Raw genomic sequence first — 57671 nt, forward strand, 5'->3', positions numbered from 1 at the left:
ACATTGTGAAAATAGAGAACAGCAGCAAGATATTTTCTAATTGAAAATGATCTTACTGCTGTTTTTCTGACATTTATGTCCCAGCATCTTTTTGTCTTACTACTAAGCTAATATTAATTTAAAAAATATGCTTCCACTTCTTTCCAACCATTTACACGTGTAAAGCGTGTTTCGTTTACATTATGCGCTGCAGTGTATATAATGGGTTCGCCTTCAAAAATAGCTAATTGACGTGGGTTATCATCAATTAAATAATCAGCTTTCACGATATTTTTTCGTCCACAAAACACAAAGTGTTGAGGATCTAAAAATGGAAAGTGTTGTAATAACCATTCATATTTATCATGAAATGATGTTGGAACATCCATCGCAGCCGTAGCAATATATACATCGTACTGTGCCGCTAATTTTTCGACAACTTCTTGTGCAGCTGGTAATACTGGTAACTGTCTAAAAAAGCCAGGCGCATTTAAAATCTCCCTAACTAAGCCATCGTGTTCAGGTATCATGTGCTTTAATTTTTTCCCATTTAAGCCTTCCATCGTTATTCCCAAATTCGTTTGTTTATTCACCGCTTCAATAATAGCTCCCAAAGTATCGGCTAATACTTCATCCATATCTATCGCAATTTTTTGTCGGGTCATTCCTTTGATCGCTCCGTTTCTATTTGTTTGTGTAGTTATACAGTATGAGTATAGCAAAATTTTGTTATACTTTCAGACTGTAGCCAAATGCTTTTTCATTTCATTATCATGCGTTTGTCTTGCTCATTTACACTTGGTACAAATCTGTTTATTTGTAAATTAAAAAGTCATACTCTTACTTAAAAAGTAAATAGCATGACTTTGCTTATATATTTATTATGTCTTATCGTTTCGATTTTAATAATCAAATTGTTGTAAGACTTCAATCATTTTATCGTTTTGTTCTGGAAAACCAATAGTGATACGCACACCTGTTGGGAATGGTCTTGTAATGCATCCTACCTGTAGTAATTGTTGATATAATTCCTGAACTTTATCTGTCACTACAAAAATAAAATTCGTTTGACTAGGTAAGAAGTGCTTACTTTGTGGAATCGCATAAAATTTTTGGCGCTCTTGTGCATTTTTTTGTGTAATATCATGTAAATAATCTTGATCTTCCAATGCTGCGATTGCTGCATATTCTGAAATACGCGTCACATTAAATGGCGGACGAATAATATTCCATTTATCAATTGCTTCATTCGTTGCAATAACATAACCAACACGTAAACCAGCCAAACCATATGCTTTAGAAAACGTACGCAGTAAAAATGCATTATCAAATTCTTCTTGTAACTTCAAAGTATCTGGATAATCTTCAGCCGTCACAAATTCAAAATACGCCTCATCAATTAATACTGGGACGTGACTTGGAACACGTGATAAAAAGTCATGCAATTTTTCATGTGTAAAATACGTCCCTGTTGGATTATTAGGATTACACAACCATACTAATGCCGTTTGTTCATCAACTTCATTTAAAATACCTTCTAAATCAAAGCCGCCATTTTTAAGTGGTACTTGAACCACATCTGCAGATTCAACAATCGCATTATGATAATATTGTCCAAAGGTTGCTTCACTTGTAACAATCTTATCGCCAGGCGTTAATACCGCCCTAGAAATCATTAAAATGACTTCATCAAGACCAGCACCAAATAAGATGCGTGACTCATCTATATGTAGGTGAGCACTAATCGCTTTTCTTAATGAAGGTGAACCAGTTTCTGGATAATAATACAATTCATCTAAATGATCTGTTATGGCTTGTTTGACTTTCGGAGAGGGCCCATACAAGTTTTCATTAGATGCTAACTTATATAGTTCTCCCTCAATACCAAACTGCTGTTTCAATGCTCTAGGGGATAATCCAGGTTGGTATGCAGATAATTGATCTAGTTGCTTTTTCAAAGTTAACCACTCCTCCGATAATTGTCTGAAATTTTAAAAAACTTAATACTAATTATAACGTGTTTCCTAGTTACATATCAAGTTCATTATATGACAATCAGCATCGAAAATCAGGCTTCCTATTAATGTACACCACGCATTGCTCGAATCACTATAGGTGAAATTAAAAATAATAATACACCAATAATTAAGGTAAACAACCCTGAATACATGAAGAATTGTTGTTCTGAAATGCGTTTGAAAAATACGACTGTTTGGCTATTAATACTTTGTGCTGTGGCATTGCTTAGCATCCATAGCGCCATCATTTGTGCAGATAAATGTTTAGGTGCTAATTTAGATGTTACGGATAAACCTACTGGAGAAATACAAAGTTCTCCGACAGTAATAAATAAAAAGCTAAGTGCTAACCACAACGGGTGTGTTAATTCTGTAGAACTCATCAAAGGAATCATCATCACTAAATAGGATAGTCCGGCAAAGATTGCACCAAGTGCAAATTTGTGCACTGTGCTTGGATTATGTTTACCCAGCCTTGTCCATAAGTTAGCAAATACCGGAGCCAACACAACAATAAATATTGGATTAAGTGATTGGGCCCAAGCTGCTGGTATTTGAAAATCAATCAGTCCATTTGTCAGCTTGCTCATACTGAGTTGAGTGTTTTGATCTGCAAAATTAGCTAACACGGTTGATCCTTGTTCTTGAATCATCCAAAATGCGACTGATGTTATAAATAAAGGAATATAACTATAAATACGCTTACGTTCAACTTCATTTGTTTTTTTATTCGTAATCATATAAATAAAAATATATATAGGTAAAACGATACCAATAATAGTTACTATTAAGGTAAAACTTTCAAGACTAAGTAACCCGGTAAATTGTAAGACAATTAAGATAATTGCAAACATAATAATTGCACTACCCACCATTAAACTTAATCGTTTAATTTCTTCTTTTTTTAATGGATTGGGAACACTGAGTCCAGCTAACCCTAAAAATCTTTTATTGGTAACCACATAGACCACAAGACCAAGGAACATACCTACGGCTGCTGCCGCAAAACCAACATGGAAACCAAGACGTGTTTGTAAATATCCAGTTATAAATGGCGCAAGTAAGCTTCCAAGGTTGATACCCATATAAAATATTGTAAAGGCACCGTCCAAACGTACATCATCATGTGAATATAAATCGCCTACAGTGGTAGATATATTAGGCTTTAATAATCCGGTACCGGTAATTAATAATAATAATGCAATAAGCACTAATGTAAAGTTACCTGGTATTGCCAACAGGATATGCCCAAACATGATTAAAATACCACCATAAAACAGCGCGTGTCTTGTACCTATAATCCTGTCTGCAATCCAGCCACCTATAGATCCTGACATGTAGATTAACGCACCATATATTGAGACAATTTGTAAGCCTGTTGCTTGGCTTAACCCAAAACCGCCATCCGTTACAGCGTAATATAAATAATACGCTAAAATAGCTTTCATCCCATAATAACTAAAACGTTCCCAAAATTCAGTAAAAAACAGTGTGCTTAATCCTTTTGGATGCCCAAAGAAACCTTTTTGTGGCACACTACTAACGATTTCTTGACGTGTATAATTCTTGTTATTCATTTCCCCACCTCATTCGTAATACCCTCAATTTTATACTTCATATGAATTAATCACAAGTAAAATCAAAAGAAACACAATTAAATTTAGTTACAATATGTTACTAAAGTTTTATTATTACAATTTATCATTTGAATATATTTCTTCTTATATTCCTTTATCATACGCCTATATATCCATGCTTATCACACTAAAAAAGACGCAGAGAACAACTTGATTTAATCGTTGTTTTCCGCGTCTTCAGTTCAATATGGAGGCATTTTATCTTATGAAGTATACAGTGCTATTTTATAAGCCCTTCTTTTTTGAGAAACGCTTTAGCAACTTGATATGGATCTTCATTTTTCACAGTAACTTTATAATTCATTTCTTGCATTTCTTCATCTGAAATTTTACCTGCTAATCGATTCAATGGTGCTTTAATTTCCTTATGTTCATTTAAGAATTTTTCTTTAAACATTGGCGCACCTTGATATGGTGGAAAGACATGTTTATTATCTTTGAGCACAACCATGTCATATTGTTTCAGTTCTGCGTCAGTTGAGTAGGCATCAATTAAGTTGATATCTCCCTTTTCTATAGCAGAATAACGCAATTTGGGCTCCATCGTTTTTACATTATTAATATTTAAGTTGTAAGCCTTTTTGACTGCTTTAAAACCATCTGGACGATCGTTAAATTCTAATGTAAATCCTGGTTTCAATTGGTCAGTAACCTTGGCTAAATCATCAATTGTTTTAAGATGATGCTTTTGAGCAAAATCCCGTTTAACTGCTAAAGCATAAGTATTATTATACTTCATTGGCTTAAGCATCGTCATATCATATTTTGATTGTAAGCTATCTTTAGCTTGTTGATAAACTGCTGCCTCTTTTTTAGATTTTAAATCTTCTTTTGTCAATTCTCCTAACACTGTACCAGTAAATTCTAAATAGCCATCTATATCATCGGATTTTAAGGCGTTGAATAGAAATGCTGTCTTACCCATACCATCTTTCACTTCGACAGTATCATCCGTTTCTTCTTCTATTAAAATCTTATACATATTCGTAATAATAGATGGTTCTGATCCTAATTTCCCTGCAAGCGTAATCGTATCCCCTTTATGACTAAGCAATGGTGCAACAATCGCGATAATGATAACTAATAAGATGGCACCCGTTGCCAGCATTAATTTTTTATAAGATAATTTTGCCATTAATCTTAAAATAACATCAAAAATAATAGCCAGTAACGCAGCAGGAATGGCACCAATTAAGATAAGCGATGGATTGTTACGGTCAATACCCAAGAGAATCAGATCTCCTAAGCCACCTGCACCAATGAGCGCAGCAAGTGTAGCTGTACCAATAATTAGAACCATTGCTGTACGAATACCTGCCATAATCACCGGCATGGCAATCGGTAATTCAACTTTCGTTAAGCGACGAAATGGTTTCATCCCAATCCCTTTTGCTGCTTCAATTAACGATGGATCTACTTCTTTAATTCCGGTATATGTATTGCGTAATATTGGTAATAATGCATAGACCACTAAAGCAATAATGGCTGGCACACGGCCTATACCAAACAATGGAATCATTAAACCTAGTAATGCTAGAGATGGAATAGTTTGTAGGACAGCAGCGATATTCATCACGATTTCAGAAATACGTTTTGCTTTTGTTAATACAATGCCTAACGGTACAGCAATCAAAATAGCAATAAGTAACGCAATAAAAGAAATTTGGATATGCTCTATTAAAGTAGCCAATAATTCTTCTTTACGCGCGTTTAATGTAGTAATAAACTCATTCATGCTGTTTCACCTCTTTGCCCTTGTGCTAAATATTCAAAGACATCTTCTCTTGTAAGAAGTGACTGAACATGAGTGTCATGATTTTCTACTAACAATGCTTCATGTTTGCTTAACATATCAAATAAGTCATCAATATACTGGTCTGCGCTCACGACTGGGTAATCTGTTGACGCAGCCATTTCATTTAACGGTGTTGTGATATCTAATTCTTTCAACTTAATATGTTGTGATACAGATGTTTGTTGTAAATAATTCCCCATAAATTCTTGGACAAACTTACTTTGTGGGTGTGTTTTAAATCCTAATGGTGTATCGATTTGTTCAATATGACCTTGATTCATGACACAAATACGATCACCAAGTTTCATGGCTTCTTGAATATCATGTGTTACAAAGACAATTGTTTTGTTAATTTTAGTTTGGAGTGCAAGTAAATCGTCTTGCAACTTTTCTCGACTGATAGGGTCAAGTGCACTGAAAGGTTCATCCATTAAGATGACTGGAGGATCTGCTGCCAATGCACGCACTACACCCACTCTTTGTCGCTGTCCACCAGATAGTTCATCAGGCTTGCGATTTTTATATTTATCTGGTTCTAAACCAACCATTTCTAATAGTTCGTCTACGCACTGGTCAATCTCTTTCTCTTTCCATTTTTTCATTTGTGGAACTTGTGCAATGTTTTCTTTTATTGTCATATGGGGGAATAGCGCGATTTGCTGTAGTACATAGCCAATGTCCCATCTCATTTCATATACTGGAAAATCACTTACTGGTTTATCTTTAAAATAAATATAGCCTTCAGTTAATGGGATAAGTCGATTAATCATTTTTAACGTTGTCGTCTTCCCACAACCTGAAGGACCAATGAGCACAAAAAATTCGCCTTCATTGATTTTAAAACTAAGGTCATGAACCGCAATATTTTGGCCATAACGTTTCGTTACATTTTTAAATTCAATCACATTTACACCTCTATTACGCAAATTAATAATATTTTGTCTATTATTTATAAAAGATTGACATCAATACAACGCGTACATTTTTCTTTGTTATTCCCTTTTATCATAAAGTTAATGATAATACTAGAAAATTTTACTTTTATATATTAAAAAGATGAGTTTGAATGCCATTGCCATTCAAAAACTCATCTTACTTATTTTAAGTGTATGCTATTACGTTTATGATATGTTTGCTTTGTAAGATTGAATGCGTTCTAAAAAGTTAGGACAATAATGTTTTAATTTATAACTACCTACACCTTCTATAGCAATCATTTCTTGTTTCGACGCTGGTTTACGTTTAGCAAATTCTTCTAACGTATAATCCGAAAAGATACTTACTGGTGCAATGCCTAACTTATTACTTAATTGTTTACGTACATCAACAAGTTCATTGTATAGCGCGCGATCAACGCCTTCGACAGTATTGATATAAACCTTTTCTTTAGATTTTTGTCTGAATGGCGTTGTAAATATCGTTACGTCTTCCTTTAATAAACTTTGCACACTTTGGTCACAAATCAATATTTCGTTATGTTCATTTAAAAATCCTTTGAATCTTAACTCATCAATAAGATGACTTAATTCTGACGTTGTATATGCTTTCATAATGCCATAAGTAGATAGCTGATCATAGTGATTGTATTTAATATAATCGCTTTGCTCTCCTCTTAATACTTGAATAATGACACTATAATTTTCTTGCTGTCGCATTCGCGCCACACAACTTACTATCATTTTGGCTTCTTTGGTCATATCATATGTTTTATTTTCTTGAACACAATTGCTACATTGTTGACATTCTTCTAACTTTTCATTGGGTTCAAAATAATGCACAATTGTGGCTTCGAGACATTTTTTAGTCTTGGTATATTGCAACATTTTAGTTAATTTTTCACCCATTTTATCTTTGTAGTCATCATCAGCTTGAGACACAGAAATAAAATATTCATGTAAACCTTTATCGCGCTCACTGTATAATAAGATACATTCACTTTTTAACCCATCTCGACCAGCACGTCCTGCCTCTTGATAGTATGATTCTAAATCACCAGGCATATTATAATGAATCACATATCTCACATTAGACTTATCAATACCCATACCAAATGCATTTGTTGCTACAACAACTTTAATACGATCATAAACAAAATCATTTTGTGCTTGTTCTCGTTCTTTGTTTGACAATCCTGCATGATATATCGCTGCTTCAAGATCAATGCTTTGAATGGCCTCTTGCAGTTCTTCAACTTGTTTGCGCGTCGAACAATATATGATACCTGCTTCATCTCGATGCGCTTGCACATAATCAAGAACAAATTTTTGACGCTGATACGTAGGATTAACTTTGAAGATAAGATTACGACGTTTAGTACTTGTCTTAACCCGATTATCTGCAGAAATATAAAGTTTATCCATAATATCTCGTTGCACTTCAGTTGTTGCGGTAGCGGTAAGCGCAATAACAACAAAATCTTGAGGTAGTGTCATTACTTTTTGAATGACATTCTGATAACTCGGTCTAAAATCATGTCCCCATTTAGAAATACAATGCGCCTCATCAAATGCAATTAAATGAATTTCCAGCTTACGCAATATACTTAAAAAATATTGGTTTTCAAAACGCTCAGGTGCCACGTAAAGAAATTGAATTTTACCAGAAGCCAACTCCTGTTCAATCTGCTTTTGTTGCTTTTGACTTAGACTACTGTTCAAGTACGCTGCATGAATTCCCATTGCTTTAAGTTGATCTACTTGATCTTTCATCAATGAAATAAGCGGACTAATAACAACAGTTGTACCACCTAACTTCAGCCCGGGAATTTGATAACAAATCGATTTTCCCCCGCCTGTTGGTAATACACCTAATACATTATGATGAGCTAAAATTTTAGTTATAATTTCTTTTTGACCTGGTCGAAAAGATTGATAACCAAAATAATGCGATAATATTGCTTCCATTTCTGCATTCCCCTTATACCTCTTTTAATTCTTCTAACTCGCTCCATCTCGTTATATCTTCATCATATGTCTGTTCTAGTTGTTGTTGTTCAATAGTTAAATCTTTGATTTTAGCGTAATCCGCACTTGCCTCAATCATTTCTTGTTCAATTTCTGACAAGCGTATTTCGGTCTCTTCTATACGCGACATCAATGACTCGTATTCACGCTTTTCTTTATACGATAGTCCTGTTTTTTTACGTTCTTTTATCTGAGTTTTTGATGTGTTGGTTGCTTGCTTTTCTATTGCTAGCTGTTTATCTTTTTCTTTTTTATATGTTTCGTAGTCTTCAAAACTACCAACAATACGTTCCATCATGCCATCATGAATAAACCAATATTCCTGAGCAACCTTATTCAGAAAGTAACGGTCATGGCTAACCGTTATTACTGAACCGCCAAACGAAGCAATATAATCTTCAAGTATCGTCAATGTCTCAGTATCTAAATCATTTGTTGGCTCATCTAGTAATAACACGTTTGGCTGATGCACAAGCAAGCGCAATAAGTATAATCGCTTTTGCTCACCGCCAGATAACTTATAAATCTTTTTACCATGTGTTGAACTTGGAAATAGAAATCGCTCAAGTAGTTGAGTGATTGACACTGTCGTTCCATCTTTTTCTTTGGCGACTTCACTCTCTTCCCTTAAGTAATCAATCATGCGGATATCACGATTTAACGTTTCTTCAGTTTGTTTAAAATAAGCCACCTTAACAGTCTGTCCTATCTTTAACGTCCCCTCAAATTGTTGATCTTCGCCGCTAAGTATATTGAGCATCGTTGTTTTTCCTGCACCATTGGGTCCAACGATACCAATACGTTGCCCACTCTGTATAATTTGAGTTATATCTTGAAATAGCGTTCTGCCATTAATTATTTTTGTTAGACTATCAAGCTCATATACTTGCTTGCCTAAACGAGAATAAGCTAAATTTAACTCGCCTTTATCTTGTGTCTGTTGCTGCTTTACATCTGCCTCTAAATCGTTGAAGCGATGAATACGTGCTTGTTGCTTCGTAGAACGTGCTTTTGCTCCTGCACGCATCCAAGCTAACTCTTGTTTATAAAGCGCACGTTGTTTATCATTTTGCTTTTGTTCAATTACTTCTTTTTCGGCACGCATCGCTATATAGTCTTCATAATTTCCAGGGTATGTCGTTAATTTTCCACGGTCAAGTTCAACAATGCGTGTTGACACTTCATTTAAAAAATATCTATCATGCGTTACAAATAATACGGTATAAGGATATTGTTTAACATAATTAATCAACCAATTAATCGATTCGAAATCCAAATGGTTCGTTGGTTCATCTAACAATAATAAATCAGGTTGTTCAATCAACGTTTTAGCTAACACGACGCGTTTTTGTTGTCCACCTGATAAAGAACTGACTTGTTTTGTCGTGTCATGAATACCTAATTTAGATAAAATCGTTTTTATCTCCGCATTATAATCCCATGCTTCATGTCGATCCATAGCTTCTTGTGCAGCCATCATTGCTTGAAAATTTCGGTCGGTCTGTTCAACTGTATATTGTTGTACCGCTTGTTCATAGTGTTTAATGATTTGTAATGTGCTTGTCTCTGAACTGAGCACGGCTTCAAACACCGATAAATTACCATCTAAATCTTGTTTTTGAGAAGAATACCGAATACGATATTGATTAGGATGTGTGATATCACCAGTAAAATCATCATCTATACCACCCATCACTTTGAGTAGCGTGCTTTTACCTGTACCATTGATACCAACTAATCCAATTTTTTCATGATTTGAAATCGCTAAACTCAAGTCATCGAAAATAACTTTATCTGCATATGACTTATTAAGATGTTCTATTTTATATGCTTCCATGACGTGATTTCCTCTTTTACTATCGAAATTTCAAAATGATTTTGATAAGCTTAATTCAGTTCTATATATTATACACCTTTTTACAGGTAAATGATACAAGGAGTCACGTTTATGGAAGAATTATTTGGAAGCTTACCATCCTATTTCCAAGCACTAATCGCTGGAATAATTACCTGGCTTCTTACAGCATTAGGTGCAGCCGGTGTGTTTATTTTTAATAAAGTAAACGGGAAAGTTCTTGCTTCCATGCAAGGATTTGCAGCTGGTATCATGATTGCTGCCAGTTTCTGGTCATTATTACAACCTTCGATTGAGTTTAAAGAAGGTACTACATTACCTTGGTTACCTGCTGCAATTGGCTTTTTACTAGGTGGCTTATTTATTCGGTTGCTAGATGCTATTATTCCTCATATACATCAACGTATTGGTGATAAAAGTCATTATCGTGAAGGTGTAAAAACGTCATTAAATAAGAATACTTTGCTCGTTTTAGCAATCACATTGCACAACATCCCAGAAGGTCTATCAATTGGCGTTGCCTTCGGAGGTATTGCCTCTAGTAATGAACATGCGACCTTTCTAGGTGCACTGGGCTTAGCTATAGGCATTGGCATTCAAAACATTCCAGAAGGTGCTGCTTTATCAATGCCTATTCGTGCTGCTGGTGCTTCAAAATGGAAAGCCTTTAATTATGGACAAGCATCTGCACTGGTTGAACCCATATTTGCTATACTTGGTGCTGCACTTATAGTAGTTATGACACCCGTTCTTCCCTATGCATTAGCATTTGCTGCTGGGGCAATGATATTCGTTGTCGTGGAAGAACTCATTCCAGACTCACAGTCAGGTAATAACACAGATTTAGCAACATTGAATTTAATGATTGGCTTTACAATCATGATGATATTAGATGTTGCTTTGAGTTAATATTATATGAATTAGAATACAATAAAAAGGCAGTCTGACTTCATTCGTTCAGACTGTCTTTTGTTTGGTCGCTAATAATTATAGAGGTAATTGCGCTATTTTTATATTCAAAATTTAAAAATCGGGCTAGTGATTTAAATCACCAGTCCGATTTATTATAGAACCAATTATTTTTGATTGCCTTTTGGTCCCGTCTTATATTCATATTTAGCTGGATTGACCTTTTTGAAATCTGGATTGTTGTAAAATCTGAATAAATCACCATTCAGAATACTATCGCTCATTTCAAGGTCTTTTTCAACTTGTTGTTTATTCTTATCAAAGTCTTTTGGTTTCTTTTCTAATAGTTTGTTGTCTTTATTAGAATATATTTTACCATTAACATATTTATAATTTTGGGTAATGAAATCACCATTTCTAAATGGTATCACATCTTTATGCTCTTTTGATAACAAGTCGGTACCCATCATAATATAGTTCTTCGTATCAATACCAACTAAATGTAAAATCGTAGGCATAACGTCCATTTGGCCAGCGTATGTTTTGTCAACTGTACCTTCTTTGCCTGGTATTTTTAACCAGAATCCCGTACGGTTTAAGTCTGTAAACTTGGCTGGTGTAATTTGTTCACCTAATAATTTTTCCATTGCATTATTATGATTTTCAGAAATACCATAATGGTCACCATAAATCATAATAACAGAGTCGTCATATAAACCTTCTTTTTTCAAGTCATTAACATACTGTTCTAACGCTTGGTCTAAATAATGTGCCGTTTGAATATAGCCATCTACTGTAGAATCTCCCGTATTTGGTTTATCTATATCAGCATCTTTATCATCTAAAGTAAACGGATAGTGGTTCGTTAATGTGATTAGATGTGAATAGAATGGTTTTTTCATTTTCTTTTGATAACCTGCTGATTCTTTAAAGAACTCTTTATCTTTTAAACCTAAGTTCACGACATTATCTTCAGACATATCATAGTATGTTGCATCGTAAAATTTATCAATACCAAAGTGTCGATAGATTTGATCACGATTCCAGAATGTTTTGTAATCACCGTGCATCACGTTAGACGTATATCCTTGCTTTTGATCTAAAATCGCTGGCAATGATTGATACGTATTGTCTCCTTTTAATGAAAAGGCTGAACCTTGTGGTAAACCATATAAACTGTTATCCATCATAAATTCAGAATCAGATGTTTTACCTTGTCCTGTTTGATGGAAAAAGTTTGGATAATATCTGAAATCCTGTTTACCTGAAGATAGTTTATTTAAAAATGGTGTTACTTCTTTACCATTTACCTTTTTATTGATTAAAAACGTTTGGAAACTTTCTAAATGAATTTTAATTATATTTTTCTTTTTTGCTACCCCGAAATACTCAGGATTTGCTTTAGTTCTTTTTTGCTTCGTATAGTTTAAAACTTTAGTTAAATCATCTTCGGATGCTAAAGCTTTCTGTTGATTATTTTGAATTGTTTTAACGCCGTCATAAACCGTAAAATTATATGGTCCTAAATATTTCACCAAATATTTATGGTCAAATGTACGCGTTAATAATTCAGGTCTGTCTGTTTCAGCAAATGCTAAGTTTAAGAAAAATAAAGCGACTGAAGCAGCCATCACAACAGGTACAAACTTCTTACTAAATACGCGTTTATCTAGCCAATTGTTTTTGAAAATCAAGATAAATAAATAGATGAAAGTATCAATAAAGTATACAAAATCATACCATTTAAACGATGCGGTTACTGCGCCCCCCATAGATTCCACATTACTAGCTTGATTCAACGTACTAAATGTTAAAAAGTCAGTAAAGAATCGGAAGTAAACCACATTGGCATAAAGTAAAAAAGTTAATAAAAAACCAGCGATAAAAATAAACCAATATGCTTTTTTTCCTTTAAAGAATAGGAAGACACTTAAAATAAGTGCTACTAAACTATATGGATTCATTAATAATATTAAATTCTGAACTAATCCCTTAACACCCAAGGAAAAATCAACATAGTATGAAAAATACGTTTTCAGGGTTACTGTTAACACAGTTAAGATAAAAAACGTAAAAAGACTTATTTTCTTTTTGCGTATGCTCATGTGTGTTTCCTCCGTTTATAATTATTCCAACTTTAAAAGACCTGTACATATTACTTGCGATAGGCGCTTTATCTTTCGTTCGCCTTCACTATCCCATGCTAAAAAAGTTAGGAAAAAGATGAAACGATGTGCTATCACAGACGCATCGTGCTTGTTTCAACTTTCAATATTTCTTTAAAATTGCGTTGTGTTCCTCTGGTTTCAGTGCCCACGTTAATCAATGATGCGTTTAACCCCATTATATGTAAAACGTATCATAACGATTGTAAATGGACCGTTCAAATCTATAGTAGTATCGTTGTTGTTTACTGTAGTTATGAATAAGCGAAAAATCCCCTACTTAAAACATTAACTTTGTTAATATTTTATTAAGAAATTTCATTCATTGTAATTGAATTGTAACAAAAGTGCATAGTTCAATATATAAATATATAGTATATTTGACCATCTTTCAAGTAAAAAGAAAATAATACACTGCATAAACTACAAGACAATACCATATTATAACTTTTTTTCTTTTAGTTTTAATCAGCCTAAAGGCTGACCTCTGTTATTTTAACATTTCTAATTTCATGCGATACTCAATCGCATGAAAGATTTGATTAACCCAATGGCTATATTTGACAACATTCTTTTCTGCGGTTTCAACATCGATAAATTGAAATTTTAGTCTTGCGCCTTGTGGTTTTTGTGCTAATTTAGATAAATGATAACTTGCAATTGTGCCAATTTGAGGATAACTTCCTAGCGTATAATGATCATTAAGTAAAATAATAGGCGTACCGTCACGTTTAACTTGAATGGTTCCCCGCTTCACACTTTGATGTGCCGGCATGTCCTCGTAATAGGCTTTGATACTTTCTCCTTGTAAATACATTCCCATGCGATTAGCTTTACTAGTAACTTTATAATCTCCTAATGTAAAGCGCTGTACAGTAGCTTCATCAAAATCTTCTGTCCCTTTATTTTTAATTACATGAAAGACATCTGAAATATAGTTAAATGATAATGCGTATCCGTCTATTCCCCAATCGGTTTGATTGCTTTCGGCTAAATTTTCAAATAACTTGGTGTGTCGATGTGAGTAGTTATTTTTTAATTGTATCGTATCACCAGCTTGAAGTGTTCTTCCTTTAAAACCACCAATATGCGTATTAAAGTCGGTAGAACTAGAGCCCAACCATTCATCTAATTGAAAGCCTCCACCTACTGCAAGATACACACGAGAAGTACGGCTTGTTTCATTGAATGTTAATGTGTCGCCCGCTTGAATTAAATATAATTTATAAGGTGTGATGGTAAGGTGCTCTGTCTGTGCTTTAAAATTACTACCAGTTAATGCAATTAAAGTCGGTTCAGTAAACTGAAGTGTTGGCAATTTATGTGTCATTTCTAGTGTCGCTTCATTCTTATCATTAGCGACAAGTCGATTGGCAATTTCATGGGCAAGCTCATCTAAAGCACCGCCTGGAATAACGCCATCATGCTCGTATCCGCGACGTCCAAAATCTTGAAAACTACTAAATAGTCCTTCTTTTATAACTTTAATCGACATGGTTCATATGCTCCTAATTCTATCTCATCTTCAGCAATCGCTTTAAAGGTTACTGAATCTCCTAATTTGATTAATGTGAAATCGGCTTGGTCAGGATAAAATAATTGTAGAGGAGTATACCCTATCACTAGCCAATCATTGTAAGTGTCTGTAGTCACAATGCCACACTTTTTACCTTCTAAAATTACTGACCCAGCAGGTACTTTTTTCTTGTTTGCACTCGTATGATTTACATATAAGCTTTCATTTAATCCACTTAAATAAGGAAAACCTGGTGAATACCCCATCATTGATACAAAATACGCTTCAGATGTATGTAAATTCACAAACGTCTCAAAATCAAGCCCATATTCTTGTAATAATGGTTCTAAATCTGGACCATAAGTACCACCATACACAACAGGTATGTCACAAATTTGTTTCGTTTGTGTGGCAGCTGTTTGTTCTAAATCAGCTTGACTTATCTGTTCTATTAAATGTTTCATGTGCTGATAGGGGGATTCAATATGATGATGTTTAATCATATCGCGGGCATCATAAACAATCATCATATCAGATTCAGTTGGCACAATCTCAACAATAAATGGTAAGTCTTGCTTAACTAGATAATCTCTCAGTAATAACAATTGTTGTGTTACATCTTTAGACACATCTTTTTGGATAGCCACTATAATAGCTTGGTCTCCTTGGCTATATATTTTCATAAACACACCTCTAATATTTTTAGACTTGTAAATTTCGAACAATTATTGTACAGGCACACTGACTACAAAACTATTTGATTAATGATAAAAAACATCCATAATGCGCACTACATATGGAATAAGCGACTGACAGAAATAGTATACACATACACATTGACAACAAATTGACACGGTCGCTATTACTTTTGCTCGTATCAAGCGTTCTGTTTTATAATAATGATTAAATATGAATTTACTTATTATCCCAATCACCACTATACTTATCAACCATACTACCAACATTGTTATCCCACTTTTTTAAAATATATTTTTAATACTTTATTCCTTTATATTTTATAGATAAATTGATACATCGGCAACCTCACGCAAGCTGTTTATTAAATATATTTTGATTTCTTGCTTTTGAAGACCTTCTTTTAACATATCCACGGTGTAGTCCTTTTCGAAAAGCTTCCCCTGATCAATCATCTCTTGTCTTTTACATCCTGGTAAAAAATCATGCTGATAGCTTGGCGTATAATATTTTCCTTGTTCTTCAATCATGATATTACCAATATCAAACTCTAATATTTTATATTCGTTATATAATAAGATTAAATCGGTCGTATGATTATGTGTTAGATGTTGTCGTTGTGATGTTTTATTAATAAGTAACGACGTCTCTGTCGCATTGTCAATCGACTGTAATTTAGCTGTGAAATAGGGTTTGTACATTAATGGTTCAACTTTAATTTCAAATGTGCCATCTTTACTTAGCTCTATTTTGAGTCTATAGATACCTTGATTATAAGTGGCTTGAATGCTACTAAGTTTCGACTCCCATGCTGTTTCGTTAAATAAAAATCCTAAAGCTGCACTAGAAGAACGTATACGTTTTGTATGATAATAAACACGAGGGATTACGCCTTGCTCTATCCGCATAGTCTCAAATATTTTCATTTATAGCATCTCCAAAATTTTAGCTTTATCACGAAATTCTTGCACTTCATTTTCAGGATCAGAATCAATAGTAATACCCGCGCCGACACCGTATATCGCTTTATTATCACGATATTCAATTGTGCGAATAGGCACATTAAAAATCATCTTGTCATCTGGCATCAATATGCCAAGCGTACCACAGTAAATATAACGCGGTTGGTCTTCTAATTTGTGAATATATGACATCGTGTTTAATTTAGGTGCACCTGTTATGGAACCACAAGGAAATAGCGCATGAAATAACGTTGCTAATGGTAATGTTGCATTTGAGAGTTGACCTGCAACCATACTTGTCATTTGATATACAGTGGCATAAGTTTCAATAAAAAACGGACGATACACATGTACCGTACCTTTTCGTGCAATTCTAGCAATATCATTTCTCAATAAATCAACAATCATGACATTTTCTGCTCTATCCTTTAATGATTGTTGTAAATATTTATAATTATATTGATCTTGCTGTTTGACATCTGACCTTGGCATGGTGCCTTTCATAGGCTTACTCACAACTACATTATCTTGACCATCAAATGGCCCTTTCTGAAAGAATAATTCGGGTGAAATAGAAGCGACTTGTACGTCTTCAGTATCCATTAACATGGTGTAATTGCCATTTTTAGTTTGCGTTAATTTATCATACAGGTCTTTAATTGGCATTTGTACTGGCGAACTCACTCTTGTTGTATAGTTTACCTGGTAAGTTTCGCCATCAATAATTGCTGCTTGTACTGCTTTGATATGTTGAATCATAGTTGCCTCTTTTACTTGAAAGGCAAACTGGTGTTGTGGCTTATTATTATAATGCTTTATTGACGTCTCTTGTTGTATGGGCTGTGCCGATTGATAACTATAAGCTGCTGCTAATATTGCATCGTCTGCAGTTGGATGCACAGCCATGTCAGGATTAAAGTATTGTGCCGCTTCATACGTCATATAAAGCGCCACATATTTCCCTTCTTTCTGCTGTTGTTCTGCAAAATTGATAACGTCTCCCACATCTTTCATCTCATATGCTAGATATTGCCCTAACCTTTCTGTGAGTTTAAGTTGGTGCGTTTCGTAGCGTGAATCGTCTAAATAATATCTATAATTAAATTGTATTGTCACACTGATTCACCCCCAAAGTTTTAATAAACAGCTCAATTTGTGCATGACCATGTTCACTGAGAATTGATTCAGGATGATATTGCACCGCATAAATAGGCCATTGTCGATGCTGAACTGCCATAATAATACCTTCATCATTTTCAGCACTAATTTCAAGTTGTGCCGGCAGTGATTGACGCTCTGCAATCAAAGAATGGTAACGCATCACTTCAAAATGTTGTGGCAGTTGAGCAAAAATCCCTTTATTATTATGATTAAGCTTTGTTGTGTGGCCGTGTACAGGTCGTTTACCATGAATAATACGGCCCCCAAAATAATCGTAAATGCATTGAAATCCTAAGCAAACACCTAATATGGGAATACGCTTTTTAAATGCTGCAATAATCTGTGCGATTATCGGATAATCACTAGGCTTACCCGGGCCTGGGGAAATAACTAGCGCTGACGGATTAAGCTGTTGTAATGATTGTATTGTGACTTGATTGATACGATAAACAATGATTTCTATATCAGTAACTGTTTTAAAATAATCTATCAAGTTATATGTAAATGAGTCGTTATTATCTATGACTAATATCATTTTATGCTTACCTTCTTTAGTTTCATTCGTAAAAATTACCACTTTATTATAATATATATGTAAGGGGTTACGTTTCTATTATCCCAAAATATTTCTTGATTTTACATAGTTTCTGTATTATTCTAGCTAGCGTATTCAAAATAAATAATCAGAGGTTCCTAGCCGAAACCCTCTATAAAAAACTAGACACCGAATGTTTCAATCAATATTTAAAGTAACTTATCATCATATGCATTTACTTATTCTGTGGTCTATCTTTTTTATAGAGATAGCTTTTTTTATGTCTAAAAATAGGTTGCATTACCCTCAACGCACTTAAATTGGAGAGATGGACAATGACTGAAACAACTTTAAACAATAACAAAGCCATAGTCGTATTTAGCGGTGGTCAAGATAGTACTACATGCTTATTTTATGCTAAAAAGCACTTTGACGAAGTCGAACTTGTTACGTTCAATTATGGACAGCGTCATAATACTGAAATTGAAGTAGCCAAAAGCATAGCGCATGAACAAGGACTAGCACATCACATTCTTGATATGTCGCTATTATCACAATTAACGCCAAACGCATTAACGCAACACGATATGAAAATCGAAACCAACGATGACGGTATGCCTAATACATTCGTACCTGCACGTAATCTATTGTTTTTATCATTTGCAGGTGCCCTTGCTTACCAACTCAACGCCAAACATATTATCACTGGTGTATGTGAAACAGATTTCTCTGGCTACCCAGATTGCAGAGATAACTTTATTAAATCAATGAATGTGACACTAAGTTTAGCTATGGATAAAGATTTTGTTATTCATACACCTCTCATGTGGCTAAACAAAGCTCAAACATGGGCGCTAAGTGATGAACTTGGTGTCTTAGACTATATCCGTCATCAAACATTAACATGCTATAACGGCATCATTGGTGATGGCTGCGGAGAATGTCCAGCTTGTCACTTAAGAGCACGTGGTTTACAACAATATCTTAATTCTAAAGGAGCGAAATAATATGTTACAACAAATTTACCCGTCTGTCTCACATCCTTACCAATTCGAACTCAATAAAGACTTTAATTTTTCTGCAGCACATTTTATACCATGTAAAGATGCTGGAAAATGCGTACGCACTCATGGACATACGTATTTCGTAAATTTAACAATTGCGGGTGACACGCTTGATCATAATGGTTTCCTTATCAATTTCCAAGAGTTAAAAGCATTGATTCACGATCAATTTGATCATTATTTATTGAATGATTTGCCACACTTTAAAGATCAAAGTCCCTCTACTGAAATTGTGGCACAGACAATATATAACATGATTGAAAATCATCTGATGCAATATACAAATCGTCCACATTGTGTTCAAGTCTACTTAAGAGAAACACCAACAAGTTATGTTGTTTATCGTCCGAAGGTGCAACATTAATGGCTGCTAAAATACCTGTATTAGAAATTTTTGGCCCCACAATTCAAGGTGAAGGCCGTGTCATTGGACGTAAAACGATGTTTGTTCGAACTGCTGGATGTGATTATCGCTGTAGTTGGTGCGATTCCGCATTTACCTGGGATGGCAGTGCAAAAGATCAAATTCAATTAATGAGCGCAACAGAAATTTATGAAAAATTAATTGAAATTGGTGGCGATTGTTTTGATCATGTAACGATATCAGGAGGTAATCCTGCATTAATTAAAGGTATACAAGATCTTGTCGATTTATTTGAAACTGAGCATATCGCAACTGCTTTAGAAACACAAGGTAGTAAATTCCAACCTTGGATGACACAGATTAATGATTTGACGATAAGTCCTAAACCACCTAGCTCTTCAATGACACCTAATTTAGAAGTTTTAGATCAAGTCATTGCACAATGTGTGCCACAATCCTTAAATTTGAAAGTGGTTGTTTTTGATGATGAAGATTATGCTTTTGCCAAAATGATTCATCATCGTTATCCAGACATACCTTTCTATTTGCAAGTAGGCAACCCATACTTAGCAGATGACGTAGCAAATCACACTGAAAAACTATTGTCACGATATGAACAATTGGTTGAAAAAGTAATGCATAGCAATGATATGAATCGCGCTTATGTCTTACCACAACTTCATACATTATTATGGAGCAACAAAAAAGGTGTTTAAATTTATCGCTATAAAATGTTTTGTAAGTGTTATGAAATGATTAAGTTGTGTTAAATTGCTATAATATGGCAATGAAGTATTTGCGATAGGAGTTCATCATGATTATATACGTACTATTAAACATTGCTGTAGTTTTGGCTATCGTTGGGTTTGATTTATATAGGCAGCAATATAAACAACTTAAATTTAGTTCTCTACTATTAGCGATTGTCATTAACACAACAATAAATATGTTTATTATTCAAAAGTATAATTTTATTTCAACTTATACCACTGCATTACTAATCATATGGTTATTACTGCAACTGTATGTTAATTATAAGGTACATCCTTTTGTAATTAATAACCAAAAATTTCTTGCCAGCATATTTGCGATTATTTTAAGCTTATCAGCATTTATTATGGATATTTCGAGCGACCAATCTGTCTATATGTCCATTCCTTATCTGTCACCAGCTATTTTTCTAATTGGGGCAATCATTTTATTTACGGGTACATTTAAATCAACCGAACGCAATCGCTTGCCATTATTCAAACGAATACAAGCCCCTATCATGATAGGAACAATTATTATTGCATTATCATTTGTTGTTATGATGATGTTAACACCATTCTGGTACATATTTTTAGGAATCTATGTATTATTTATAGCATTTATTATTTGGCAAAAAGTATTTCAACATTATTAAAATAACCGGAACACACTTGTCGGCGTGTTTCGGTTATTTATTATATATGCTCTTTTTCTTTATCTTTCACGGTATGCTCATGGTTTATATTACATTGATATGCATTGGGACTATGACCATTTTCATAGGTTAAATTCGAAGCTTGTACAATGTACTTAGGTCTTTGCTTCACTTCATAATAAATCCGTCCGATATATTCTCCGACAACACCTATAGAGATAAGCTGAATACCACCAAGTAACAAAATAGCAGCTATCGTCGTGAAATAACCTGGATTACTAATGCCATTTACGATAATGCCTATAGACAAATAAATAATATAGATAAGGCTAATTGCAAAAATAAATAATCCAAAATAAATCATTGTCCGTAATGGCTTACTATTAAATGAAATTAAACCATCAATACCATAATTAAATAACTTTCTAAAATTCCACTTTGATTGTCCCGCTTCACGTTCTACATTTTTATATGAAAAGACTTTTGTATTATAACCAATCCAAGCAAATAATCCTTTTGAAAAACGATTGTTCTCTTGCAACTTAGCAATTGCACACACAGCTCGTTGACTCAACAATCTAAAATCTCCTACCCCATCGACAAACTGGACATCTTCAACAAATGCATTAATCAATTTATAATACATCTTTGTCACTATTTTACGTGATAGCTGTTCGCCTTCTCTATCACGTTGGGCAATGACTTGATCATAACCCTCTAGATAACCATCAATCATATTGGGTATAAATTCAGGAGGATGCTGTAAATCACCATCTATCATAATGACAGCGTCTACATCAACACTATGGTGAAAACCTGCAATCATCGCTGATTCTTTACCAAAATTCCTACTAAATGAAATAAACTTTACGTGTTTATCTTCTAACGACAATTGCTGTATGTGTTGAATCGTACTATCTTTGCTACCATCATCAATAAATAATAAATCATAGTCATAATTTTTTTCGTTACTGTCTTTCAACATAATTTCAGTCAATCGCTCATATGTTTTTAATACGACTTCTCCTTCGTTATAACAGGGGACAATGACTCTGATTTTCATCCGATTACTTCCTTTACTTATTTCTTAATACTATTTTATCAATTTATTCATAAAACGCGCTAGTATCGTTCTTTAATTTTACAAAAAATTAATAAAGTTGCAAGCGAACTAGTTTTTAAAGCTATTTTATTTTTTTAAGTAGGCTTATCATTTGTACTATTTTAAATCGCCAATGCTAACATCATCAGGATCTTTCCCTTGTCTTGCATTGCGATTCAAACTATCAATTTCTGCAATTTCAGCTAATTCCAAATTAAAATTAAATAAATCGAAATTTTCTTTAATTCGTGAAGGTGTCTGAGACTTAGGTATAATGATACGATTATGTGCTAAGTGCCAACGCAACACGATTTGAGCCGGTGTCTTGTCGTGTTGTTGGGCAATATGTTGAATTGTTGAATCATCTAATAATCCGCGATTGCGCATTAATGGCATCCATGCCGTTACAGTAATATCGTGTTTATCGCAAAAGTCTTGAACATCCTGTTGATTAAAGTAAGGATGCAATTCAATTTGGTTAATTTGTGGAACGATATTGGTTTCTTGCATTAATTTTTCCAAGTGATGAATTTTAAAATTACATACGCCAATCGCTTTTACTTTACCTTCATGATATAAATCCTCTAGTGCTTTATATGTTTCAATATATCGTCCATTCTGTTCACATGGCCAATGAATCAAGAATAAATCAAAATAATCAAGACCCATGTTATCTAAAGAACGTTGGAAATAGGCTTTCGTCTGTTCATAACCTTGATGATCATTCCATACCTTAGACGTGATAAACAATTCTTCACGTGGCACACCACTGTTCTTTAAAGCCTGTCCTAATGATGCCTCATTGCCATAAAAATATGCAGTATCAAATGCACGATAGCCGGTTTCTATAGCTTGTTGAATGACTTTCGGCATATCTTCATCAGTGATTTTATAAACACCAAAACCTACTTTGGGCATAGGATAGCCATTATTTAATAATTGCGTATCATTCATCTAAAGTCTCCCCTTTTAAGTTGCCTATTGTTGAGTTAAGCTTATCGTAAGTACAGATTATAATACAAATAAAACATACTCAATTTAACAGTGAAAAATTTTCTTAACATCGTTAACTTAACCATCATGCCATATAAAAAAGAGCAGGAATCAAAGTCAATTATGACTGTGCTTTCCCACTCCAATAAATAAGTCACCCCATATGCTATGCTTTAATCTTTTGCATGAGACTCATCTTCATCTTCTTCGCTAATGGTTGGTCTGTTTTCAAGATATTCATATTTTAAAATAACCCAAATAATTTGATGATTTTCAACTTCAGAAATATACCAACGATCATAAGTTGTATCAACATAATCATCTTTCTGAAGGTTAGTGTTTTGAGCTTGTAGCCAACCACCTATCGTATCAATATCTTCTGAGTCAGCAAATTGAATATCAAACTTTTCATTTAAATCATCTAATAATACTCGACCATTAATTTGATACGTATGGTCATCTAATTTAATAATATCGTTAACTTCATCATCATCAAATTCATCACGAATTTCTCCAACGATTTCTTCTAAGATATCTTCCATTGTTAAAATACCAGCTGTACCACCATATTCATCAATGATTAAACTGATATGCACATGCTCACGTTGCATGCGAATTAATGCATCACTAATTCTTGTTGTTTCAGAAATCATTGGCAATTCATGAATATAGTTTGCAATTTTAATAGGTTTACCAGAGGCATATTCAGTTAAGAATTCTTTAACGTTAATAAATCCTTTGATATGGTCTTTGTCACCATCTTCTGTTATAGGATAACGTGTGAATTGATATTCCTTTATGGTGTCCAAGAGTTCATCAACATTAAATGGTTCATTTAACGTTACCATTTGAGTTCGTGGAACCATGATATCTTTAGCATTTCGTTCGTCAAAAGAAAAAATATTCTGCATATAATTTAATTCTGTTTGATTAATTTCTCCACCATTATAACTATTGTTAATAATAATTTTAATTTCCTCTTCAGACATCGCATCGCTATGTGCATCAGGATCTACACCGAAAATGCGGATAATCACTCTAGCGGAGCCATTCATCAACCAAATCAATGGTTTCATGACGTTACCAAAGTAATATAACGGTCTAGAGTATACTAGCGCTAGTTTTTCGGTATGTTGAATAGCCAGCGATTTAGGTGCCAATTCACCTAAAACAACGTGTAAATAAGTAACAATGATAAACGCGATAACAAAGGAAATTGTTGTTGTTAAAGCATCAGGTAAATGTAACAACTCAAACAATGGATGTAACAATTTGTCAAAGGTAGGTTCTCCTAACCACCCTAAACCTAAAGATGTTACAGTTATACCTAATTGGCATGCTGATAAATAGTAATCTAAGTTGGCGATCATACGTTTAACAATTTTTGCGTTACCGTTACCTTCATCAGCAAGTTGTTCTATCCGAGTTGCACGCACCTTTACTAAGGCAAATTCTGAGCCAACGAATACAGTTGTTAATGCTATTAAAAGAAAAAATATAACTAAATTTATTATGGTCGCAGTTTCCAATTAATCTCCCTATATCTAGGGATTCACCTCCAAAATATATGTCCCATTGGGAAACAAGATTATGAATTCACTTGGTTTCATGACATTAATACTACAAGTTAAATCCTTCCCATTGTGACACCCCCATAAAAAATTGTATTACTCTTATTTTATCATAATATAATTGCGAATAGTGGCATTTCGTTCATTTTAATATCATGTTTAACAAAAACATCGAGTTACAATCTTCTATACATTATCATACGTTTCTATTTTACTAAATATTTTTGCGTTTTTGTGGTATATTTATTCGAACATGATTGGAAAATAGATCCTTTCTTTGGTTTATTAACGCAAAAATACTTTTATGTAAAGTATTTAACAGTCATTGGCAAAAGCAGTACATTATTATACAAATTTTAATAAAAATCCATTCATAATTAAAAGAGAGCGGGACTACGAATTCATAATAAATTCGTAGTCCCGCCCCGGCAATGATGTCCAGACACTTAATGCATATACTAAACAAAAATACCACCTTTGGGATTCAGTATAAATTCATTTATAGTTATTATCTTGATATTAACTTCTCCAACTTCATGAGAAGGTCACTTATTCATCCATTGCCTTAGATGCTTCGATTTCATGTTCTCTTAATTTAGGTTTGAGGAAACCATACATTAAAGCTGACACAATCGTACCAATAATTAAAGCGATAAATGTTTGCACAAGATGATGATAATCTGTTGCAAAAATAACGATAATACCACCATGCGGTGCACCAATGCTTGAACCTAATCCTAATGCAATGGCACTACCGACTCCTGACCCTACCATCATTGAAGGAATCACACGCAATGGGTCTGCAGCTGCAAACGGAATTGCACCTTCTGTAATGAAGGAGAGACCCATAACATAGTTTGGTATGATTGAACCACGTTGTTCTTTCGTAAATTTACGTTTGAAAATAATCATCGCAGTTGCAATTGCTAACGGTGGAATCATTCCACCAATCATTGCTGCAGTTATAGGTGCAGTGTTACCCTCAAATAATGCCGCAGTTGAAAAGACATAAGCTGCTTTGTTGAATGGACCACCCATGTCGATGGCCATCATAGCACCAATAACCAAGCCAAGTAACATAATATTCGCACCTGATAAACTGTTTAAACCATCAAGTAATAATTTATTCAACCAAGCTGCAGGTGGGTTAAATACGTATACCATAAGCAAGCCTGTAATTGTCACACTTATGAGCGGATAAATTAAAGTTGGTTTTAAACCTTCTAGTGCTTGTGGTAATTTACGCGTCATATATTTAATACCTTGAGTTAAGTAACCGGCTAAGAAACCAGCAATGATACCACCGATAAATCCTGAACTACCTGTAACTGCAAGCATACCACCGACTAAACCAGCAGCAAAGCCTGGTTTATCCGAAATACTACGTGCAATAAATCCAGATAATATCGGAATAATTAATTGAAAGGCACTTTTATTACCAATGTTCCAAAGTTGTTCAGCAAAAGCATTATATTCTGAGCTATCAGGTTTAAATGAGTTAGCACCAAATAGAAATACAATGGCCATTAAAATACCGCCCGCAATAACAAGTGGTAACATATTAGATACACCATTCATTAAGTGCTTATAGAATGCTTTCCCAAAACTTTGTTTTTCATTTTGTTCACTCGCATTTCCATGTTGACTATCGCCACGTGCAATAAAAGGTTTGCGACTCGTATCAAGTGCGGTGTTTATCAATTCTTCTGGGCGTTTAATGCCATCCGCAACCGGTACTTCTACCACATTTTTACCATCAAAACGGTCAGTTTCTACATGAACATCAGCTGCAACAATAATACCTGTTGCACGGTCAATATCTTGTTGGGTTAATTTATTTTTAATACCACTTGAACCATTCGTTTCAACCTTTATTTTTATCCCCATTTGTTCTGCTTGTTTTTTCAAAGCATCTCGTGCCATGTAGGTATGTGCGATACCTGTTGGACAAGCTGTGACAGCCAAAACATATGGTTCAGTTGAATCAACTGATGAATTTGCCTCTGCTGCTTCTTGTTCTTGAGCTTCTTTTTCTTCTTCTTTTGTTGCTTCATCATCAGCAGCATCAATAATTCGGAGTACTTCTTCAGGTGAAGTTGCATCTAGCAAACGTGCTCTCACTTGCTCATCCATTAAGATTCCTGACAATTTAGCTAGTGCATCTAAATGTGTTTGAGCACCGCCTTCAGGAGCTGCAATCATAAAGAATAAGTGGGCTGATTGCATATCTAAACTTTGGTAATCAACGCCTGCTTTAGATTTACCAAAAGCAATCGCTGGTGCATTAACTGCTGCTACTTTGGCATGTGGGATAGCAATACCTTCTCCTATACCTGTTGTACTTTGAGCTTCACGATTATGAATCGCTTCTTTAAAAGCCGTTACATTATTTAATTTTCCTGCAATATTTAATTGATTGACGAGTTCATCAATCACACCATTTTTATCAGTAGCAGTTAAATCCATAGCTATTGTTTCTTTAGTAAGTAGCTCTGTAATTCTCATCAATATCACTCCCCATCAAGTACTGTCATTGTAACTTGATCTTTAATTTTTTCTATATCATCTCGTGTGGCTAAGTCATCATTAAATGCTGTAGCAGTTCCTGCTGCAACGGCTTGTTTAAATGCTTCTTGAATTGACAATCCTGAAGTTAAACCAGCTACCATACCAGCTACTGTACTATCTCCAGAACCTACCGTATTAATAACCTTACCTTGAGGGTTTTGTGCCTTAATACTTTGCTGTTGATCGATATATATAGCACCATCGCCACCCAATGTTATGATTACTGACTGAGCACCTTGTTCTAATATTTTACGACCATAATAAACGACATCCATATCATTTTGAATCGTGATATCAAACATCTCTTCAAGCTCATCTTTATTTGGTTTAATAAATAAAGGTTGAAATGGTAGTATCGTATTAACCAAATCCTTTTCAGCATCTACAACAAGCTGTGCACCTGTTTCTTGAGTAATTCGTGCAATTTGTGCATAGGCATCACTTGGAATACTTTGCGGCACACTACCAGCTATAACAACAACATCTTCTGACGTTGTTCGCTTAATTTGATTAAGCAATGCTTCGAATTGTTGTTTACTAATATTGGGACCTGGTGCATTTATTTCAGTTTCTTGACCAGATTTCAATTTAACGTTAATACGTGTATCTTCATCTACAGTAATAAAATCCGTATAAATCTCATTAGCTGCGAGCGTATCTTTTATAAATTCACCTGGAAATCCACCAGTAAAACCTAACGCCGTTGAAGGTATTTCTAATGTGCTTAGCACTCTAGAAACATTAATACCTTTACCCCCAGCAAATTTATGTGTTATCGTCGCTCTATTTAGTCCACTTAATTCAAATCCATCAGTAAACATAATGTAATCTATAGAGGGATTAAAAGTAACCGTATAAATCATGACAAACCTCCTAAAATATGATAACGTTCTTGGAATTGTGCCAATGATGGTTCTGTTAACGCTTCTTTTGACGTTAAAATGGTCACATCTGCATCATCGTCATTAATCCTTGCAAAATAGACTTGTTTAAACTTCGAATGGTCTACCAAGACAAATGACTCATTTGAACGTTGCATTGCCATTTCTTTGATTAATGCTTCTTTTTCGTCTGGAGTTGTTAATCCATGCTTTAAATCAATACCATTCATGCCTAAAAATGCTTTATCAAAACAATAGCGTCTAACTATCTCTAATGCTGAGGCACCCACCGTAGCTAATGTTGTATCTTTAACTTCTCCACCAACCATAAGCGTTTTGATACCTTTTGCTAACAACTTTTCAACATGCGTTAAACCATTTGTAACTACAACAATGTCTTTCGCTGTAATGAATGGAATCATTTCTATCGTTGAAGATCCCGCATCTAAGAAAATGTATTCTCGATCTTGAATCAAAGCTGCAGCATACTGTGCAATTTCTTTTTTCTCTGTTAAATTCGTTGCAAGCTTATCTGACAATATTGGTTCCAACACCCTGTTATGTACAATGGTTGCACCACCATGAACCCGTTGAAGTTTGCCCATCTGTTGTAGTTTCGATAAATCACGTCTTATTGTCGAAGCACTACATCCAATACGATTTATTAGTTCTTGGAGTGATAAAAAGTCTTTCTTATTCAATTCTTGGAGGATTAAATCATATCGTTTTTCAGTTATCATTGCCTCACCTCATTTCACTTCACATTATAATGTTCGCGCTTACATTTTTCAATCAAAAGTTATCAAAAACTGTCAAAAACAATCACAATTCGCAGTTTTGTCACAAAAACCATTTTTTAATAATATGTTCACACATCAAAATAAAAACCGCAAAATGCTTTTGAAGCACTTAGCAGTTCGTAAGAAGTTTAATACTATTATTCATTTAAATTTATTTCGTAATCTTGGTCTAAGTGTCTTTTCACTATGCTGTTGAAATTATCCATGCTGAATGATATTAGCGGTTTTGGCTTTCGTAAGGTTTATTAAATCTTTGACACCTACAATAATTTGAGCACCTCGATGCCCGCCACTAACGTATATCGATTCTTGTTGCAGTGCTGACTCATCTATAGTCGTTGGGAATAAATGTTTCATGCCTATAGGTGAACAACCACCACGAATATATCCTGTAACTTTTTTTAACTGTTCAAGTGGCATTAAATTTAATTTCTTTTCTTGAACTACATGTGCTGCCTGTTTTAAGTCCAGTGTAGTATCAACCGGTATGACAAATACAAAATGATCGTGATTCGCATTTTCTAGGACCAGTGTTTTATATACTTGTTCAACGGGCGCATGAACAAGTTGTGCAATATGGACACCGTCAACATGTTCTTCACCAATTTCATACGTATTCACTTTATAATCTACACCTGCTTGATCCAACATACGCATTGCATTTGTTTTAGTTGCTTTTTTCTTCTTCATTATTCGTGTCACCTCATTGTCTTCATTCAAATTTATTTTACGCTGAGTAAGCACAATGATTCAAATACAAACAAAACAAAAACACCTTCGATTATCTCAATCATCCGGTGCTAATGTGTATTCTTATCGTTTTCTACTTTGCCATTTTTGTTAATTTTAATATTGTTATCGTGTTGTGTACCAGAATAAGTCACATCTCGACTTGTCTCTTCTATCTTCGTCATATGTGATTCAACTTGTTGCTTTTGTTGCGCATAGTTAGAAGCAATCACTTTGCATTCTTGATCTGTATATTTGTGTGGCTGGTTAGCTTCTATCGTTAAACTTTGTGTCTGTTGTTTATTAGTTCTTTCAGATGCATGTGCTGTAAGATGGTTCACTTTAACTACATTTTCAATAGCTGATACTTTATTTATCTTTGAAAATGTTGATATTGTTTGATGGACTTTAGCCAAAGCTTGTTCATTTGTAGCAATAAACAATAGAAATAACAAACATATCGTTAACAACACTGCGACAGCACTTAAAAAAAGATTCTTCAGTTTCATCTCCTTACCCACATTTCTTCACTTAATTTTTATTCATCTTAACATAAAAAACCGCAAAATATATTGTGTATAATACAATTTAAACCAACTGTAATCTTTGTAACATAATCATCATTCAAAGGATGCAAATGTTACAAAATCACTATGTATTGTAACCTAAATCTAATGTCTAACTTACTTTAATGATGAAACACTTAAAGCGCATGGTTCATTTAATCTAGTGAAGTCTACTATAATGATGCGAAAGTGCCTTATTTATTAAAAGAACTTCAATGTAAAATCACATGTTATTACGTATTGAAGACAAGACACTTTAGAGAACAAGATAAGCTGGGGCCCCAACAAAGAGAATTCCGACAAGAAATTCACCAAGTAATGCAAGTTGAGGCGGTCCCTGACTAAACCAGTTTTTCCTAACAAAGTGAGCTAGGATGACTAAAGCTATCCTCTAAGCAAGTGATCCAATCATACAAACTATTGTATATAAAAACAGTCTGGGAAATAATTATATTTTAGGCTCTGAGTTCTATATTGGCAGTAGTTGACTGGATTGAAAATAGGATGATAGCAAGCTTTTTTCAATCCTAGCCAACCTTGCCGGGGCGGAAATACGAATTCATTATGAATTCTGTCCCGCGCCCTATTGTTTTGGAATTTATGTTCCAGACTGTTAAACATTTTTTAATTCATCTATTAAGTTAAAGATTGTTTTTATTGAGCTTTTGATAAATGTTTGCGCAAGCCTTTTTCTATAAAAATTAGAACAATACCCAATACCATTACTGCAATAGCCATGTATAATGGATACTCAATATTTATATCAAACAATGCACCAGCAACAAGTGGTCCGACAAAATTACCCATACTTGTAAAAGTTGAATTTAATCCTCCAGCAAAACCTTGACGATTTCCTGCAATATTAGAAAAATAATTTGTAATAGCAGGACGAATTAAGTCAAAACCAATGAAAACAATAAAACTAATAATCATAATGGTCCAATAACCGTTTGCCAAGATTAATGTAAATAAGACAATTGCTGAATATAAAAGTGCCCAAACTATAAAAGTTAATTCAGACATATATGATATAAATTTATCAAAGAAAAAGATTTGGAAGATAGCGCCAAATATTCCTCCACCCACAATCGCAATAGAAATATCAGCTGGTGTGTAATGTGCTTTATATGATGTGTATAAAGAAAATAACGTTTCAAAAGATGATAAGCCAAACGCTAAAATCAACGTTAATAAAATAGGAGTTAAAAAGACTTTCCAATCAATTTTAGTAAATACTTCAGGTTGTAATGTATGATGGAACCCGTCTGTTGTTTGTTGTTTTGGACTATGAATTAAAATGAATGACATTATAAAAGCAATAATGCCTAAACTTCCGGCAAAATAAAATGGCAAGCGATGTGAAAATTCAGCTAGAAATCCACCTATTCCAGGCCCAAGAATAAAGCCAGAATTAATAATAGCCGACATATAGCCAAAGTTACGCGCTTTATCTTTTGAAGGTGAAATATCTGCAATTAAACCATTCACTCCTGGCATGACCATTCCAGCACTGAAACCACCAAGTATTCTTGAAATGATAAGCGTGACAAAAGTATGTCCAACAGCAAATAAAAACTCAGAAACTGCAAATAAAATAAGGCCAATACAGATTATTAATTTTTTTCCTAATTTATCAGCCATAGCGCCCCCAGCAGGAGATATAACCATTTGCGCAAGTGCAAAGGCAGCAACTAGAACTCCTAAATCACGTCCCTTTAAACCTAAATCTTCCAAATAAACAGGTAATACTGGGATGACAAGGCCAATACCAACAAAAATTAGAAAAATATTAAAATATAATATGAATAATTGCTTTTTCAATCACTTCACCTCTTTTGTACTAATTTAATTTTTACCCTACATTTTCATTTCCCTAAAAATTAAAAATTCAATATTATGACATTCTATACCAAATAAATGTTTTTTCGCAATAACGGTGTTTTAAAACTTATTACATACCGTTAATAATCGACATAAATATTTAATTTGAAAACTCCTTTTAATTTGATAAATTTAGCATGAAAGCTGTATGATTATTAACCTATACAATTATTTTAATGAACGATAAGTTTGATACGAAAGTAGTGTATATTATGCAGGGACGGTATATTGCCAGAATTTATTTTATAATCTTGATTGTAATTTCATTATTTGAATCACGTATATTTGAGTTTATGACACTCAATATATTTTTAGCATATATTCCTTTTGAATTATGTTTACTATTAAAGCTGTTCAAACCGAAAAAAGTAATTGAATGGCCATTATTTATTATTTTTAGCTTAATTTTCTTACTCATGGTACCAAATACCTTTTATATGGTGACTGATTTAATTCACCTTAATCAATTTACCTTTAACTTTTATTTAACATTAAATTTAATGGAATGGATTTTCTTCACCTATTTATTATTAGGTGTCTTCTTCGCACTCTATTGTATGACCTTAATTTATTTGGAATTGTATTACTTTACTTCTCACCAATGGATAAATATTATCCTTGTGGCTGTAGTCATGTTTCTGAGTGGATTAGGAATATATATCGGACGTTTCTTACGCTTTCATTCCGTTTTTCTGATTAACCAACCTTTTAAAATTATAGAAAATGTAGTGAGCTCACTTAGTGGTAAATCACTCATCTTCATCTTATTAATGGTTGTGTTACAAGCTACTTTATTTATATTTGCGAAAGGAGTGCGTCATACACAATGAGTTTTAATATCATTCTTTTAATAATTAGCATTATTATTTTGCAACTAATCGTTGGCCATTTCTTTCATTCAATCGGATTTAAACTGTCATTAAGTTTGCTGTTAACCTGCCTTCCATTTGGCATTGGTGTATTCTTAATGCAATTATGCTATTTTGAACGCCGATATCCACATTGGGAAGTCCCATACCGTACTAAATTACGGTTGAAATATCTATATATTGCCACATTTTTTGAATTTATAATGCTATATATATGTTTATTTTTAATTGCTTAGAAATAGAAAAAGTGGACAATGTATCCTCCCATTAATGGTAATGCTTGGCGCATTACTCTTTGCTGGGGCCCCCGGTTTATATGGTTGTTATTTGTCTGCTTGTTTTTTAAACTGTTCCATCACGTGGGCTCTGGCTTGTTGATGATCAACGATAGGCCACGGATAGTTTGTTCCTAAATCTATGCCATAATCTTTTAGTGTTTGCGCATGTTTCCACGGTTCATGAACATAGCTGGCAGGTACATTAGCCCATTGGGGTAAGTATGTTTTAATGTATAAACCTTTTTTATCAAACCGCTCACTTTGACGAATCGGATTAAACATTCTAAAGTATGGCACGGCATCTGTACCAGTAGATGCTGACCATTGCCATCCATGCACATTAGAAGCAGCGTCATAATCTATCAATAAATTTTTAAAATAATTTTCTCCCCATGTCCAATCTATAAATAACTCTTTAGTTAGAAATTGAGCCGTTACCATACGCATTCGATTGTGCATAAAACCTGTTTGTTTTAACTCATGCATCGCAGCATCGATAATTGGATATCCTGTTCGTCCCTCTTTCCATGCATTAAAATCTGATTGATTTTCTGACCAAGTTATATGTTTATACTTATCATTAAATGATGTATGTGCCGTTTCTGGATAATAAACCATTAAAACATAATAAAATTCCCTGAATAATAGTTCACGAATAAAGGCCTCATTATCATGATAACGTTCAAGTAACTGGCGCATGATCTCATTAATATCTAGGAAGCCATATGCAAGTGCAATGCTCAACTGACTTGTCAGTGTTTCTGGTAAGTACTCTCTATAATATTGATAATGCTCAATATTATTATTTAAAAATGCTTGCCATTGTTGCTGACTTTTGGCCTCCCCAATATTTATATGCTCAGTCACTTTTTTAACTGATGTATTATCAGCATTGATGATTTGTTGCTTTAATTTATCAAGTTGATAAGGATAACGTCTTCGTTGTCTCAATTGAGGGCGATTTGCTTTGTAGAAGCTAGTGAATACCTTATATGGTTGTCCTTGCTGATTTAACGTGCGACTAGGTTGAAAATAATGATTTGCACGTACATTAACGATTGCTATTTTTTGCGCTTGTATCTCAGATTTAACATGTAAAATATCGCATTCACAATTGTGAAAACTCATAATATCGCTTGGAAATACTACCGTGTCGATTTCTTTCTGTTCACAAAATGAAGCAAACGCTGTATATGGAAACACAAAGGGCTTAATTCCTATCTCAATCAGTTGTTGTATAAACTGAGTAACTGCCTGATGGTAAAATGTCCGTTTTAATGGTGCTTCATCTTCAAATAATTCTAAGGGAATCACACAGTAACATCGTTCGATATCTGCTTGATTATGATTTAAGTACTCAAACATTGGATTTTGTTCTAATCTGAATACTCTATTTAATACTAAAGCGATATTCAAACTACATCACCTCACTTTAACTTTGATATTTTATTACCCCATCTTGTCTAACAACAAGCATGATAAAGATGGACGATTTCGGACACAAAATCCACTAGGTTTTGTGCCCGAAATCGTTCAATTGATTATTCTATTGATATATTTAACATTTTCCTATATTAGCCCTAACCAATTCCAGTAAGTCATACTAAAAATTACAATCAAAATATAACCTACAATAGTCAGCGGTACCCCAGTTTTCAAGAAATCCTTAACTGTAAATGTCCCTGTACCATATGCCAACATATTTTGAGGTGCACTTACCGGCAACAAGAAACCAAAGCTGATAACAAATTGTTGAATAAGTACAAATCCAATAGCTTGATCTCCTAAATGTAGCGTTGATGTCAATGAGATGAATACTGGAATCAGCGCAGAAGATAAGCTGGTCGCACTAGCAAAACCCAGATGAATTAAGATATTAAACAATGTTATCAAAGCAATCGTCGCAATCAATGGCATTGATTCAAGCCCAAGTAATCCAAATGTCTTATCACTTAACCACTGAGCTGCACCAGTCTTCAACAATACATTACCAAGTGATATACCAACTCCAAAGACAATAATCGTCCCCCATGGAATTGTTTTTACTACACCATCCCACTTTATAACACCAACTTTAGGCATAAGCATAACACCTAATGCGACAACTGTAATTGAAGCTGAGTCAATAGGATGTACCACTTTTTCTGTTGACCAGAATAATAACAATAAGATAGAAATAACGATTAATCGCCATTCACGTGCTGAAACGGGGCCTAAATCTGTTAACTGCTGTTTAATCAAGTCTTTACCACCCTCAATAGCTTTATGTTCAGGTGGCATTACTTTCATCATAATGAAAAATAACGCTATCGACATAAGTATTGCCCAAGGCGCTGCAAATAAAAACCATTCGCCCCATGAAACATCGTGTCCCAAACTTTGATTGATAAAATTGATGGCAACGATATTTTGTGCAGCAGCCGTTTTAATACCAATATTCCAAATGGAAACTGCTTGTACCGAAGTAATAATTAATAACGCTGCTAAACGACTGTCTTTAGAAACTTTAAATGCTGCAATCATACCTAATAAAATTGGCACAACCGCACCTGCACGTGCAGTTGCAGATGGTACAAAAAACGCTAATAAAATGGATACTAAAATAGCACCAATAACTATGTTACGCGTTTTATTTCCAACAATTGATAATACGAGTAAAGCGAGACGTTTATGCAAATTAGTTTCTTGCATAGCTGCAGCTAAAAAAAGTGCAGCAGCAACTAAAGCTACAGCTGAAGATGAAAACCCACTAAATGCTTGAGTTAAAGCATTACCAGTTCCTAACAAGTCATTACCAGTTAAGATAGCATCGCCTGCTTTAGGGTTTCCTAAATGCTTCGCTAAATCCTGTACTGGACTAAATCCCATTATTAAAATAATTAATCCTAAAATTAACGTTGCAGAAACTGGGTAAATCACTGCTTCTGTCACCCACATAATAACAGCAAAGGCTAAAATAGCTAAGGCACCTTTAGCCATTACTGGTAATCCTGTTAATAACAAAATGACAATTAAAGCAATAAAGCTAATAACAATCCAAATAGGTTTGTATCCCTTTGTCTTTTCTTTTTTGCGTGTGTGTGGTATATCTTGACTCCCTTTCTCCATCATATTTCACCCTTTGCTTATTTTTCACTTTTAGTATAACAACTAAACAACAATAATGACGTGAAAATTTGCAAATAACACACAATTTTCACACTTTTTAGATTATTACAAATAAGCAATATTATTTAGCTTGTTTTAATGATTGTTTAACTTTCATAACTGCATCTGCAGATAAATCGAGTTGTTCTTGCTCTGATTCTGATAATTTAAGTTCTATAACTCGTTCGACGCCTTGTTTGCCAAGTACGGTTGGGACGCCAAGGCAAATATCACGATAGCCATACTCCCCATCTAAAAATGCAATAGTTGGAAGAACACGTTTTTGATCTTTTAAAATAGCTATGACCATTTCGTATAACGCAGCAGCCGGTGCATAATATGCTGAACCATTGCCTAATAAATTTACAATTTCAGCACCACCATCTCTTGTACGTTGGATAATATATTCTAGTTCTGAAGGTGATAGTAGCTCGGTAATAGGTACACCGTTTACTTGAGTAGACGATACGATAGGAACCATAGTATTACCATGACCTCCAAGTACAAGGCCAGTAATATCCTGTACGGATAGATGTAATGCTTCGGCTATGAATGTTTTGTATCTTGCCGTATCTAAAATGCCTGACTGCCCCATTACTTGGTTTTTTTCAAAACCAGTGGATTGCAGCACGGTATAAGTCATCGCATCAACCGGATTGGTTAAGACAATAACAAATGCTTTTGGACAATAGCGGACAATTTGTTGAGAAATATCTTCCATAATACTTTCATTAATTTGAACTAAGTCATCACGACTCATACCAGGTTTTCTTGGTACACCTGCAGTAATAATGACAATATCTGAATCTGAAATATCCTCATAATTTGACGTTCCAGTCACAACACTATTAAACCCTAATATTGGTCCACTTTCTTGAATATCTAGCGCTTTTCCTTTTGACATACCTTCGAATTTAGGCTGGTCAACAATAACGACATCTCCAACCTCTTTTTGTGCTAATAAGAAAGCTAGTGTTGCACCTGTATTTCCTGCACCAATGACTGATATTTTATTTCTGTTTATCATATGGTTTCGCTCCTTTTATATTATTTTATAAAAATTTTAATGCATATACGTATTTTGCATACAAAATCATTTGTAGAAACCGCTTACATAATTGCTTATAAATACAATTAAAATACTTCTGTCTGGGTGCATCTATTAATACTATTTCATTAAGATTTTAGATACACACCAGATAGAATGTTTAAGCGCTTATTCATTATTATATGAAACTTTTATAATGTTTCAAGCATATATCATCTTTTATTTATCCAAATATCTGATGGTGCAAACCAAAAACATAAATAATTGTAAAGAAAGCTGCTCCAGACAATAAAGTCAGTATTGCTGTTAATATTAATGTACGTTTAAAGTGTCTAACAAACGCTACAAATAATAACCCTAAATTATAGGCAAAAAACAAACCAAAAAAAGTCATTGTAATAATAATTTGAGAGTAAAAAATATTTGATAATAAAATAATTACTGCAAATATGAGATAAGGAATCATAATAAATCTAAATTCAAAGTTAAGCTGCTTTTGTTTAAAATCTTCATTATTCATTAACTTTACCTCCTGCTTAAAACAAAAAAGTTTTCTTACATATAATTTTATGTCAAAATCCACACTACAACAACATAAATGAGTTACTTTAAATTCTGCTCGTAAATAGCAACACTTTATTTTAACTTAATTTATTTAGAAGCAATTATAATTAAATCATTACAAGAACGAAAAAGTAGTATTCATTTAAACAACACAAACTTCATCGAACAATTATTTTATGTCACAACGTTAATATGTGTCGTTCTAATATACGACATTGCATACTTTGCATTTTCCCAAGCCACAGTGTTATAATATGGTTAACAAGGATTTCCACATGGAAACACCAATCCCCTCACTACTTGCGATAGTGAGGGGATTTTTTAGGCGTTGGCTATGCGTCGCCTATTTTTTCTTATTGTTACGCGTACGTAGCCAATACGTAAATAACGCAACAATACAACCACTAATAACTGTGGTTGTGATGTGAACAAGGATTTCCATCATGGGCAACACCTCCTCCCTGCGTCGACATTTGACGCCTGAGAGGTAGGCGACTTTATTATTATATCATCTATGTATTTGTAAAGATATCTCACTTCTGATATGCCATGTCATGTAAATTGAAGCATATCGAGATTATTGCGCAAACGTTCAACATCAATATGTTCACCAATGATAACTATTGTAAGTGGTACCTCTTTGTCTACCTCACCATAACTAGGTAATCCATGTGCATATTGAAACTCATAAATCACATTAGCACGGTCTCTAAAACGGACAAAACCTTTCAAACGAAAAACATTTTGCGGTAACTTTAATATAAATTGATAAAATAATTGTCTATCTATTGGTCCACTAAATGTATACTGCATGCTCTTAATGCCATGATGATGTGCATGCTTAGCTAGTGACTTCATATTATCAACATGCTTAATATTATTAAATGTAGTGATATCTAATTGACCAAACGTAGTGTAGCATGTGGTTGCTTGCGGATTAATTTGGGTTAACTCAGCGCTCAGTTTTTTCTGCTCCTGATCATTAATTAAATCCATTTTATTGATAATAATCGTTGAACTATAGGCCAATTGTTCTTCCATTAACTCTACCGTTGTCAATGAATAACGATGTCTATGAAGAAATCGAGAAGCATCTAAAATCCCTATCATCTTAACTTCACTAATTAAATGAATCACTTCAGGATCCTGACATGCCATCATGATTTCTAAAGGATGTGCAATTCCAGTTGCCTCAATAATGATGTGTGTTGTTTGACCATCCGCAATAATATTTTTTAACTGCGCTACTAAATCTGCTTTTAAATCACAACAAACACAACCATTAACTAAAGCATTTATGGCAACCTCATTATTGAATGTTAAACTGTCAACGTCAAAAGTACCAAATTCGTTCATAATAATTGTGATTTTCTCATCAGTTTTTAATAAATATTGCATATACTCTTGTAGAAAAGTGGTTTTACCACTACCTAAAAACCCGGAAACTATAGAAATATATGTGTTTCTGCAATTATGTTTTTTCAATTTTTATTCTCTTTTCTATTTAAAATTTCTAAGTAAATGATAATGAATATATAAAAATTTATGTTTATACTTGATTATACGTGTGTTTTCTTCTAAACTTTAGTCATACTTTAATTTTATCATGACATTGAAATGAAATGTGTCAATAAATATATTTTGCACAACACTAACGGGATTTAATCCGAAAAAGAGAAAACGGATAGAATGTCTGGAGGAGAACTTTAATGTCTGAACATCACAATTTAAAAGAGCAGCTATGTTTTAGTTTGTACAATGCTCAAAGACAAGTAAATCGCTACTACTCAAACAAAGTCTTTAAAAAGTACAACCTTACTTATCCACAATTTCTAGTATTAAGTATATTGTGGGATGAGTCACCAGTAAATGTTAAAAAAGTCGTTACTGAATTAGCATTAGATACTGGAACAGTTTCACCACTTCTTAAACGAATGGAACACGTTGATTTAATCAAACGTGAACGTTCTGAAGTTGATCAACGTGAGGTCTTTATACACTTGACAGAAAAAAGTGAAGGCATCAAACCTGATCTTAAAGATGCTTCTTCTAAAGTGGCAACCGCTTCATCGCTTAGTGCAGATGAAGCACAAGAACTGAACCGTCTTCTAGGTAAAGTTATTAACGCATTTACTGAAAACAAAGAATAATTATAGTATCAGCGTCATGTGAATTAAAGTTGTAACTGTTATTTTTTTAAACGAAATCTTTAAATAAAATGTCCCATCAATTGATATTAATTGATGGGTTTTTTATGTACACATTGTATTCTTCTACCTAGCTCCATAGAAATGACTACTTTTTCCCTTTCCACTTTAATTTACTACGTGAAGGTTAAACATATCCATTCAAAAATAAATCGTCATTTCATGACGTATTCATAAATATCGTTTAATATACAACTTTAGTCTAGTTTATAAGTTCTAAACTAATAATCAGTAGCTAGGAATGAATTTAATATGCTATGATAATGTAGTAATTTTTTAAGATTCATGAATATAAATAAGATATTTAAGAAGGTAGGTTAATCTATGTTTTTACTTGAGTTAATCAAAGGTATCATTCTCGGTATCGTTGAAGGACTTACTGAATTCGCTCCTGTATCATCAACAGGTCACATGATTTTAATGGATGATATGTGGTTGAAATCCACTGATTTTCTAGGAAGTGAATCTGCTTTTACATTTAAAGTAGTCATTCAATTAGGGTCTGTTTTTGCTGCAGCTTGGGTCTTTAGAGAACGTTTTTTCGAATTATTACATATTGGAAAACAACATCAAGCACCGATAAGTGAAGAGTTTCGCTCTAAACCACGTCGTTTGAACTTGTTACACGTACTTGTCGGTATGATTCCAGCCGGTATTTTAGGTCTAATGTTTGATGATTTAATTGAAAAATATTTATTCAGTGTTCCTACTGTAATGATTGGGTTATTTTTAGGTGCCATTTATATGATTATTGCGGATAAATATAGTGAAAAAGTTAAGCACCCACAAAATGTAGATCAAATTAATTATTTCCAAGCATTTGTCATTGGTATTTCTCAAGCCATTGCAATGTGGCCTGGATTTAGTCGCTCGGGTTCTACAATTTCAACGGGTGTACTTATGAAAATGAATCACAAAGCGGCATCTGACTTTACATTTATTATGTCAGTACCAATTATGCTAGCAGCAAGTGGTTTATCTTTAATTAAACACTATGAATATATTCACTTAGCACACATACCATTTTATCTTTTAGGTTTCCTGGCAGCATTTATCGTTGGGTTAATCGCAATCAAAACTTTCTTACATTTAATCAATAAAATTAAATTAGTACCATTCGCTATATATCGTATTATCTTAGTAGTAATTATCGCTATTCTTTACTTTGGTTTCGGCATTGGTAAAGGGATTTATTAATTTAATACATTGTGTATAGCACTATTTACTGATGGTGTTATTCATGAAAAGATTATGGAAAATATAGATACGTCTCTAATCAAATAATAATGGCAATTTCTATTGGAATAATGTAGAAATTGCCATTTTTGTTATTCAAACTATATTTACCATGTTGTAGTTATAGACCTACTATTTTTCTTAAGATCAGGAATTAGTTCCTGAGTCCCTTTTTATAATAATGTCATTGCTATTTAAATGAATATTTAGACATATACCAATACAGTATATTTATCGTTTATACTAGAGTGTCATAGGGTAATGAATAAGATAAGCATATGAACTGGAGGCAATATCTATGGATCAAAAGAAAAGACATCTAATTAAGACACTAATAAACGTTTTACCTATTTTTATTGTGCCCTTAGTTACTGAACGTAAACATATCAAAAATCATTCTGAAGTCAAAAAAGTAACTGCTGCAACATCACGTGCATCTAAAACTGTAGCTAATAAAGCTACTGACGTTAAAGAATTTGTTATTGATAAAAAACAAGAACATGATAACAAACGAGAATTGAAAAAAATTGCAAAAGAAAATGATCCTGAATATATTGAGAAAAAAGGCGAAAAATTAGCGAAGAAAAATCGCAAAGAAGCCGATAAAATGGATAAAAAACTTCAAAAAAATATCGAACAACGTCATAAAGAAGAAGCAAAGGCACGTGAAAAAAATGAGAAACAGCGTATAAAAGATTTAAAGAAAACTCAAAAGTATCAAGAAAAAGTAGGCCTAACACCCGGCGCATTAGATGATGAAACAGAGAAAAAAGGCGAAAAATTAGCTAAAGATAACAAACATGATATTAAAAAACTGGCTAAAAAGTTACAAAAAAACATCGAACAACGTCATCATGATGAAGAAAAAAATCGTGACAAGAATAAAAAAGCACGTATTAAAGAAATAAAAAATTATGAAGAACATGATGCTCAAAGTGTAACTAAACAAAATAATAAAGAAACACATCATGAGTCTTAACAAGATGACATCGATTATCATTGATGGAGATGCTTGTCCTGTCATTCAATCTGTTATTGAATTAACCTCAGGGACAGGCATTTTTGTTATAATTGTACGTAGCTTCAGTCACTATACAACGCAGACTTATCCAGAACACGTTAACACGATATATGTCGATGATGGACCGGATGCAGTGGATTATAAAATCGTTCAATTAGCGCAAAGTAAAGATATCGTTATCACGCAAGATTATGGTTTGGCGAGTCTATTGTTAAACAAAGTTAAAACAGTACTACACCATAAAGGCTATATATACAATAGTACTAACATTGACATGTTGATACAACAGCGTTATAACCATGCTCAACTTAGAAAACAAAGTGGTCGGCACAAGGGACCGACTCCTTTTTCTAACAAAGATCAGCAACACTTTGAACATATATTTCGACGTGTACTCTCTCAAATATAGGAGGCATTTATCATCATGAAAAAAATTGCAGTTTTCTGTGGCGCAAGTAAAGGCAGTAATCCAACCTATGTCAACGAAGCATATAACTTAGGAAAATATATGGCGCAAAAAGGTTATGAACTCATTTTTGGCGCTGGTTCTGTAGGCATTATGGGTGCCATACAAAATGGTGTATTAGATCACAATGGCACTGTTATTGGCGTCATGCCTAAAGAATTAGATACTAAAGAAATTACGAGTCAACGGGTTTCTGAACTTATTCTAGTGGATTCGCTTCATCAAAGAAAAGAGAAAATGGCAGAATTAGCAGATGCTTTTATCCTCGCTCCAGGCGGTGCTGGTTCGCTTGAAGAATTTTTTGAAATCTATAGTTGGACACAAATTGGTATTTATCAAAAACCGATTGGTATTTATAATTTAAACGGTTTTTTTGAGCCATTACATCAACTTATTATTCACATGATTCAAGAAGGCTTTATTGACGAAAAATATAAAGCTTTAGCACCTCTATATCACACAAAAGAAGACTTACTACATGGGCTTCAAAACGCTAAACCACTTGGCGAAAGAAGCTATGATTAAAAAAATAGTCGCCCACACGAGCGGCTATTTTTTATTTGAGATTTTTATAATACCTAACTTGCATTTTAAGTGGATGATATTTATTCAATTCAGGAAATTCGAAACGATCAAAGACTTTCATCCCTATTTTCTCCATCACTTTTCGTGACGATAAATTTGTCTCTGCCGTTAGACTGTATATGTCATAAACTCCCTTTTTTTGTGCATATTTTAGCACAGCTTCAGCGCCTTCAGTTGCAATACCATTTCCCCATACCTCTGGAATTAAACGCCAACCTATTTCATAAAATGGTAAATTATTAAATGGATATTGGCTATCTTTTGGAATATAATTCAGACCAATAAACCCAATCCACTCATTAGTTTCTTTTAATTCTACTGCAAATAGACCTATCCCCGTTGCTGTAATATTTTTTTGCATTTGTTTCATATCTAACGCTGAACGGCGATAACTTAATAAACTAGGAAAATAACGTCTAACTTGTGGATTTGCATTCAATTTTTGAAATGGTAATAAATCATTTTCTTCCCAATCACGTAATTTCAATCTTTCCGTTTCTATATAAACAGTCATTCTGCTTTCACCTCATCGCTTCATTCTGTAACAGTGCTCTATAAAAAGAAGCGCGTTATGAACAGAAACTCTTCATACCGCGCAACCTACTATATGTTTGTTCTTTGTATCAACTAAGCTTTCGAAATATAACTAATTAATTCGATATGCACAGGAATCTCTTTTAAACGATTACGCTGAGCTTTCGGTGCTGTAAAAATAGCATCAATGAAATCATTTTGATGATTTAATTTATATGTAGCAACAAATGTATCAAAATCCGAATCAAAGTTTGGCAAGTGTGCCACTACTCGATTGATTTCACCTGTAGAATCTACAATTGTACGTCCAGTTAACGTTTCTAATTCACGCCCTAATTCTGGTAAAGTAATATCTTGGCCTTCTAAAATACGAAAATCTTGTTCATGCATTGTTGCTCGCTCCTTTTAAAATCGATATGTAAACTTGTTCATATACACGTTCTGTATTTATGGTTATACATACCCGGTAACATCAGACATAAAACGGCACAAATTTTTTAACTTGTGACATTGAATCATTGTTGTTGTTTTGGTTGCTTTGATTGCTTCTGTGTATCATTCTTAGTAGATTGTGATGACTGTTGTTTATGCGTCTTATCTTTATCTGTCTGTGTGTTATCTGTATTGTTTGAATTTTGATGCTGATTTTGTTGATCTTTATTTTGGTGGTGCGTTGTTTGATGTTGTGATGACTTCTCTTTACTTTTGTCACTCGTTTTTTCTTTATTATCTTTGTCATCATCTGATGAAGTACTTTGCATCTCTTCTACTTCTTTTTCTAAAGTCTCACGTTGACTTTTATATTTCTCTTTATCGCTTTTAAGTTTCTCTTCTTGCTTTTCTAAATCTTTTTTCTCTTTTTCTAATTTTTGTATATCTTGTTCTAAAGATTGCTTTTCATCATTTCCCTTACCGCATGCTGTTAATAAAAAAATTGCTGCTAATAATAGCACAAGCCCTTTCTTCATGTTTGACTCCTTTGAATATAAGTGAATACTATTATTTTAACATGAAACCACTTTCTAATCATTTGTTATAGCTAATCGTGCTTTAATAAATGTTTATCTAGCTACTTATAGTAATTACGATAATTAATTTATTTCAACTTCTATGATATGATTAATCATAATTGATATAATAACTATTATTACTATATCTAAAGGAGCTTAAAATAATGTATGAAATCTACGTCTCAACTCATGCGGGAAAATAATGTCAAATCACTACGACTAAATAATACGGATAGAGAAATATTCGAGAATTACATGACATATGTACGAGCAGAACTCAGTGTCAATCCCTATGATTCAGAACTAATGCTCAATCGTATATTAAAGCAATTATTGAAGGCAGAAGATAATGGTACCCTTGCTTTGGAATTTTTCAATCACGACCCTAAAGCACACGCAAAACAGGAGATCCGCGCATTGCCAAACGAAACGATCAATAATATTTTCAACTATATTTATCAAAATTTTATGTTTTTAATAGGTATTTTTTGTTTTTGTAAAGGATTTATTGGGTTCTTTATCGGCGGCAATAACAACCGCATATATCTATACACCTTTCCAATTATTGTCATCATTGGTTTATTTATCATTTTTTTATTTATATGGATGATTTTCAAAACGGTTCAACTTCAATGTTTTAATAATAAAAACTTAGTATGGATATTAACCTACATCGTCATAGGATTACTTATTTCAGCACTCGTCTATGTATTCTTTATCCCACAATCATTCCTTGCAATCGGACCCTATATCACAATTAGCAACTGGCACTTTATTATCGCATCACTCATCATTACACCCATCGCATTCTACACAAAACACCGACACACCAACAAAAACGCCAACACAAGACTATAGGGGCCCCAGCACAAAGAAATGCACCAAGCATTTCTACGTGCAACGCAAGCTGGGGTGGGGCCCTCAGCACAGAGAAATGCACCAAGCATTTCTACGGACAACGCAAGCTGGGGTGGGCCCATCATTATGAACTTCCTTAAGAGACTCAACAGATAATGTAAATCGGGACAACAATATAAAACATCATAAATAAAGAAACCAGTAAATGAATTTATAAAAAACTCATTTACTGGCTTTTTTCGATGAACGATGTCCCGCCTGGTACGCATTTGTAAAACTAATTGACAAGAGACTGGAACATAATTATGTTTTAAGTTATGAACTCTATATTAGCAGTAGTTGACTGGATTAAAAATACGCTTATACCAAGCTTTTTCAATCCTAGTCATCCTTTTCAAAAAGATTAATACTTGAAAGTAAAATAAGATTTCTATCCAGAATATTCTAGTTTATATCACAAATACATCTATAAAAAACCATACAATCATGATAAACATGATGATCGCTTTGGCAATGTTGCTGGTTAAGAAAGCTACGATTGAACCCAAGCTTGCTTTAAAAGCTTTGTTCACATCGAAATCTTGCATAAGTTCAACTGCAAAAACTGCTACAAAAGGAATAATGATAATGCCAAATGGTGGGAAGACAAAACAACCAACGAGCACACCTATAAGTGCAACATACTCACTTATCTTTGAACCACCATATTTATTAACAAAATATTTATTCATTGCAAAATCAGAGATAAACATGAGTACCGTTAACACTATCATTGACACATAAAATATCCACGATAATTCACCATTATTAAATGCGAATTGATAAATTAAAAAACCAACCCACAACATCAAAACAGAGGGTATCACAGGTTTAATAAGTCCAACAAATGCCAAAATAAATGCGAAAATAATTAATAACCACAATAAGACAGTCATATTAAGATATCACCTTTTCTTCAGTAAATTTTTGATCTTTCGTGAAAAAGATTAGCACCATACCAATAAATATTGAGCTTGCTGATACAAAAAAGACATTTTCTAAACCAACCCACTGACTCATGGCACCACCTAATAAATTCCCACATAGCTGCCCAATTACCATCGCATTAGCAAAAAGTGTAGAAGCGTAGCCGGGAAAATCAGGTAAAATATCTTGAAAATAACTGATGCCTAAGCCAAGTAAAATCGCTAAAAAGAAGGCCAGAAAAACTTGCCCAAGCATCATCATATATATGTTATTAAAGATACCAATGCTAAAATAAAACGCACCACCACTTAGTGCTCCAACAATCAATAATGTTCTAGTTTGCAACTTAGTCGCTAACATTCCTAAAATCACCATGAATGGAACTTCTAATCCTGCGCATAAGCTTGCTAATGTCCCCACATAATCTTCAGAAATATGCAACTGTTTTGTTACAAACAACGGCATATTCATGGTATACATCCATTGCCCAATATGTAGCAAAATAAATGCTACAAAAGGCAAAAACAAGGTAACATCTTTCAACATATTCGGCGCTGTGGTTTCAATATGTGCTGTTCCACCAACTTGTTGTTCTCCTGTTAACTTTAAATCTTGATAAAAGAAGACCTGCAATAATAACGTAAATAAAATAATAGCAACTGTTCCTCCGAAGAGTCCAGCGTACCCATTAAAATGGATAAGACGTGAACCTATCAACGGCCCGAAAAGGAAGCCAAAAGAAAACATTGATCGTAAAACTGTATTGGCAAATTTAGCATTTTTTCTGGAAGACGATATATTGATAGATTCTCTAGCAGAAGCATATAATTGAGGCATTGCTGGTGCAAATAAACCTTGAAAAATCGCATATGTAATAATAAATAACCAAATATCATGAATATAAAAATATATAGAGAAACTAACTGCCCCCATAAATAAGGCAGTAATAATTAAAAACTTACGATTAATATTATGCGTGTCTGAAAAGCGCGCGACTATAGAATTTATTGTAAATTGACTAACCGCAGCAAGCGCTAATAAAATGCCGAACTGATTGGTTGTCATACCTAATTCATTCGTCGCAAATAATACAAAATAGGGTACCGTAATTGCGATACCCATACCGAGAAGCATCATATTTACCACAAATAATTTATAGTTTTTAATATGGAGTAATGCTTTAAACATAAACGTACCCTCTATCCTTAAAATTAATTAATCTAAATGCCGACAAGGTTAACATGATACATATTGCGGCACGATATCCTATAAATTAGCGTATAAAGTTATACATTAAATTAACAAATGAATCTACTTGTGGCAACTGCAACATATTCGCTTCGTAACTCATAAATGTAGAGCGTATCAGTGGCTGACCTTCAATTAATACTTTTTCACATTCAAATTGATTTTTATCAATGTATTTCATCATAACCTCAGGTAAAATAGTTACTCCTACACCACTCAATAACATCTCTTTACATGTTCCAACTTGATCAACAGTAATGGTTGCATGGAAATCTTGTCCTAAGTTATCATTGTACCATTCTTTAATTTGATTAATATAAATGGGATCTGCTTGAAACTCAATAAATGGAAGTTTATCTACTTCTGCACGCTTATCTTTAGGGTAAATAAAGTAATGTTCATCATTAAATAAATGGGTGTTTGTTAGGTTCATAACCTTATTTCCCCGCGTAATCATAACATGATAATCACGATGATGTGCTTTGATATGTTCAGTCGAACCTACTTGAACTTGTATTTCAACATTTGGAAACTGTGTATTATATAAACTTAAGACATCTGGAAGCAATGTTTGTCCTATCAAAGAAGAACAACCAATAGATATCGTACCATTGACCTCTCCAATATGCGCCTGCATTTTATCGTAAAATAAACGTTCTCGCTTTAACATATCGCGAGCATGCTCAATAATCATAGCCCCTTCTGTTGTAGTAATGAGTTGCTTTTTTGTACGAATAAAAATATCTACGCCAAAATTATTTTCAATTGCTTTTAATCGCTGTGTGACAGCAGGTTGCGAAATATATAATAATTCTGCAGCTTTGCGCAATGTTTTTGTCTCATCCAATGTTATAAGTAATCTATAGTCTTCAATTTTCATAGTTTCCCCCTACAATCCTCTTGCTTATCCATACATAATAAAGTCATAACTAAAACGTTTAGGATTTAAACAGCGCCCATCATAACAATACTTTATAAAGTAAAAGTACTATTAGTGCATAAGTCATTATTTTGGTAAAACATAAAATAATTAAGTAGATAAACCTACATTATAAAAATACTAATTGTCTAATGTAAAATGTATTTTTAAACTCTTGCTAATAATGACAAGCTTCTGTAGAAAGTCCCATCCCTAACTTGCTTTGCTTGTTGAAATATTAACTGCATTTCTTTGTGTTGGGGCCACCCCAACTTGCGTTGTCCGTTGTCTTTCGCTTCGAAAGTCTTTGTGTTGGGGCCCCACTCCAACTTGCGTTGTCCGTTGCTTTTTGTTTTGAAAGTCTCTATAACGGTTTCTCTTGGCTAATGTTAAACATACATGATTTAAATCTTAGTCTTCTGTAAAGCGTTTTTTTCTTTTATGACGTTGCTGTGGTTGAGGTGCTTGATGGTGATGTCGTTTCGCTTTATGTTTCTTTTGATTCATTTTGCGGTAACAATGCATGATTCGTCGTTCAAGTTCATCAAAATTATCATTTATCTCAATCATCAATTGATGTGCTATCATATAGGCTTCATGATACTGTCTTTTAGTGATTTGTTCATTAACTAACGCATTCATTAAGTCATCTTCATCAACAAGCTCATACTTACCAGTAGGCAATACTAAGACATCTAGAAATAAGTCTAATGTTCTAGCATTACCTTTTTGTGTAATGTTTTTGATATTTATATCGAAATAATATTCTAACGGTTGGCCTTTATCATCAAACATTGCTGTAATACTGTACCGTTTCTTTTCGGGTAAAATCTGCAGCCATTGATAATGGTCATCAGCCACAACCATATGCTTTCCAACTACCGTCACCTCAAGCGGTTCACGTACTTTATTCATCGTCACTAAACCGATAATGCCCTTGAATCTTTTATTATTCACCTTAACTTCTATATATTCCCTTTCTATAAGGCGACGCCAGTGACGTTTATCAATATATTTTACTTTCACAGCCACCAACTCCTTGTCATTATTATATTAGACTAACTATCGTCTGTCATCTTATCCGAAACTTTGTATTAATTACATGCATTTATTTGACTTCGATCATTTATATTCTACTATATATTTATGAATTTTTGTAAAATCGATAATATTACTATGAATTTTGAGATTTAAACTAGATTTTCAAAAATTAAAATTTAAACAAAAGCATATCACTTGGTCCATAATGTATATACTCACATCTAAGCTAAAAATCACCTTCACATATCATTATATAATACCGTTAAACCACAAGAAAAATTCTAAAAAAAAAGAACACCTTGTGCCGTTAATAAGCACATGGCATTCTTATTTAATATGAAATCACAATTGTGTTTCAAGTTATGCGTCTATTCTACTGCATAAGCTTTAATAATCTCTTGGTGTTGAGGATACTTTTCTAATAATATTGCTTGTGCCAATAATTCAAAGTGTTCAAATTCAAATGCAGGTTGACACATGCAACCAACAATACCGTATCCTTTAGAATGTTTTAAACTTGAGGCAAATATCGTGCCTTTAGGAACAACACATTGCAAGACATCACCATCAGCAACATTTTGTCCTAACTGTTCAACATAGTATTTACCCTCTGTTGTAATCATATGAATTAAAAGCGTTTCACCACTATGGTGATACCATACCTCATCCGCATCAATACGATGAAAATGAGACACATCTGCATCTTTTAATAGAAAATATATACTGCTATATGATGCACGCTTTTTATCATCCGGTCGTAGCGTTTCTTTATAATAGCCTCCCTCGGGATGAGGCATTAATTCAAGTCGATTAATCCATTCTTCTGCAGATATCATTATTTTAAATCCACGTTATGGAAAACGTTTTGAACGTCTTCCAACTCTTCAAGTGCATCAACTAATTTTTCAAATGTTTCTTGATCCTCAGCTGATAATTCTATATCCGTTTGAGGTAACATTTCAAATTCTGCTACTTTGAACTCTTCTACACCTATTGCACGTAATGCTTCTTGCACTTGCGCAAATTGATCTGGTTCTGCATAGACAACAGTTAAGCCATCTTCATCAATAACATCTCTCACATCAACATCTTGTTCCATTAATGCTTCTAATACATCATCCGCAGACTTTCCTTCAATAGCAAATGTAGCAGTATCATCAAACATATATGCAACAGAACCTGATACGCCCATGTTTCCTCCATTTTTACCAAAAGCAGCTCGAACGTCTGAGGCTGTACGATTTACATTATTCGTTAACGCATCGACAATTATCATAGAGCCGCTTGGACCAAAACCTTCGTATCTAAGATGGTCAAAGTTTTCTTCTCCTGCACCTTTAGCCTTATCGATTGCCTTGTCAATGATATGATTAGGTACTGAATATGTTTTAGCACGTTCTAACACTAAGCGTAATGCTTGGTTTGAATTTGGATCAGGCTCGCCTGATTTTGCTGCAACATATATTTCTTTACCAAATTTAGCATAAATTCTGCTAGTGTTTTTATCCTTTTGGGCTTTTTTCTCTTTAATATTATTCCATTTACGACCCATAATGTCATCTCACTTTCGTTCTTCTAAATTAACACTATTTATTATACACGATTTTCCAACGATTATATATAACATACAGCACGTAAACATGCCAATTTAGTAACAATTCTATTATATCAATATATGTCCGCCTATCATTAACTCATCTTATATCCGATTGTTTTTATATTGATGATTGAGCTTAAATAAAATTAAAAATACTGACAAAGTAAACTTTGCCAGTACAAACAAACTTAGATTTCTAATAATTCTTCGACATCTTTAAATAAGTCATTAAAACTTTCAATATTGTCATCATTCATATAAATGAAAATTTTACGCTCATCTTCTTCTGAACGTTGCTTACTTAATTTTTCTTTGTCGATAAGTCGACGGATAGAAACAAGTAACTTCGTTCTACTTAAATCTAATTCTTCAATCGCTAATTTTAAAAACGATTGCATCAATACTTTCTCTTCTGAAGTATAATCTTTAGCAAGTTTTAATACTGCTAAATCATTAAGCGTCAGCTTATATTTTTTATCTATATATTCTGACAATAATTTATGCTTCTTATAAAGATTTAGTAATTGATTTAATTTATCTTTACTCAATACTATTGCACCTCCAAATATAAGCGGACAATATATTATAATTATCTACTATGTTTTAGAGGTTGTCGTTTTCATTTGTTTAATATTCATTGCCAAAATTACCAACACATTTGAATTGAATTGCACTACGCATTAATTGCACACTATTTGAATATTTTTATGATTCTTAATGAATCATAACCTAAATTAACTTTAAAATAGTCTTTCCTGAAGTCATGTTCAATAATTCTCATAGTCGTATGTAAATGATCTTCAATTTCTTTTAATAATTCCTGAGTCCAATTGTATTTTTCACGAATATGGCGATTAATGATGTGATTGATATTACCATTTTTCTCGTCAACTTTTTCCGACTTAATTAAACGAATCGATTGTTCGGCTACTTCTTCAAAATGAATTAATACTTCTGTATCACCAAAATAGGTAATTGATGCTTCGCTTTCAAATACTCTCCAATCATATAAAAATAATGTATACTGTGCTTCATTTTCTACTACAATATAATTATCTTTAATTGTTCTGGACTGGTTCATCATCCATTTAATTTGACCAATGATGATGCCTAACACCGTTTTAAAACCATTTTCATCAAAGATATGAATTGCATTAAACGAATTTCTACTAAAATATAAGTTAACACCCATACCATCAAATAACTCTGCCGTTTTCAAAAAGGTTTCAATAATTAATGGGGCACTGTTACTCAAGTCGTTTTCATTATTTAAAAATTGGTGGTTCTCTATATTTAAAAATATAACTTTGCTATATGATAAATCAATTTGTGTTAATATTTTTTCGATATTCTGATACTCTAAAATATTTTTTAATAATAAATGTTGACTATCTTCTAGTAAATATGGTTGTTCAAGGTGAGCATTATCAATAAATAAATAATCAAAACCGATACGTTTTATTTGTGATTCTAATGTTTTAAACATGACTGTTTCGTTAAGCAAACAGCTAATGTCTAAACCAAATCTTAAACCAAATTGCTTATTTTGAATTTTTAAAATAAGCCGATAAATTTCTTTTAGTTCTATTACTTCCATATCAAATACAAGCATGATAATACCACGATCACCATTTGCTAATGATTTCTTATAGTTTAAACGTTCTACTACTTGTACATAAATGCGCTCGATATAATCCATAATTTCTAATGATTGAATTTTAAAGGCAATATGCAAATTATTTGCCGCAATTTTTTTAAACATATCTCCAATTTCAGCATCACTCAGATTATTAATTAATGTTCCAATACCAAAATTAACATAGATAATTAAATTTTCTGTATTAATATTAGCTTTTCCTTTGATTTTAATAAAGAATAACTCTTTAAACTCTTCAACAGTATTAATCTGAGTTACAAGTTCAAAATTTTGATTTGTTTTTACTTTATTGTTGTCTATAAATATTTTACGTTCAATATTTTCTTGATAATAATTAATCTGTTGTCTGAGTACTGTTTTTAAATGTTGTTCATTATCCTCACTTAACACTTCATAATTCATTAATAAATATTTATCCTTTATATTTAAACTTCGATAATCATTAGGTGTAATACCAATATAACTTTTAAACATTTTCGTATAGCTAGCCGAATTACTAAACCCTAATTTATCGCTAATATGACTAATGGTTGAATTTTCAGTTAACAAGTATTCAATTGATTCAGCAATTTTTAGTGAATCAACGTATTGTTTAAAACCCATGTTTAAGTTTTGGTGAAACTGTGCGGAAATGTTGGATTTTGAGGTGAATAAATTTTGAGATAGCGCATTTAACGTTAGTTTTTCATGAGAGTGTTTATTAATATATTCTAGTATTTGGCTAAGTTCCCCATAAAATAAAAATTTATATTGATTTTCAGCTGTTTCTAAATCAACACTTCCTTCTGTTGCTATTACTTCCACCATTTGTTTAATGTAGTTTTCATTACTAGTTATGGGCATTTGATTAATATAGTTAATCGCAATTTTAAGCATCAGTTGTTTTAATTTATTGATTGATTTTATTAAGTTCACAGAATACTTATAATCAAAAAATACATAATCGTGATTTTTAAACCAATCGCTCGTAATGTAAAGCATTAATGATTTATGATTCTGTTTAATTGTAAAAATATCTTTATTATTTATGATATATATTTCATCACTAATCGTAGTAGAATTAGCAAAATGCTGAATCGTCAGATCCCCTTGTATAGGTAAAATGACAATAATACCATCGATACATCGTGTTGGTTGATATTCTTCTTTAGTGAGGATTCGAAAAAAAGTATTAGTCATATATCTTCCTCTTTCTAATCTTGCTAGCTCATAACCCTTATATTTTACTTAACATAAAGTCCGCTTTTCCTATAATAATAAGCATAAATTTAACACAATCTAAATATATTAGCAAAAATAAACTAACATATTTATTGTTATGTTTTTTCTATTTTATTGATAACTATAAAATTACATAAAAAAATATTGCGCTTTGGGTTAGTGTAATTCTTTCGCTGATTATTGGCATGCTGTTGCCAAAACTTTACTACACTAAACAAGTAAAACAAAGCGCAAACATCTTTTGATTTAAGATATTTATTTTTCGATTAATTTCGAAAACGGTTTGCTAAGCTTAAAATATCAAGAATAATATTAAGCAAATTAATAAACAGATTAAAGCCCATTTCTCTCGGTGAAAATTGACCCCGTTTCATTCTATTAAAATCATATAAAGTATATAGAAGAAACAGAAACAAGCTGACTACCGTGATAACCGTATAAAATACTGGATTATGAATAAACAGTCCAATAAGAGATGCTACAATCAGTGCCAGTAATGTTACAAACAAATATCTTCCTAATACTTGATGCATCTTTTATAAAGAAAAAACCTATCACTCCAAAAATAACAAATGCACCAATAGCTAAGACAATATTTTTATAAAATACATCCGCACCTAAATTTTGTAAGTATGTTGTAAACATCGCGTATGATAATAGTCCCACGATAATCGCATAGATATGAGAAATAATCAAACCATATTTACGCGCTCTTTTAAATATTAAGGTAGAAAAAATAAGAACTAACAATCCTATAGACAATGGCATTCGCCATTCATCAGGAAGGTATTGTCCAAAATAACAACCAATACCAAATATAAGCCAATAATACATAAAATATAACCATACTTGCGAATACGCCCATGATTTAGATTGACTGTGATCTGTCATATGTCTTTGTTTCTTTGAAAAATCATTCATGCTATTGCTCCTTCCTTCAATAGTTATTTATAACACTAAGACAATAAGATAAACATTGTTTTATTGAAAATGAATAATCCAGTTGGATAAATGCATTTACATTTCATTTTTTATTCTCGAAATATTACAAATTAAATTTTTATATTGAAAATAACTTTCATAATTTCCATTTCTAACCCTTATGCAGCAACGTTTATAAATATATTTACATTTCATCGTCATTTATTAATAATATTACAAGATAGTAACAATACCCACAAAGAAAACTATTTTTGATAATATGGGGGTGTAGTGATAAATCGGAAATCAAATATTTAAATTAAAGTGCATGACTTAATGTGCATTTAAATATAAGGAGGACATGAACGTGAAAAAATTAGCATTTGCTATTACAGCTGCATCAGGTGCTGCTGCAGCGCTTACACACCAACATGCCGAAGCCGCAACACAACACACCGTTAAATCTGGTGAATCTTTATGGAGTATCGCTCAACAGCATAACACAACTGTTAACGATATTAAACAAAGTAATAATCTTTCAAATAACTTTGTATTCCCTGGTCAAGTCTTATCAGTTGGTGGAAATAATACCAACAGTAGCCAATATAGTGGTCAAAATTCTTCAGCAACATCTCATACAGTTCAAGCTGGAGAATCATTAAATCTTATTGCCAATCAATATGGTGTGTCAGTTAATGACTTAATGCGCGCTAATAATTTAAATGGCTATTTAATCATGCCAAATCAAACATTAAATATCCCAAGTGGTTCTGGCAATGGTGCTGGTTCTGGTGGCACAACAGTAACACCTTCAAATACAAACACAACACCAACATTTAACCATTCTAATCTATATACTTCCGGTCAATGTACTTGGTATGTATTTGATCGCCGTTCTCAAGCCGGCAAACCAATAAGCACTTATTGGTCAGATGCAAAATATTGGGCTGGAAATGCTGCTAATGATGGATACCGTGTAGATAACTCACCTGAAGTTGGCGCAATTATGCAAAGTACACCTGGCCCATATGGTCATGTTGCATATGTTGAACGTGTTAATGGCGACGGTAGTATTTTAATTTCTGAAATGAATTATACTTATGGTCCATATAACACAAATACTAGAACTATCCCTGCTTCAGAAGTTTCTAGTTATGCATTTATCCATTAATATAACAATAATCAAAGCGTGAGACCTAGCTCTTACGCTTTTTTATTTTGTTAAAAATTATCTTTTAAGTCCATTTCACTCAAAAGATATAAATAGATAGCTTTGAACTTATTTATAACGGATTAAAATCTAACCGCCTAAAGTTTCTATTGTTAGCGTTATTGCATCATCATTTTATACATCAGACATCACATTCACTTAGTTTAAAGAAAGCCAACGGACAACGCAAGCTGGGCTGGCTGAGACAGCCCGAGTTATACACTACGAAGCAATGAATATGAATAAGCCAGTAAATGCATTTACTAAAAACGCATTTACTGGCTTATTTTTCTAAAAATGATGTCCTAGCCTGTTTTAGCAATATTTTAATTAATAACTTATTATGCTTTATAAGAAAATATGCATAATCAAATAGATAATAGCTGCCAATACAGCTGAAATAGGTAATGTAATTACCCATGTGATAACCATACGTTGCGCTGTACTCCATTTTACGCCTTTCACACGATTAGCTGCACCTACACCTAGAATAGATGAAGATACAACGTGCGTAGTAGATAATGGGAAATGTAGTGATGAAGCCACGAAAATAGTTAATGCTGATGATAAATCAGCTGCTGCACCGTTAGCAGGTCTAATTTTCATGATATTACCACCTACAGTTTTGATGATTTTCCAACCACCAATTGCAGTACCTAAGCCCATTGCGGTAGCACAAGCTACTTTAACCCATAACTGAGGTTCTACTTGGTGTTGCACATCAGCTACGATTAAAGCTAAGGTAATAATCCCCATTGATTTTTGAGCATCGTTTGTCCCGTGTGAGAAGGATTGCAATGCTGCCGTAAAAATTTGGAAAAATCTAAAGTTACGGTTAGATCTTGTTAAATTCGCATTTTTAAAGACAATTTTCACAATGGAATACATGATATAACCTACACAAAATGCAATGATTGGTGAAATAATCAATACGATAATAATTTTGGTAAATC

Annotated in this window: 54 protein-coding genes and 1 pseudogene (1 of these 55 running past the window's edge); 14 read left to right on the forward strand and 41 right to left on the reverse strand. The window is 33.3% G+C overall.

Annotation, left to right across the window (positions count from 1 at the left end; translation table 11 throughout):
- Positions 1 to 113 precede the first annotated feature (113 nt).
- From CD041_RS05830 to CD041_RS05860, 7 genes are all read right to left on the reverse strand, one after another.
- Positions 114 to 644: a 5' nucleotidase, NT5C type gene (locus CD041_RS05830; protein ID WP_002459750.1), complete on the reverse strand. Its 531-nt coding sequence runs from the start codon at positions 642 to 644 to the stop codon at positions 114 to 116.
- Between the two features lie 237 nt (positions 645 to 881).
- Positions 882 to 1937 carry a histidinol-phosphate transaminase gene (hisC, locus tag CD041_RS05835; RefSeq protein WP_002459751.1) on the reverse strand — a complete coding sequence of 352 codons (1056 nt, stop codon included), beginning with the start codon at positions 1935 to 1937 and terminating at the stop codon, positions 882 to 884.
- A gap of 122 nt (positions 1938 to 2059) precedes the next feature.
- Positions 2060 to 3574: a peptide MFS transporter gene (locus CD041_RS05840; protein ID WP_002459752.1), complete on the reverse strand. Its 1515-nt coding sequence runs from the start codon at positions 3572 to 3574 to the stop codon at positions 2060 to 2062.
- A 280-nt stretch (positions 3575 to 3854) separates the two neighbouring features.
- Entirely contained in the window at positions 3855 to 5369 is a 1515-nt protein-coding gene (locus CD041_RS05845; RefSeq protein WP_002479360.1) for an ABC transporter permease/substrate-binding protein, read from the reverse strand.
- Entirely contained in the window at positions 5366 to 6334 is a 969-nt protein-coding gene (locus CD041_RS05850) for an ABC transporter ATP-binding protein (RefSeq protein WP_070647848.1), read from the reverse strand. Before CD041_RS05850 ends, CD041_RS05845 begins: the two co-directional genes overlap by 4 nt.
- A gap of 216 nt (positions 6335 to 6550) precedes the next feature.
- A complete protein-coding gene (recQ, locus tag CD041_RS05855; RefSeq protein ID WP_002459755.1) occupies positions 6551 to 8332 on the reverse strand; it encodes a DNA helicase RecQ in 1782 nt (593 codons plus the stop codon).
- A gap of 13 nt (positions 8333 to 8345) precedes the next feature.
- Complete coding sequence (locus CD041_RS05860; protein ID WP_002479361.1) at positions 8346 to 10229, reverse strand: ABC-F family ATP-binding cassette domain-containing protein; 1884 nt, start codon at positions 10227 to 10229, stop codon at positions 8346 to 8348.
- 111 nt (positions 10230 to 10340) lie between these two features.
- Here CD041_RS05860 and CD041_RS05865 point away from each other — a divergent pair, with 111 nt between their 5' ends.
- On the forward strand, positions 10341 to 11156 hold the full coding sequence (locus CD041_RS05865; RefSeq protein ID WP_070647846.1) for a ZIP family metal transporter: 816 nt from the start codon (positions 10341 to 10343) through the stop codon (positions 11154 to 11156).
- Positions 11157 to 11323: 167 nt separating this feature from the next.
- Here the strand turns inward: CD041_RS05865 and ltaS are convergent, their stop codons facing one another.
- From ltaS to CD041_RS05895, 6 genes are all read right to left on the reverse strand, one after another.
- Positions 11324 to 13261 (reverse strand): polyglycerol-phosphate lipoteichoic acid synthase LtaS, encoded by a 1938-nt coding sequence (gene ltaS, locus CD041_RS05870; RefSeq protein ID WP_002479363.1) that lies wholly within the window; start codon positions 13259 to 13261, stop codon positions 11324 to 11326.
- 550 nt (positions 13262 to 13811) lie between these two features.
- On the reverse strand, positions 13812 to 14816 hold the full coding sequence (locus tag CD041_RS05875; RefSeq protein ID WP_002479364.1) for a 5-oxoprolinase subunit C family protein: 1005 nt from the start codon (positions 14814 to 14816) through the stop codon (positions 13812 to 13814).
- A complete protein-coding gene (locus CD041_RS05880) occupies positions 14798 to 15520 on the reverse strand; it encodes a 5-oxoprolinase subunit B family protein (protein WP_002459760.1) in 723 nt (240 codons plus the stop codon). Before CD041_RS05880 ends, CD041_RS05875 begins: the two co-directional genes overlap by 19 nt.
- A 333-nt stretch (positions 15521 to 15853) precedes the next feature.
- Positions 15854 to 16459 (reverse strand): aminotransferase class IV, encoded by a 606-nt coding sequence (locus tag CD041_RS05885; RefSeq protein WP_002479365.1) that lies wholly within the window; start codon positions 16457 to 16459, stop codon positions 15854 to 15856.
- On the reverse strand, positions 16460 to 17611 hold the full coding sequence (locus CD041_RS05890) for a chorismate-binding protein (RefSeq protein WP_002459762.1): 1152 nt from the start codon (positions 17609 to 17611) through the stop codon (positions 16460 to 16462).
- The gene (locus CD041_RS05895; RefSeq protein WP_002479366.1) at positions 17595 to 18191 is read right to left on the reverse strand and encodes an anthranilate synthase component II; all 597 of its coding nucleotides are present in this window, start codon (positions 18189 to 18191) and stop codon (positions 17595 to 17597) included. Before CD041_RS05895 ends, CD041_RS05890 begins: the two co-directional genes overlap by 17 nt.
- Before the next feature lie 335 nt (positions 18192 to 18526).
- On the opposite strand from CD041_RS05895, the gene queC reads away from it, so the two are divergent.
- From queC to CD041_RS05915, 4 genes are all read left to right on the forward strand, one after another.
- Positions 18527 to 19198 carry a 7-cyano-7-deazaguanine synthase QueC gene (gene queC / locus CD041_RS05900; protein ID WP_002459764.1) on the forward strand — a complete coding sequence of 224 codons (672 nt, stop codon included), beginning with the start codon at positions 18527 to 18529 and terminating at the stop codon, positions 19196 to 19198.
- A 1-nt stretch (position 19199) separates the two neighbouring features.
- Complete coding sequence (queD, locus tag CD041_RS05905) at positions 19200 to 19619, forward strand: 6-carboxytetrahydropterin synthase QueD (RefSeq protein WP_002459765.1); 420 nt, start codon at positions 19200 to 19202, stop codon at positions 19617 to 19619.
- A complete protein-coding gene (gene queE, locus CD041_RS05910) occupies positions 19619 to 20335 on the forward strand; it encodes a 7-carboxy-7-deazaguanine synthase QueE (RefSeq protein WP_002459766.1) in 717 nt (238 codons plus the stop codon). The genes queD and queE overlap by 1 nt, the downstream gene beginning before the upstream one ends.
- A gap of 98 nt (positions 20336 to 20433) precedes the next feature.
- A complete protein-coding gene (locus tag CD041_RS05915; RefSeq protein ID WP_002459767.1) occupies positions 20434 to 21024 on the forward strand; it encodes a hypothetical protein in 591 nt (196 codons plus the stop codon).
- Positions 21025 to 21064: 40 nt separating this feature from the next.
- Here CD041_RS05915 and CD041_RS05920 read toward each other — a convergent pair whose 3' ends face one another.
- From CD041_RS05920 to norA, 9 genes are all read right to left on the reverse strand, one after another.
- The gene (locus CD041_RS05920) at positions 21065 to 22087 is read right to left on the reverse strand and encodes a glycosyltransferase family 2 protein (protein ID WP_070647844.1); all 1023 of its coding nucleotides are present in this window, start codon (positions 22085 to 22087) and stop codon (positions 21065 to 21067) included.
- Positions 22088 to 22243: 156 nt separating this feature from the next.
- Positions 22244 to 23080 carry an aldo/keto reductase gene (locus CD041_RS05925; protein ID WP_002479368.1) on the reverse strand — a complete coding sequence of 279 codons (837 nt, stop codon included), beginning with the start codon at positions 23078 to 23080 and terminating at the stop codon, positions 22244 to 22246.
- A gap of 212 nt (positions 23081 to 23292) precedes the next feature.
- Positions 23293 to 24648, reverse strand: a complete 1356-nt coding sequence (locus CD041_RS05930) for a hemolysin family protein (RefSeq protein WP_002459770.1) — start codon at positions 24646 to 24648, stop codon at positions 23293 to 23295.
- 591 nt (positions 24649 to 25239) lie between these two features.
- Complete coding sequence (locus CD041_RS05935) at positions 25240 to 27195, reverse strand: PTS fructose transporter subunit IIABC (protein WP_070647843.1); 1956 nt, start codon at positions 27193 to 27195, stop codon at positions 25240 to 25242.
- Between the two features lie 5 nt (positions 27196 to 27200).
- Positions 27201 to 28121 (reverse strand): 1-phosphofructokinase, encoded by a 921-nt coding sequence (pfkB, locus tag CD041_RS05940; RefSeq protein ID WP_070647841.1) that lies wholly within the window; start codon positions 28119 to 28121, stop codon positions 27201 to 27203.
- The gene (locus CD041_RS05945) at positions 28118 to 28879 is read right to left on the reverse strand and encodes a DeoR/GlpR family DNA-binding transcription regulator (RefSeq protein WP_002479371.1); all 762 of its coding nucleotides are present in this window, start codon (positions 28877 to 28879) and stop codon (positions 28118 to 28120) included. Before CD041_RS05945 ends, pfkB begins: the two co-directional genes overlap by 4 nt.
- Positions 28880 to 29137: 258 nt before the next feature.
- Positions 29138 to 29629 carry a Cys-tRNA(Pro) deacylase gene (ybaK, locus tag CD041_RS05950; protein ID WP_002459774.1) on the reverse strand — a complete coding sequence of 164 codons (492 nt, stop codon included), beginning with the start codon at positions 29627 to 29629 and terminating at the stop codon, positions 29138 to 29140.
- Positions 29630 to 29739: 110 nt separating this feature from the next.
- Positions 29740 to 30177, reverse strand: a complete 438-nt coding sequence (locus CD041_RS05955; RefSeq protein WP_002493002.1) for a hypothetical protein — start codon at positions 30175 to 30177, stop codon at positions 29740 to 29742.
- A 711-nt stretch (positions 30178 to 30888) separates the two neighbouring features.
- Positions 30889 to 32055 carry a multidrug efflux MFS transporter NorA gene (gene norA, locus CD041_RS05965; protein ID WP_002459776.1) on the reverse strand — a complete coding sequence of 389 codons (1167 nt, stop codon included), beginning with the start codon at positions 32053 to 32055 and terminating at the stop codon, positions 30889 to 30891.
- 272 nt (positions 32056 to 32327) lie between these two features.
- Here norA and CD041_RS05970 point away from each other — a divergent pair, with 272 nt between their 5' ends.
- Complete coding sequence (locus CD041_RS05970; protein ID WP_002493005.1) at positions 32328 to 32945, forward strand: DUF1361 domain-containing protein; 618 nt, start codon at positions 32328 to 32330, stop codon at positions 32943 to 32945.
- Positions 32942 to 33220 carry a hypothetical protein gene (locus tag CD041_RS12305; RefSeq protein ID WP_002479374.1) on the forward strand — a complete coding sequence of 93 codons (279 nt, stop codon included), beginning with the start codon at positions 32942 to 32944 and terminating at the stop codon, positions 33218 to 33220. The genes CD041_RS05970 and CD041_RS12305 overlap by 4 nt, the downstream gene beginning before the upstream one ends.
- 87 nt (positions 33221 to 33307) lie before the next feature.
- Here CD041_RS12305 and CD041_RS05980 read toward each other — a convergent pair whose 3' ends face one another.
- From CD041_RS05980 to CD041_RS06000, 6 genes are all read right to left on the reverse strand, one after another.
- Positions 33308 to 34678, reverse strand: coding sequence for a cryptochrome/photolyase family protein (locus CD041_RS05980; protein WP_080606626.1), 1371 nt, complete (start codon positions 34676 to 34678; stop codon positions 33308 to 33310).
- Positions 34679 to 34831: 153 nt separating this feature from the next.
- Positions 34832 to 36370 (reverse strand): SLC13 family permease, encoded by a 1539-nt coding sequence (locus CD041_RS05985; protein ID WP_080606627.1) that lies wholly within the window; start codon positions 36368 to 36370, stop codon positions 34832 to 34834.
- A gap of 121 nt (positions 36371 to 36491) precedes the next feature.
- A complete protein-coding gene (mdh, locus tag CD041_RS05990) occupies positions 36492 to 37433 on the reverse strand; it encodes a malate dehydrogenase (protein ID WP_172412357.1) in 942 nt (313 codons plus the stop codon).
- A gap of 247 nt (positions 37434 to 37680) precedes the next feature.
- A complete protein-coding gene (locus CD041_RS05995; RefSeq protein WP_002479378.1) occupies positions 37681 to 37977 on the reverse strand; it encodes a hypothetical protein in 297 nt (98 codons plus the stop codon).
- A gap of 387 nt (positions 37978 to 38364) precedes the next feature.
- A complete protein-coding gene (locus tag CD041_RS12070; protein ID WP_014533356.1) occupies positions 38365 to 38466 on the reverse strand; it encodes a type I toxin-antitoxin system Fst family toxin in 102 nt (33 codons plus the stop codon).
- A 107-nt stretch (positions 38467 to 38573) separates the two neighbouring features.
- Positions 38574 to 39506, reverse strand: coding sequence for a CobW family GTP-binding protein (locus tag CD041_RS06000; protein WP_070647839.1), 933 nt, complete (start codon positions 39504 to 39506; stop codon positions 38574 to 38576).
- A gap of 224 nt (positions 39507 to 39730) precedes the next feature.
- Here CD041_RS06000 and mgrA point away from each other — a divergent pair, with 224 nt between their 5' ends.
- From mgrA to CD041_RS06025, 5 genes are all read left to right on the forward strand, one after another.
- Positions 39731 to 40171 carry a global transcriptional regulator MgrA gene (gene mgrA, locus CD041_RS06005; protein WP_002459784.1) on the forward strand — a complete coding sequence of 147 codons (441 nt, stop codon included), beginning with the start codon at positions 39731 to 39733 and terminating at the stop codon, positions 40169 to 40171.
- 381 nt (positions 40172 to 40552) lie between these two features.
- Positions 40553 to 41425 (forward strand): undecaprenyl-diphosphate phosphatase, encoded by an 873-nt coding sequence (locus CD041_RS06010; protein ID WP_002459785.1) that lies wholly within the window; start codon positions 40553 to 40555, stop codon positions 41423 to 41425.
- 337 nt (positions 41426 to 41762) lie between these two features.
- The gene (locus CD041_RS12140; RefSeq protein ID WP_070647838.1) at positions 41763 to 42443 is read left to right on the forward strand and encodes a hypothetical protein; all 681 of its coding nucleotides are present in this window, start codon (positions 41763 to 41765) and stop codon (positions 42441 to 42443) included.
- A 4-nt stretch (positions 42444 to 42447) separates the two neighbouring features.
- Positions 42448 to 42894: a YaiI/YqxD family protein gene (locus tag CD041_RS06020; protein ID WP_070647837.1), complete on the forward strand. Its 447-nt coding sequence runs from the start codon at positions 42448 to 42450 to the stop codon at positions 42892 to 42894.
- A gap of 15 nt (positions 42895 to 42909) precedes the next feature.
- Positions 42910 to 43476: an LOG family protein gene (locus tag CD041_RS06025; RefSeq protein WP_002479382.1), complete on the forward strand. Its 567-nt coding sequence runs from the start codon at positions 42910 to 42912 to the stop codon at positions 43474 to 43476.
- A gap of 31 nt (positions 43477 to 43507) precedes the next feature.
- On the opposite strand, the gene CD041_RS06030 is transcribed toward CD041_RS06025, so the two are convergent.
- The 3 genes from CD041_RS06030 to CD041_RS06040 form a co-directional block, all read right to left on the reverse strand.
- Positions 43508 to 44050 carry a GNAT family N-acetyltransferase gene (locus CD041_RS06030; RefSeq protein WP_002492957.1) on the reverse strand — a complete coding sequence of 181 codons (543 nt, stop codon included), beginning with the start codon at positions 44048 to 44050 and terminating at the stop codon, positions 43508 to 43510.
- 113 nt (positions 44051 to 44163) lie between these two features.
- Positions 44164 to 44460, reverse strand: coding sequence for a hypothetical protein (locus tag CD041_RS06035; protein ID WP_002459790.1), 297 nt, complete (start codon positions 44458 to 44460; stop codon positions 44164 to 44166).
- Between the two features lie 125 nt (positions 44461 to 44585).
- Positions 44586 to 45038, reverse strand: a complete 453-nt coding sequence (locus CD041_RS06040; protein WP_002459791.1) for an SA0632 family lipoprotein — start codon at positions 45036 to 45038, stop codon at positions 44586 to 44588.
- Between the two features lie 210 nt (positions 45039 to 45248).
- Between CD041_RS06040 and CD041_RS06045 the strand changes: the two genes are divergently transcribed.
- Positions 45249 to 45938: a DUF1129 family protein gene (locus CD041_RS06045; RefSeq protein WP_002479384.1), complete on the forward strand. Its 690-nt coding sequence runs from the start codon at positions 45249 to 45251 to the stop codon at positions 45936 to 45938.
- Positions 45939 to 46387: 449 nt separating this feature from the next.
- On the opposite strand, the gene CD041_RS06050 is transcribed toward CD041_RS06045, so the two are convergent.
- The 9 genes and pseudogenes from CD041_RS06050 to CD041_RS06090 form a co-directional block, all read right to left on the reverse strand.
- Positions 46388 to 46873, reverse strand: a complete 486-nt coding sequence (locus tag CD041_RS06050) for a DUF456 domain-containing protein (RefSeq protein ID WP_002479385.1) — start codon at positions 46871 to 46873, stop codon at positions 46388 to 46390.
- Position 46874: 1 nt separating this feature from the next.
- Positions 46875 to 48092 (reverse strand): sugar efflux transporter, encoded by a 1218-nt coding sequence (locus CD041_RS06055; RefSeq protein WP_002459795.1) that lies wholly within the window; start codon positions 48090 to 48092, stop codon positions 46875 to 46877.
- Positions 48093 to 48177: 85 nt separating this feature from the next.
- A complete protein-coding gene (locus CD041_RS06060) occupies positions 48178 to 49032 on the reverse strand; it encodes a LysR family transcriptional regulator (protein WP_002459796.1) in 855 nt (284 codons plus the stop codon).
- 450 nt (positions 49033 to 49482) lie between these two features.
- Complete coding sequence (locus tag CD041_RS06065; RefSeq protein ID WP_002493006.1) at positions 49483 to 50097, reverse strand: ribonuclease FAU-1 family protein; 615 nt, start codon at positions 50095 to 50097, stop codon at positions 49483 to 49485.
- A 383-nt stretch (positions 50098 to 50480) separates the two neighbouring features.
- Complete coding sequence (locus CD041_RS06070; protein ID WP_002459798.1) at positions 50481 to 50948, reverse strand: cupin domain-containing protein; 468 nt, start codon at positions 50946 to 50948, stop codon at positions 50481 to 50483.
- Positions 50948 to 51664 (reverse strand): YebC/PmpR family DNA-binding transcriptional regulator, encoded by a 717-nt coding sequence (locus tag CD041_RS06075; protein WP_002459799.1) that lies wholly within the window; start codon positions 51662 to 51664, stop codon positions 50948 to 50950. Before CD041_RS06075 ends, CD041_RS06070 begins: the two co-directional genes overlap by 1 nt.
- A gap of 233 nt (positions 51665 to 51897) precedes the next feature.
- Positions 51898 to 52257 (reverse strand): transcriptional regulator, SarA/Rot family, encoded by a 360-nt coding sequence (locus tag CD041_RS06080; RefSeq protein WP_002459800.1) that lies wholly within the window; start codon positions 52255 to 52257, stop codon positions 51898 to 51900.
- 143 nt (positions 52258 to 52400) lie between these two features.
- On the reverse strand, positions 52401 to 54545 hold the full coding sequence (locus CD041_RS06085; RefSeq protein ID WP_080606628.1) for a helix-turn-helix domain-containing protein: 2145 nt from the start codon (positions 54543 to 54545) through the stop codon (positions 52401 to 52403).
- 308 nt (positions 54546 to 54853) lie between these two features.
- Positions 54854 to 55478, reverse strand: a pseudogene (locus CD041_RS06090) (Bax inhibitor-1/YccA family protein).
- 397 nt (positions 55479 to 55875) lie between these two features.
- On the opposite strand from CD041_RS06090, the gene CD041_RS06095 reads away from it, so the two are divergent.
- Positions 55876 to 56679 carry a CHAP domain-containing protein gene (locus tag CD041_RS06095; RefSeq protein WP_002479388.1) on the forward strand — a complete coding sequence of 268 codons (804 nt, stop codon included), beginning with the start codon at positions 55876 to 55878 and terminating at the stop codon, positions 56677 to 56679.
- Between the two features lie 387 nt (positions 56680 to 57066).
- Here the strand turns inward: CD041_RS06095 and CD041_RS06100 are convergent, their stop codons facing one another.
- Positions 57067 to 57671, reverse strand: partial view of an inorganic phosphate transporter gene (locus tag CD041_RS06100; RefSeq protein ID WP_002459804.1) — the 3' portion only. Its footprint extends 397 nt past the window's final position; 605 of the gene's 1002 nt are visible here — the last part of the coding sequence; the start codon falls outside the window, past its right edge — the gene reads right to left on this strand; the stop codon is at positions 57067 to 57069.

The organism is Staphylococcus lugdunensis, from assembly GCF_002901705.1.
Classification (GTDB): domain Bacteria; phylum Bacillota; class Bacilli; order Staphylococcales; family Staphylococcaceae; genus Staphylococcus; species Staphylococcus lugdunensis.

Excerpts from the sequence above, each read along its gene's own strand:
- CD041_RS05830 (WP_002459750.1), bottom strand. The coding sequence starts at position 644 with ATGACCCGACAAAAAATTGCGATAGATATGGATGAAGTATTAGCCGAT.
- CD041_RS05840 (WP_002459752.1), bottom strand. The coding sequence starts at position 3,574 with ATGAATAACAAGAATTATACACGTCAAGAAATCGTTAGTAGTGTGCCA.
- CD041_RS05845 (WP_002479360.1), bottom strand. The coding sequence starts at position 5,369 with ATGAATGAGTTTATTACTACATTAAACGCGCGTAAAGAAGAATTATTG.
- recQ (WP_002459755.1), bottom strand. The coding sequence starts at position 8,332 with ATGGAAGCAATATTATCGCATTATTTTGGTTATCAATCTTTTCGACCA.
- CD041_RS05860 (WP_002479361.1), bottom strand. The coding sequence starts at position 10,229 with ATGGAAGCATATAAAATAGAACATCTTAATAAGTCATATGCAGATAAA.
- CD041_RS05865 (WP_070647846.1), top strand. The coding sequence starts at position 10,341 with ATGGAAGAATTATTTGGAAGCTTACCATCCTATTTCCAAGCACTAATC.
- ltaS (WP_002479363.1), bottom strand. The coding sequence starts at position 13,261 with ATGAGCATACGCAAAAAGAAAATAAGTCTTTTTACGTTTTTTATCTTA.
- CD041_RS05875 (WP_002479364.1), bottom strand. The coding sequence starts at position 14,816 with ATGTCGATTAAAGTTATAAAAGAAGGACTATTTAGTAGTTTTCAAGAT.
- CD041_RS05880 (WP_002459760.1), bottom strand. The coding sequence starts at position 15,520 with ATGAAAATATATAGCCAAGGAGACCAAGCTATTATAGTGGCTATCCAA.
- CD041_RS05885 (WP_002479365.1), bottom strand. The coding sequence starts at position 16,459 with ATGAAAATATTTGAGACTATGCGGATAGAGCAAGGCGTAATCCCTCGT.
- CD041_RS05895 (WP_002479366.1), bottom strand. The coding sequence starts at position 18,191 with ATGATATTAGTCATAGATAATAACGACTCATTTACATATAACTTGATA.
- queC (WP_002459764.1), top strand. The coding sequence starts at position 18,527 with ATGACTGAAACAACTTTAAACAATAACAAAGCCATAGTCGTATTTAGC.
- queD (WP_002459765.1), top strand. The coding sequence starts at position 19,200 with ATGTTACAACAAATTTACCCGTCTGTCTCACATCCTTACCAATTCGAA.
- queE (WP_002459766.1), top strand. The coding sequence starts at position 19,619 with ATGGCTGCTAAAATACCTGTATTAGAAATTTTTGGCCCCACAATTCAA.
- CD041_RS05915 (WP_002459767.1), top strand. The coding sequence starts at position 20,434 with ATGATTATATACGTACTATTAAACATTGCTGTAGTTTTGGCTATCGTT.
- CD041_RS05920 (WP_070647844.1), bottom strand. The coding sequence starts at position 22,087 with ATGAAAATCAGAGTCATTGTCCCCTGTTATAACGAAGGAGAAGTCGTA.
- CD041_RS05925 (WP_002479368.1), bottom strand. The coding sequence starts at position 23,080 with ATGAATGATACGCAATTATTAAATAATGGCTATCCTATGCCCAAAGTA.
- CD041_RS05935 (WP_070647843.1), bottom strand. The coding sequence starts at position 27,195 with ATGAGAATTACAGAGCTACTTACTAAAGAAACAATAGCTATGGATTTA.
- pfkB (WP_070647841.1), bottom strand. The coding sequence starts at position 28,121 with ATGATTTATACGGTTACTTTTAATCCCTCTATAGATTACATTATGTTT.
- CD041_RS05945 (WP_002479371.1), bottom strand. The coding sequence starts at position 28,879 with ATGATAACTGAAAAACGATATGATTTAATCCTCCAAGAATTGAATAAG.
- ybaK (WP_002459774.1), bottom strand. The coding sequence starts at position 29,629 with ATGAAGAAGAAAAAAGCAACTAAAACAAATGCAATGCGTATGTTGGAT.
- CD041_RS05955 (WP_002493002.1), bottom strand. The coding sequence starts at position 30,177 with ATGAAACTGAAGAATCTTTTTTTAAGTGCTGTCGCAGTGTTGTTAACG.
- CD041_RS05970 (WP_002493005.1), top strand. The coding sequence starts at position 32,328 with ATGCAGGGACGGTATATTGCCAGAATTTATTTTATAATCTTGATTGTA.
- CD041_RS12305 (WP_002479374.1), top strand. The coding sequence starts at position 32,942 with ATGAGTTTTAATATCATTCTTTTAATAATTAGCATTATTATTTTGCAA.
- CD041_RS05985 (WP_080606627.1), bottom strand. The coding sequence starts at position 36,370 with ATGGAGAAAGGGAGTCAAGATATACCACACACACGCAAAAAAGAAAAG.
- CD041_RS05995 (WP_002479378.1), bottom strand. The coding sequence starts at position 37,977 with ATGAATAATGAAGATTTTAAACAAAAGCAGCTTAACTTTGAATTTAGA.
- CD041_RS12070 (WP_014533356.1), bottom strand. The coding sequence starts at position 38,466 with ATGATGGAAATCCTTGTTCACATCACAACCACAGTTATTAGTGGTTGT.
- mgrA (WP_002459784.1), top strand. The coding sequence starts at position 39,731 with ATGTCTGAACATCACAATTTAAAAGAGCAGCTATGTTTTAGTTTGTAC.
- CD041_RS06010 (WP_002459785.1), top strand. The coding sequence starts at position 40,553 with ATGTTTTTACTTGAGTTAATCAAAGGTATCATTCTCGGTATCGTTGAA.
- CD041_RS12140 (WP_070647838.1), top strand. The coding sequence starts at position 41,763 with ATGGATCAAAAGAAAAGACATCTAATTAAGACACTAATAAACGTTTTA.
- CD041_RS06020 (WP_070647837.1), top strand. The coding sequence starts at position 42,448 with ATGACATCGATTATCATTGATGGAGATGCTTGTCCTGTCATTCAATCT.
- CD041_RS06025 (WP_002479382.1), top strand. The coding sequence starts at position 42,910 with ATGAAAAAAATTGCAGTTTTCTGTGGCGCAAGTAAAGGCAGTAATCCA.
- CD041_RS06030 (WP_002492957.1), bottom strand. The coding sequence starts at position 44,050 with ATGACTGTTTATATAGAAACGGAAAGATTGAAATTACGTGATTGGGAA.
- CD041_RS06035 (WP_002459790.1), bottom strand. The coding sequence starts at position 44,460 with ATGCATGAACAAGATTTTCGTATTTTAGAAGGCCAAGATATTACTTTA.
- CD041_RS06040 (WP_002459791.1), bottom strand. The coding sequence starts at position 45,038 with ATGAAGAAAGGGCTTGTGCTATTATTAGCAGCAATTTTTTTATTAACA.
- CD041_RS06045 (WP_002479384.1), top strand. The coding sequence starts at position 45,249 with ATGAAATCTACGTCTCAACTCATGCGGGAAAATAATGTCAAATCACTA.
- CD041_RS06050 (WP_002479385.1), bottom strand. The coding sequence starts at position 46,873 with ATGACTGTCTTATTGTGGTTATTAATTATTTTCGCATTTATTTTGGCA.
- CD041_RS06055 (WP_002459795.1), bottom strand. The coding sequence starts at position 48,092 with ATGTTTAAAGCATTACTCCATATTAAAAACTATAAATTATTTGTGGTA.
- CD041_RS06060 (WP_002459796.1), bottom strand. The coding sequence starts at position 49,032 with ATGAAAATTGAAGACTATAGATTACTTATAACATTGGATGAGACAAAA.
- CD041_RS06070 (WP_002459798.1), bottom strand. The coding sequence starts at position 50,948 with ATGATATCTGCAGAAGAATGGATTAATCGACTTGAATTAATGCCTCAT.
- CD041_RS06075 (WP_002459799.1), bottom strand. The coding sequence starts at position 51,664 with ATGGGTCGTAAATGGAATAATATTAAAGAGAAAAAAGCCCAAAAGGAT.
- CD041_RS06085 (WP_080606628.1), bottom strand. The coding sequence starts at position 54,545 with ATGACTAATACTTTTTTTCGAATCCTCACTAAAGAAGAATATCAACCA.